This is a genomic window from Microseira wollei NIES-4236, assembly GCF_020521235.1.
In the GTDB taxonomy this organism is placed as follows: domain Bacteria; phylum Cyanobacteriota; class Cyanobacteriia; order Cyanobacteriales; family Aerosakkonemataceae; genus Microseira; species Microseira wollei.
In genome coordinates, this window is record NZ_BLAY01000040.1 from 1 (window position 1) to 57,671 (window position 57,671).

Consider the following 57,671-nt stretch of genomic DNA (forward strand, 5'->3'; position numbering starts at 1 on the left):
GCAGTTGTGTCGTTGTTTATTAGACTTTTGGGGACTAAAGTCCCTACTACAAACATTAGTTAGTGCAGTTGTGTCGTTGTTTATTAGACTTTTGGGGACTAAAGTCCCTACTACAAACATTAGTTAGTGCAGTTGTGTCGTTGTTTATTAGACTTTTGGGGACTAAAGTCCCTACTACAAACATTAGTTAGCGAAGTTCTGCTTGGCGGAGCGATCGGACGACGGCGTCACCGGCGCGATCGCCCATAAATTTCTCTTGGTCGTACCCCAACACAATTTGCCATGCGTCGTTAGGATACATATCTACCAACGGTAATGCAACATCGTCGATCATCCAGCGTCCGTGGCGTGAGTCTTCCCTAATGTGCAGTTCCCAATATCCCATCGCTGCTTCTGATAATCCCAAACGTTGCGCTGCGGCGAGATAATTTTTATAGATGGCGGGTCCTACTACTTCAAAATACGCCAGTCCGCCGTTGTAACGCAGGAAATAACGCTTGCATTCTGTTAATAGAAAGTTATGATTAATGCTTGCTAATACTTCCCAGGGTACGATGTCAAAATATGCTTCTGGTTCGGTATTGAGTCCTAATTAGGCAAGCATTTTGGCAAAAAAAGTAGAGTGTTTGCGAGTTAATTTGCCGCTGCCGTACTCTTCTAATAATACCCGCACTAAAGTACATTGTACTTCGTTGGCAGCGCCTCCCAAAATGCGGGAAAGACGACTTGCTTCAACTAACCCGTCGAAGGATGCGATCGCCAGCAAATGTCGATACCCCGCTTCGCTCATTTCTGCGCGGATATATCTGCTATTTTCATTCAACGGCGGAGCGACATCATATGCGGCGCGTTCGATCAATGCTTGCTTGACATCGAGTTGCTTTAGTGCTTCTACGTCTATTTGTGCCAGTTCCCACTTTTGCCAGAAATACTCGATGCGATCGCGCACTATCCGCAAGTAACCAGACCTTTCGTTAGTATAGTTTCGCAGATCGTCGTACCAAAACAGTTTTAGTCGGTTAATGCGATAAAGTACCCGCTGCAAAAAACGATGTGCTGCTTCGCTTTCTCCGGGTGCTTCTTGATAAGCAACTTGGATAGCACCATCGAGTATTCTGGCAAAATTTTCTGCTATTTCTGGCTGAATTTCCAGCGTATCTAAATCTTCCAATTCCAGCAGCGTTACAAATTGCTGCTCAGCTTCATGATAATCAACCGCTTGCAGTTGTTCCTTCCAGCTAGTCAGCGGCATCTGAACTACGTTGCTTTGCATTTAATCTTCCTTTTTCGCCCAACTAATGTTGGTTCCCTGTCTCCACACTTATTTACAATAAACTTTCATTGGCGGTTACCGTATCTTTCTTTAGTAGCCATTTTGTAATTATTTTTACTAAATCTTTTGTTTAAATATATGACTTAAGGATGAGGCAGATATTAAAAAACCCGGTTTATTTAACAATACCTTCGCCTTGCATCCGACACCCTTAAGGGTGTCGCTAGACAAACAAAGCCCGCCAGAGCGGGCTTTTAGAATTTCAGCCCGCTCTGGCGGGCTTTGTTTGTGTAGCCCCAGGCTTTAGCCTGGGGGATCTTGGCGTTTCAAAACATTGGCGAAGGTATTATTAGAGAAACCGGGTTTCTGTATTACTCATCGCGCCCGTGAACTTGGGCGGGGGGAGAAGTTGCTTCAACGGCGGTAAATGGTTCGAGAATTTTGTAAGTATGGGATGCACCTTTAGGCACAACCCAAGATGAACCGGGTTCAAGCAAAACCATTTGATTTTCGATATGTAATTCAGCGCGACCTTGAATTACATAACCGACGGTTTCATACTCGCGCTGAGTCGGTGGTTTGTCTTCACCAGGTTGCTCATCTTCCCAAAGGCGCATCGACAAGCTTTTTCCCGATGCGAGATATTTTTGCCCCATTTCTCCTTTTGGAGAATAGGCAGAATCAACTTTTTTAACGCTGGTATCGGTCATAAATTTATCCTGGGAAAATGCTAATTGCTAATTGCTAATTGCTAATTGCTAATAGTTAAGAGTCAACGATTATTTTTGACTGTTAACTATTAGCAATTACCTAAGCTGCATTGTTGTAATTGACATCTACCCAGCAGCGGGGGAGTTCTTCACCGGAAGGAAAAATCAAATTATGCTTGGAATAGCCCTCTGGATCTTGTTCTTCTTGCCCTTCTTGAGTTTGTCCGGGGACTTTCTCTTTAGATGGGTTAATCAGTGTTTGAACATCAAGGACTTCTACTAAAGTGCCAGATTCTTTGTGTTTGAGTAACATAAAACCTCCTGGGTAATGGGTAATGGGTCAATTAGCTATTAGCAATTAGCTATTAGCTATTATGGTTTCAACACAACTTTGATGCAGTTATCTTTTTTGTGTTTGAAAATTTCGTAGCCGTGGGGCGCTTCGTCTAATTTCAGGCGATGGGTAATCACAAATGATGGGTCAATTTCACCGTTTTGAATCCGTTCTAACAAAGGTTTCAAATATCTGTGGACGTGGGTTTGTCCCATTTTGAAAGTTAACCCTTTGTTGAACGCTGCACCCATGGGAATTTTGTCTAAAAAGCCGCCGTAAACGCCTGGGATCGAGACATTTCCGCCTTTACGACAGGTGAGTATTACTTGACGCAAAGCGGTGGGTCGGTCGGTTTCTAAACGTACCGCTTGCTTGACTCGGTCGTAGAGGTAATCGCTATTTGTACCGTGGGCTTCCATGCCAACGGCGTCGATACAAGCGTCGGGACCTCTGCCGCCGGTCATTTCTTTTACGGCTTCACCCGGATCGATTTCTTCGTAATTAATAACTTCGGCTTTGCATTGTTCTTTTGCCATTTGTAGGCGTTCGGGAATGCGGTCGATGGCAATGACTCTTTCGGCCCCTAACATATAGGCACTTTTAATAGCAAATTGTCCTACCGGGCCGCATCCCCAAACGGCTACGGTATCCCCTGGTTTAATGTTGCAATTTTCTGCTGCCATGTAGCCGGTGGGAAAGATATCGGTGAGGAATAATACTTGCTCGTCGGTTAAACCATCGGGTATTTTGAGGCAGCCAACATCGGCAAAGGGGACTCTGGCATATTCGGCTTGTCCGCCTGCATAACCGCCGAATAAATGTGAGTAACCAAATAATCCGGCTGGGGAATGACCCATTTGTTTTTCTGCCATCCAAGCGTTGGGGTTGCTGTTATCGCAGATCGACCACAAATCGCGATTGCAGAAAAAGCAATTGCCGCAGGAAATCGTGAAGGGAACGACGACGCGATCGCCGATTTTTAAATTCTTCACTTGCGACCCAACTTCGACCACCTCTCCCATAAATTCGTGACCCAAAATATCCCCTTTCTGCATCGTTGGGATAAACCCATCGTAGATATGCAAATCCGAGCCGCAAATCGCAGTTGAGGTAATTTTGATCATCGCATCGCGGGGATTTAATATTTTCGGGTCGGGAACCGTCTCGACGCGCACGTCGTTCGCACCATGCCAGCAAACAGCTTTCATTTTGTTTCTTTTCCTTTATTTGAATCAGGCTGCGAGTTGACTTTGGTTAGCTAACTCAAGTATTTGTTGCACTTGTTGGTCTGCGATCGCCGGGAATTTATAGTACCAAGCCCTTAATGCATATAAACGTTCTGGTGTCAAGAGGCAAAAAATTTCGTCCACTTCGGGTCGCAATTGAGCGTAAGTTTTAGCGGGGGCGACGGGGACGGCGATGACGATCTTCTTAGCTTCCTGCTGTCGGAGTGCCAAAATCGCTGCGCGCATGGTAGCTCCGGTGGCGATGCCGTCATCGACGAGAATGATTGTACTGTCGTAAACGTCGAGCGATCGCCGATTACCCCGGTACACCAACTCGCGGCGTTGCAATTCCCAGCGTTCTCTGTACGCCACGCGCTCAACGATCCCACATCGGATGCGATGAGCCGCGACGACTTCCGAGTTGATGACGCGGAAGCCACCGCTGGCGATCGCACCCATCGCCAAATCCTCGCAGCCGGGAACCCCCAACTTTTGCACCAGAAACACATCCAAAGGCGCATTCAGCGCAACTGCCACTTCATAGGCGACTGGAACTCCACCGCGAGGTAATGCCAGCACCAAAACATCCCGACGATTGGCGTAAGCAGATAACTGGTTTGCCAACATTTGCCCCGCTGCGGTTCGATCTTTAAATTGCATTATTAATTACAGATGAAAAAAACAGTTCAATTTTAAATTTAAGCTGGCACAGAGATTAAATTCTTCAATTTTTTGTCCGCGAGCTTAAGTTTTCACCTGCAATCTTTAAGCAATTGTTCACGCAGCCGTTACAGCCGCGCCAGTAGAGGGTTTAGCTGGCTTGGTGATTGCCCCGGCGAACCGCTGACGGTAAAGTTCGGCAAAACGCCGCTCGTACTCAGACAAATCTGCTTCAATTTGAGTGAATAATCTCACCGTCACCGGGTCGGTTAACTTGAGCATCAGGTTATAAACATCAACCACACCCGTTTGAATATCGCCCAGTGCGCGACGCATCATAGCCATGTCGTCGCTACCTTGAAGCGAGGTTTGCAACTTCGCCAAAGTATCGGCAGCTTGAGCCGGTAAAGAGGGTTTTTCGCCCAATTCATTGAGCCGATCTTCCAGCATTTGAATGTGATGCTGTTTATTTTGAACTATCTCTTGAAGCAGGCGACGCACTTCGAAATCCGAGGTTTTTTCAGCATAATGTTGAAATGCTTCGTGGGAATAACGCTCCCCAGCCAAGGCAGTATTAATTGCGCTGACAATTTCGCCTTTAGTCGATCCGCCCCAAGCATCCGCGAGTTTCCACCATTCGGCATTTGTATCGCTTTCATCAGGCAGTGCAGCTTCTTTGCCGCCGTAACCCAAACGACTTAAAATCGCCGTGGTAAAAATCGCTAAATCGCTCGGTTGTCTGGAAGTAATTAAATTTCCATCTACTACCAAAGGCTCGTTGATATAATGCGCCCCGGCATTTTGCATATCCTTGCGAATCGCCCGAAATCCGGTGGCATTTTTACCTTTAAGTAAATCGCCTTCAATCAAAACTTGCGGTCCGTGACAAACAGCAGCAATCAATTTTCCTTGCTGCATAGCTGACCGCACAAATTGCACCGTATTTGGATTAACTCGCATCCGATCCGGTGCCATTCCGCCAGGAATAATAACCGCATCGAATTCTTCAGCGCTTGCTTCCGTTGTCGTTGCATCAGCTTTCAGCGAAACTTTGCCCTGCTTGCCCTTATAATCCTCATTCCTGCGCGAACCGAGGACAACTACATCGATTCCCGCCATTTTTAGGGCTTTATAAGGAATTTGAAACTCAGCATCTTCAACCCCGTGTTCTAACAGGATGGCAACGCGCTTTTGAGAGCCTTGATGGTTTGATATCATATTCATTCCTCGCTAATTGCTAATTGCTAATTGCTAATTGCTAATTGCTAATTGCCAACAATAAAATTAGCAATTAACCATTAGCAATTAGCAATTACGATATGTTCGTTACAGCAAACAACTCTTCGTAATCGGGTGAAAAATTGGCGCGGACATCGGCAAATTCACCGGGAGTAACCCCTTGCTGCAAAACTGTAAATACTGCCCTGACATGCATCGCAGCAACATTTGGTTCTACCCCTTCTTTATCCGCTACGCGCTGATAGAATTCTTTGAGCGAGAAAGCTTGACCGTTTTCACCTTCTCTACCGCGCAAATACTGTCCTAACTCTTGCGGCAGTTGGGAGGCTAAATCTTTGGCTTCATCGCCTACAATGCGTTCGGCAAGTACTTCAAAAGTGGCGCGGGTAGCACGCTCAGCTTCTTCACGCGAATCAAGCTGAGCGACGCTTTGAACCTGTTTGAGAAACTCGTCGCGTTTCATGATCTTTAACTTGTCCCCGATACGCTTCTAAGCGTAGGCATTACTCGGAAAATCTTCTTCGCTCTAAAGTGATAGATTTGGTTTCGGTCTAAAGAGATAGGTAGGCAAGGCCGGTAAAAACTAAGCTAAAAAAGGGGAAAGGAGCAAGTTTTATGGCAAAGAAAGCAAAATCTTCTACAACTGGTGGTTTGTCCGACGAACTGGAATCTAATATCGGTTTAAATATAATGCCTCCAGATACAGAGGACGCGGAAGAGGAACCGCAAATTAGCGATCTGCCGCAGGAAATTACCGAATCTTATGGAACCGGGGTTAAAGACGAGCCTGGTTACAATATTGGCAGGCGCAGATTGCGGGATGAAATGCAACAATATACCTCAACTAACCCTGAATTAACTGGCGGCGATATCGATGCTGCTTGGGAACAAGCAGAAGCAGTAGGTGACGAGGCGGTAGGTGGAACAGTTGCGACTCCGGATCAAGATATTGTTGACGATCTGGGCAAAGCTGTTGGTACAGAAATGCACGATAAAGAAGACTATTACGGTTTTGATAAGTACGAAACTCGCGACGATCGCAGGTGGGAATTAGATCCGGCGTCTTCTGATGATTATGAGGAACGGAGGGAATAGGTAATTGCTAATGGCTAATGGCTAATTGCTAATGGCTAATTGCTAATTGCTAATGGCTAATGGCTAATTGCTAATGGCTAATTGCTAATGGCTAATTGCTAATTGCTAATGGCTAATTGCTAATTGCTAATGGCTAATTGCTAATTGCTAATTTAGGACTTACGCACGACGGGGTCATCACCTTTGTTTCGACCTAGCTGTCATAGAAACCCGCAATATGCCCCTAAATCCTGTAATTGTTTCTTCCATTAGCCATTAGCCATTAGCCATTAGCCATTAGCCAGCCAATTTCTGACAAATTTCCCGAAAATTGTCGCCTCGATGTTCAAAGCTTTGATATTGATCGAAACTTGCACAAGCGGGAGATAGCAACACCACTTTGGCTTGATATTGTTTGGCTAATTCTGCTCCTCTGGGTACGGCGCGTTCCATTGTTTCGACTATTTCGTAATTGGAATAGCCAACTTCTTCCAATCTTTTGGCAAATGCTGCTGCTGCATCGCCGATGAGTAAAACGGCGGCGGCTTTGGCTTTAATTTTTTCTAGCCACTTGGTATCATCACCGGCTTTTGCTTCTCCGCCTGCGATTAAAATTGCGGGTGCAGAAACAGAATTTAACCCGACTTCGGCGGCGTCGTAGTTGGTGGCTTTGCTGTCGTTAATAAAGTCAATTCCTTCCCAAGTGCAGATGTGTTCGAGGCGGTGGGAAACTCCGGGGAAGTTGGCAATGGCAGATGCGATCGCATCCTTCCCTATCCCCGCCAAGCAAGCTGCTGCAACTGCCATTAACAGGTTTTGTTGATTGTGTTCTCCCACCATCCGCAAGGAGGTTGCGGGAAGAATTTCTTCTCCTTCAAATACTACCCAACCATTCTCAATATAAGCGCCTTTTGAGTTAATTAAATCCGCTTTCCCTTTGACACTCGTCCAGTAAGCATTGGTAAAACGCGCCGGTGCATTTTTTTGCAAATACGGGTCATCGCCGTTGAAAATTTGTACCTCGGCTTGCGTTAATAAATGCGCTTTGATGTTGTAATAATTCTCTAAAGTTTTGTGGCGACTCAAGTGATCCGGCGTGAAGGTTGTCCAAACAGCAATACGCGGCGCCACTGCTGCTGAAGATTCGATTTGATAGCTGCTAATTTCCGCAATTACCCAATCGGGTTTTTTATCTGCTAAGGCTAGTTCGCAAGCAGCGTAGCCGATGTTACCGCAAGCGGGAGCGTAAAATCCAGCGGCTGCAAAAATAGCGGCAATTAAAGCGGTGGTAGTTGTTTTTCCGTTCGTTCCGGTAATGCCAACCCAAGGAATATTATTTAAATATCGCCACGCTAATTCCATTTCGCCGATAGTTTCTATTCCCAATTCTCTGGCGCGAATTAAAGCTGGAATATCCCAAGGAACGCCGGGACTAACTACGATGAGGTTATCAGAAGTATCGGGTTCAAAAGAATAGCCTAACTTGACCGTAATTCCACCATCGACAAGTTGCTGTTGCTGTTGTTGAAACGCGGGGGAGTTTTTGAGATCGCTCAATGTCACTGAGTATCCTTCCCGTTTTAGCAGTTTTGCCGCAGCAATTCCCGATCTCCCCAAACCAATGATATGAGCGTTAGGCATAGACTGTGTTTTAGTTTCCCCTGATCGACGCAACCTTTATCCTACCGTCCGTTGTCAGTTTTGTAGGGACACGGCGTAGAATAATTTTGACTTTTACCATCCATTGTCAGTTTTGTAGGGACACGGCGGAGAGTAATTTTGACTTTTCCCATCCATGTTGTATAGTGCCGTGTCCCTACAGCCAGAAATTTAAGGCTTTTATTTCTGGGCGGCGGGGCCTATTTATACCAGTTTTCGGGTAATTTGTCAAATATATTTCATTTTTCAGGATGCGATCGCCTAGCGTGGGCGGTCTGGCAGATCGCCTAGCGTGGGCGGTCTGGCAGATCGCTCCTTCGACAAGAGAATCTTGAAAAAACCTATGGTACGATAGGATAATATTTTTATTTTACTAAAATTTAGTTGTTCTTACCTTACCAACACTTTTGTTAACCGATCATACAAAACAATCGCTTCTAAATTTCACTGTAACGCCCAATTCGGGATCAAGCAGCAGCCGAATAACAAGGCAATTGGGGCATCCGCTCGTAAATTACCGTGACGTTCAATTATCAATTATCTCAATGATTATCCAACCCATCAGCAACATTATTGCTAAAGTTTCTCGCAAAGCAACCTTGCGAATTGTCCTGATAGTCCCATTTGTACTGCAAATTACTGGTACGGTGGCTTTAGTGGGGTATCTCTCGTTTAAAAACGGACAGGAAGCAGTCAACGATGTTGCTTCACAATTGCGGAGAGAAATTAGCGATCGCACGAGCGATCGCATCATAAATTACCTAAAAACACCGCAGCAGATTAATTTAAACAATGTCAATGCTGTAGATCTCGGTCAGGTGGATATAAAAAATCCCAAAAACTTAGAACTCCACTTTTTAAAACAAATTCAAGCGTTCGATTCACTGACTAGAATTGCTTTCAGCAACCCGCAGGGCGGGCTTATTTCAAGTGGAAACGATGAAAGAGGTTTGACAGTTACATTAACAGAAAATTACCAAAAGGGTGTCCTGCGAGTGTATGGGGTAGATAGCCAAGGCAATCGCCAAAAAATGTTGGTCAATCTGCCAAATTATGATGTGACAAAGCGACCTTTTTACCAGATTGCCGTGCAAGCAGGCAAACCTACATGGAGTCCCATTTATCTCTACATTCCTTATTCTAGAAACTTAGGTATTTCTGCTAGCTACCCCCTCTACGATCCGGCGGGTAAGCTGCAAGGTGTTTTAAGTAGCGATCTATCCCTTGTAGCTATCAGTGACTTCCTGCAAAGTTTAAAAATCGGGACTCGCGGACAGGCTTTTATTATCGAGAGATCGGGGTTAATAGTAGCTTCTTCAACCACGGAACCACCCTTCTTAAAAACTGCCGATAATCAAGAGATAAAACGACTGAAAGCTACTGAAAGTAGGGAGCAGATAATTCGCTTGACAGCGCAGCATTTGACCTCTTACTTTGGGGAATTGACCAAGATTAACACCGCAAAACAACTTGATTTTGAAATCAAAGGCGAACGGCAATTCATACAGGTTACACCCTTTAAGGATGAGTTTGGTCTAGACTGGTTAATTGTCGTGGTGGTTCCAGAAAGCGATTTTATGGAGCAAATCAACGCCAGCAACCGCACCACTATTTTGCTTTGTCTCGCCGCTTTAATTGCGTCTACAGTCATTGGCATTATCACCGCTGGTTGGGTAATAAAACCCATTTTAATATTGCATAATGCCGCCAATAATATCGCTCAAGGAAACTGGGATACTCCAGTAAAACTTGACCGCGCCGATCAATTAGGAGAACTGGCAAATTCTTTTAATATTATGGCGTTACAATTGCGGCGTTCATTTGAAGATATGCAATATTTGAATGATGTTTTGTCGGAGAAAGAAAAAGCGTTATCAGACTATAATGAAATTTTAGAAACGCAAATTTTAGAACGAACAAAGGCATTCAGAGAAAGCGAACAGCGGTTTATAAATTTCTTTGAAACGGCGGCGATTGGTATGTGCATTGTTTCCTTAGAAGGAAAATTTTTAAATTTTAATTCTGTAATTTGTGAAATTTTTGGTTATTCAGAATCTGAGTTGCTGTCTCTAACTTGGCAAGAACTTACTTATCCAGAAGACGTGGAAGTTAGCCAAGAATATCGCCGGAAAATTTTGGCTGAAGAAATTTCCTATTACCATCTCGAAAAGCGTTATCTGCATAAAAATGGGCAAGTGATTTGGACTTTGGTGAGTGTGTCAGTTGTGCGAGATGAAAAGCAACAGCCGCTTCATTTTATTTGTCAAATTCAAGATATAAGCGATCGCCAACAAACAGAAGCAGCTTTGCGTGCCAGTGAAGCCCGCTTCAGAGCAATTTTTGCAGCATTTCCCGATCTGTTTTTCCTCGTAGCCGCCGAAGGCACAATTCTGGAATATCAAACTAGGCAAATTACAGACTTATACGTAACTCCAGAAGCTTTTATGGGTAAACGGGTACAGGAAGTTCTACCCGATCCAGTTAATCAACAATTCTATGGAGCAATTGAACGCGCACTTCAAACCGACTCCATCATTAGTATGGAATATTGCTTGCCCTTGCCAAAAGGAGAGCAGACATTTGAAGCGCGTCTCGTTCGCTTCCAGGAAGATCGAGTCATCTGTTTGATTCGCAATATAAGCGATCGTAAAGCCGCAGAAATTGCCCTACAAGCTGCCAAAGAAGCCGCCGAAGTCGCCAACACCGCAAAAAGCGCCTTCCTCGCTAACATGAGCCACGAACTTCGTACCCCCCTCAACGGCATTTTAGGATACGCTCAAATTCTCCAAAAATCAAAAGACTGCAACCCCAATCAAAAGCGCGGTTTAGAAATAATTCACCAGTGCGGTACTCACCTACTCACCTTAATTAACGATATTTTAGATTTGTCTAAAATCGAAGCCCAAAAACTAGACCTCCATCCCGAAGAATTTATTTTCCCCACCTTCCTAAATGGGTTAACAGAAATATTCCAAATCCGCGCCAGAGAAAAAGAAATTAACTTTACCTACCAACCCCTAAACGAACTCCCCCAATTCATTATCGCCGACGAAAAACGCCTGCGCCAAGTCTTAATTAACTTGCTCAGCAACGCGGTTAAATTCACCGACACCGGCGGCGTCACCTTCAAAGTAGGCGTAATTGGTAATGGGTCATTCCATTCCCAGGCAGAGCCATTGCATTCCCAGGCAGAGCCATTGCATTCCCAGGCAGAGCCATTGCATTCCCACGAGGAGAATGCGCCAGGGAATGAGGGGAAAGCTGCGCCAGGGAACGAGGGGAAAGCTGCGCTATGGAACGAGGGAAAAAAAGACCAATTACCAATTAGCAATTACCAATTACCAATTCCTTTTACGAAAATCCGCTGCCAAATTGAAGATACCGGCATCGGCATCAATCCAGAACAATTGGAAAAAATATTCTTGCCCTTCGAGCAAGTAGGAGATATTTCCCGTCGCGCCGAAGGAACTGGATTAGGACTCGCTATTAGTCAGAAAATTGTTGCATTAATGGGAAGCAATATTTTTGTCAAAAGTACCCCCGGCGTTGGCAGCACATTTTGGTTCGACCTCGACTTGCCAGAAGGCTCCATATCGATAGATTCAATCCCTGTTTTAACGCATAATATCATCGGCTACCAAGGCGAAAAACGCAAAATTATGGTAATTGACGACCGTTGGGAAAATTGCGCCGTCCTCGTCAATATGTTAGACCCAATCGGATTTGAAATTTGCGAAGCTGCTGATGGAAAATCAGGTTTAGAAAAAGCGGTTAATTTTAAACCAGATTTAATTATCACTGACCTAGTAATGCCCGTAATGGATGGCTTAGAAATGACTCGAAAACTTCGCCAAATTCCCGAATTTCAAAATACAGTTATCATCGCTGCTTCTGCTAATGTATTTGAAGTTGACCGACAACAAAGTCTAGAAGCTGGCTGCAACGATTTTCTCCCCAAACCCATCCAAGCCGAAGATTTGTTGCACAAAATCGAGGATTATTTAAATTTATCGTGGATTGTTGAAAACCAGGAAGAAACTCAAAACCCTGAAACATTGCCTACAGAAATAGAAATGGTAATGCCCCCATTTGAGCAACTGATAACCCTGTATAAATCAGCCTACGTTGGTTATACCGATTTAGTTGAGCAGGAAGCGATTCGCATCCAACAATCCTATCCTGAAGCGACTATCTTTGCCAACCGAATAATCGAACTTAGCGAAGATTTTGAAACTGAGAAAATTGTTAATTTAATCGAACAATATTTCCCAGAAGCATCAAACTTTCAATGTCAGTAGTATCGCCTCGTTACCAGGCAAGAGCCTGGTAACGCTACCCCAGAGGCTGCGGCCTCTGGTGAGGTCGGGAGGCCAGAGCCTCCCAAACTGCATTTCCAGGCTATGCCTGGAAACGAGCCAACGAAACGAGCCAAACGAGCCAATTAGCAATTAGCAATTAGCAATTACCAATTTAACTCTTGACTATCGCCCCAAAATCTGCTAAAACCCGCGCATGATTTCGCAACAATCCTAACAGATTTAAACGGTTGCGCCGGATGTCTAAATTCTCATCCATTACTAACACGCTTTCTGCGCCATCAAAAAAGGTGCTGACTTTGCTCGTAATTTGACCAATCGCTTCCACCAATTGTTGATAATTTCGCTGTTCTCTTGATGCTTTTGTTTGCGGTACTAACTGCACCAAAGCATCATAAAAAGCTTGTTCGGATGATTTTTGAAACAATTCCGGACGCACTATTGATGTGGGTTCCAATTGTTGTTTATCCAAATCTCCTTGGGCGGCGAGACGGGTAGAACGGTTGACGGTTTCGTAAATTTCCGCCAGCTTGCCGTTATGCCGAATTTCTTGCAGGAAAATCGCCCGATTTCTCACATCCAATAAATCTTTTAACGCCCTTTCTGTATATTCTGGGTCGTTTTCTCCCAAAACTGCATTGACTAAATCGTAGTCAATTTGCCGATCTTCTTGCAGTAGGGTGCGGATGCGTTGGATAAAGAATTCCTGCAATTGTTGCAACAGTTCGTCGCGGTTGGCTTTATTGGGATAAGCGGCAATAAAATCTGCTACTGTTTGCTCTAATAACTGTTGCAAGTTGAGCGGTAACTCGGCTGTCCAGGTAATATTAATAACCCCATTGGCAGCGCGACGCAAGGCAAAAGGATCCGCAGAACCTGTGGGTAGCATTCCCAACCCGAAGATGCTTACTAAGGTATCCAATCTATCTGCTAATCCAACAACTTGACCTGTTAAAGTTTGGGGTAATTTATCTCCCGCACCGCGCGGTAAATAATGTTCAAAAATTGCCGTTGCGACTGCTTCCGTTTCGCCGCTGGCTGAAGCGTATTTTTGTCCCATTACTCCTTGCAATTCGGGGAATTCTCCCACCATTTGGGTGACGAGATCGGCTTTACACAACAAGGCTGCGCGTTGGATATTGTTGCTGTCTGACTCGTTTAATTGCAGTTGTGAGGTAATTTTTGCGGCAATATTCTTAATTCGGACAACTTTATTACCCACTGAACCCAATTCTTCTTGAAAGGTGACTTTTTCCAATTGGGGCAAGTAACTTTCTAACGGCTTAGCCAAATCGGCGCGATAAAAATATTGTCCATCGGATAACCTGGCTCGGATCACCCGTTCGTTTCCGGCAGCAATGTTATCAGATTTAGCTGGATCGCCGTTGGAAATTGTGATGAAAAAGGGTAATAATTCTTTGGCGTCTTCTGCGGTAAATATGGGGAAATATCGCTGCTGAGTTACCATGACTGTGGTAATAACTTCCACAGGCAAATTCAAGAATTCTGGTTCAAATTTACCGACAACAGCGGTAGGCCATTCGACTAAATAGGTAACTTCTTCTAATAAATCTGGGTAGATTTCTGCGTAGCCATTTTGCCGTTGAGCGACGGTTTGAATTTGACGTTTGATGTTGTCGTGACGCTGGGTTTGGTCAACGGCGATGTAGGCAGATTGCAGACAATTGGCATAATCTGTTGCCGAGGGAATTGAAACGGGTTCGGGGTGCAAAACGCGATGACCTCGACTGATGCGATCGCTCAAAACCACGTCGCTACCATTCTCCAACTTAATCGGCAGCACAGTATCATCCAACAACGCCACCAACCAAACAATTGGACGTGCAAACCGCAAGTCGCCATCCCCCCAGCGCATAAACCGCTTACCTTCTAATTTGCCAATCCACTGGGGAATTAATTCGGTCAAAATATCGGTCGTTGCGCGTCCGGGAATCGTTTTACGCACAAAGACAAAATCGCCCTTATCCGTAGGACGAACTTCCAGATTGGCTAATTCTACCCCTTGTTTTTTAGCAAAACCCGCCGCCGCCTGGGTAGGTTGACCATCTTTAAACGCCGCCGCTGCGGGAGGACCTTTAATTTCTTCGACTCGAAGAGGTTGCTGTGCGGGTAGACCTTGGATTAGGACGGCGAGGCGGCGGGGAGTACCGTAGACTTCTATTTTCTCCGTCGTCAAGAACTGTTCCGCAAGAGTTTGGGGGATGATAGATTGCCACTGTGCGATCGCGCTAGGGACAAAATTCGCGGGGAGTTCTTCTGTACCAACTTCCAATAAAAAATTAGCCATACACCAAAGCTTAAATTAGTCAGCTAAAACAGTTTACCGCTATTTCCCCCTCTCCTTGCAGCAGAAGCGGTTTCCTGACGCAGGTCAAACCACCCAGTAAACGTAAACAAGTATAAAGATTACAGGCTACTGCTCATGGCAAACAAGGAACATCTAGTTCTGCTCAAGCAAGGAGTGGACACTTGGAACGAGTGGCGGGAAACCCACCCGGAAATCAAGCCGGATCTCAGGATAGCAGACCTGCGCGGGTTATATCTCAGGGGAGTCAACCTCAGCAAAGTCAACCTCAGCCAAACCAACCTCAGCCAAGCGTACCTTAGAGGCGCAAACCTCAGAAAAGCCTACCTCAGAAGCGCCAACCTCAGAAGTGCCAACCTCAGCCAAACTAACCTCAACGACGCACACCTAAGTATGGCAGATTTGAGGGGAGCAGATCTGAACCAGGCTAACCTGACAATGGCAGACTTAAGCGAAGCCAACCTCTATCTAGCAGACTTAAGCGAAGCCAACCTGCAACTAGCAGACCTCAGAGGCGCATATCTGACCAGATCCGACTTATTTGCCGCCGATTTAAGCAAAGCAGACTTATTTGCCGCCGATTTAAGCCGAACCCAAGCACTTAACACGAACTTTAACCAGGCAATATTAACTGGAGTTTGTATAGAAGATTGGAAAATCAACAGCGACACCCAATTTGAACGATCGCTTTGTGACTATATTTATCTACACAATAACTGCAAACAACGTCGTCCCATTCATAGAAGTTTTGCTCCTGGAGAATTTACCAAAATTTGTCAGGGTTGCTTGAAACCCGGTTTTTCTAAAAAACCCGGTTTCTCGTCAATTACAGGGTTTCAAGCAACCCGGTTTTTCTAAAAAACCCGGTTCCTAGTCAAGGTTTTATATCAAATCCGGTGGCATCGGAATGATCGGCCTTTCTTGTTAATTGCTAATTGCTAATTGCTAATTGACCCTACGTGCAGTAATTCCGATGCAACGGGAAACGATATTATACCAATTTCCCTTGATACGTGCTACACCTCAAAAGGTAGGTAGGGGCGGGTTTTACCAATCACGTCAGGGAAAAACAAACAATTTCTCTAAACCCGCCCCCAAGTGTGGCGCATTCATGGGAAAACGGTATTTCAAGTTGCTAGTTGTCTCATGCATAGCAGCTAATGGCTAATGGCTAATGGCTAATGGCTAATGTGAGTAAAAATCCCAGATTAGCAATTAGCAATTAGCCATTAGCAATTAGCATGTTTATAACTAGCAACTTGCAGTATTAGAAATTAAAAGTTGTGCGAATTACGCCGATTGTTGTCGTGTCATTTCGTTTATCCCCTTCAGGATTAAACAACACAAAAGCTCCCGGCGTAACGCTGATATTATCGCTGATTTGAATCCGATAGTAAGCTTCTAAATGATAGGGAGTTGTCCTGTCAACATCGGGATTTGCTTTCAGACTCGCATCCCCATCTGCTGCGACGCGAAATAGCGGCTGTCCAAAAATTAAACCCGCACTATTACCGCTGACAAAAACATCTTTGAAATGCCAACCCGCCATCCAACTGGTAAGCGTAGAAGTGCAACGCTTGAAAAGCCTAGTGTGTGGGGTCTACGTCAGTTAGCTGCGATACTGAGGTGACTTGTCCGATTGGGTCAGAGTCCTCAGTCAGCGAAGTATCAAAAGCGATCGCAGGCATTATCCCCAAAGATGCACAACCGAGGATCGAAATCGACAAACCTACTCTACCAAGAAACGGCAGACGATATTTGTTCACAAGCACTCCTCTACTGAAATTTAAGATTTAAGATAGCAGAAGCACGGGTTGGCGGGAAATGCCATTCAAGAATTTCTTTTAATTCTAGATGTTTGGGGAGCCAAAATGCGATATCGTTGCCGTGACCAATCCCGATCTACCTGTGGGCGATACAAATGCCAAAAAAGTAGGAATTGCCACTCTTAGGGGAAAAAAATCGTTCTGACACTACACAGACAGCTAAACAACCGCCCACTCCCGACTAAGGCTGAAGGTGCAATAAATTCAAAAGCTTGAGCCATTGACACAATTTTTACATTTTATTAACAAAATATGGCAATTGAGTTCCACCTGGTGGATATTTTTTATAGATGAAATTTACTGCAACCAAAGAGGTTATGAAGCAAGTTAAAAGAAAGCCGAGTACCTTCAATGAGTACGAGCAATATCGGCAGCAAATAAAAAGCGGCGATGTGATTGCCTTTTCGGGTAAAGAAGGATTTTCTTCTTTAATTAAATGGGCGACGCGCTCTATATACTCTCACGTCGGCATAGTGCTTGAAGTTGAAATGGGCGGAGGATTTGGAAAAAGTCTTCTAGTTGTCGAGTCTACCACTTCTATTGGCTATACGGATGCTGATGGAAAAGAAGTTATCAAAGGGATTCAGATTAATTGGCTATCTAAGCGCCTAGATATGTATGATGGTGAGGTTTGGTTAGTGCCGCTCAAGGAAAAGCTAGCAAAAGACAGTTTGGAAAGAATGCAAACTTGGTTAAGACAAACTAATAACAAAAAGGTACGCTACGACAGTTATCAACCCCTTGGTTCTGGCTTAGATTTATGGGATAATGTGCTGGGATTAACTAATAAAGCAGACCTGTCGCGGCTGTTTTGTTCTGAACTTGTCACGGCGGCTTTGCAGATAGCTGGTGTACTTAATAACCCAGAAATTAATGCATCTGAGCAAACTCCACGGGATGTTGTTAATTTTCCCTGTTTTGTTAATCCTCCTATTCTCATCTGCAAAATCCAATCGGGCAAAAACCGATACTACTCAGTTAGAAGTAGGGGTGACTAAAGTAAAAATTGAGTCAGAGCGGGGAAAAACTGAGTTAACAAAGGTTGATGCTACATTGACTACTGAAAGTTAAGATTTAAGATTTCAGATTGCAGATTTTCAATCTCAATTAAATCTGCGAGCTAAAATCTCGAGGTCATCACCTTTGTTTCGACCTTGATCTCTGGTTACTAAATCGACGATTTTTCTGAGAAACAAAGGTGATTTGCGTCAGGACTGCTCAATTAAATCTGCGAGCTAAAATCTTAAATATGCAATTATTTGGTCACCTCAACGTAAATATGTTCTAACCGCACGGGGTGACGGGAAATTGAGTCGAGGGGAATGCCATCAAAGCAGGCAATAATTTCTTTTAATTCTAGATGTTTGGGGAGCCAAAATGCGATGTCGTTGCCGTAGCGTCGGTAGGTGAAACCATATTTTGAGGCGCGAGCGATCGCATCGTCTTCTTCCGGGGTTTGCAGAATTACAATCTCTTGTGCCGGAATGCGTTTCCGCAGTTGTTCTAAACTGCCTTCTGCAATAATTTTACCATTTTTAAGAATACCAATTCGCTGACAAAGCCGCTCTGCTTCTTCTAATAAGTGCGTTGTCAGCAAAATTGTCATGCCTTGATTTTTCAGTCGCCGAATCAATTCCCAAATTTCGTAACGCGCTTCAATATCTAAACCCGTTGTCGGTTCATCTAATATCAATAACTTGGGATAATGCACCAAAGCGGCTGCAATGTTTAGCCGCCGCTGCATTCCGCCGCTGAGGGTTTCCACGGGACATTTTGCCCGATCTGCTAATTTTACAGCTTTGAGAGCTGCCCGCACTTGTTCCCGCCTTTCTTTCCCCGATAATCCGTAAATTTTGGCAAAGAAATACAGGTTTTCTTCGCAGCTGAGCGTTTTATACAGTAAATTTTCTTGAGGAGCAACGCCGATCAGCCTTTTTGTTGCTTTAGAAACAGGTTCGTTATTGATGGTTATTTCTCCGCTATCCGCCCTCAGCAAATCGCATAAAATATTAATCGTAGTAGTTTTTCCCGCACCGTTTGGCCCTAGTAAACCGTAAATTTCTCCAAAGGGGATATGCAGCGTTAAATCTCGTAAAACTAATCGATCTCCGTAAGATTTTTGCAGGTTTTTGATTTTGAGCATAAGTTCTCTTTTGAATTGGGGAAAACGAATAGGACAGTACTTACGCAAAGAAACCAGGTTTCTCTGAAAAATAAGATCTCTACGAAGAAACCCGGTTTCTAAGTCCTTTCTGGCCGTTTGTCAATATCTACTAAGAAACCGGGTTTCTGTCCTCAGTAAACATCTTGGCGTTATAGCCTGCGTTCCGACTCTAACATTCGCCAATAGGACAACCATCCACCGCAAACGACAAAAACGGCAAAGCCGCACAAAAACCAAAAGTGGGACTCTACCTTTGTCAAGTTATCTCCATTAGCAGAAACTCCCACTAACGCTTCATTCATATGATAGATGGGATTATATTGAGCAATTTTTAGCAGTGTATCCGGAAAAAAAGAAGTGGGAAAAAATGCCCCGCCTAAAATTAATAAAGGCACGCCAAACGCAGCTACTAAAGAGTTTACGTCCTCGGTGCGACGAGCGAGTTGAGTACTGAGAATAAACCCCAATCCAACGTAAGAAATGATACTCAGCAAGATAATCGCTCCGCCCAATAAAAGCGACCCCTCGAACTTGGCGCCCCAAAAAGCTGCGACGGTGTAAACTATTAAGGTTTGACCAATCCCGATCCAGCTGTGGGCGATAAAAATTCCTAAAAAGTAGGAAGTACCGCTCAGCGGGGAGAGAAATAAACGTTTGAGGGTTTGTTGTTCTCGCTCTGCTACGACTGTTGCTACAGTACCCCCTAGACAGCTAAAAAACAGCGCCGCTCCCACCAAAGCTGAAGGTGCGATAATGCCAAAAGCGTCAGCGTTGGAAAGTTTTTGCTGGTCTGCCATCACCAAGCCGTTGATCGTGAGGATAGAAACGGGAAAAATTAGCCAAAGAATTAAACTGCGCCGCCGCCGCAACAGTTCAATCAAGATTCGCTGAGCTACAGCCAGGGTTTCGCGCCAGTATTTCATCGGGTAAAGAATTCAGCTCGTAAGTAATATACCTTTAAACCCAGGTTGCGCGATCGCTCTCCTTACCCAAAAACCCGGTTTCTCTGAGAAACCGGGTTTTGCGATCGCTTTAACAAATTGGTCTATTTCCAGGATTGACTGCATGAACGTACTCGCTTCCAGAATTAGGCCATCCCCGTTTGTAAGATGCGTCCTCTGGCTTTCCCCATCCCAGTTGCAATACAATTTCCAGGAAATTTTTGGCATTTTCCCACTTGCAGAGATTTACCCATTCAGTGCGAAAAGAAATTCTGCCCACATCGGCGGGTATAATCTGCCGGAAATCTCTGCCATTATTCATGCTCAGGTATAAATCCATACCCGCCGTCACTTCGTGCCAGAATGCCAGCATGGAAGTTTTGGCAGCTTTGAGGGTTTCAATATCGCTAGGGATGGCAATTAGCTGGTCATCCACGGCGGGATAGTGCAGCGAAACGCCCTTCACCGTCATCTGTCGCCAGACAATGCCAGAAACCTGGTGTTCCCGCTGGTAGTGGTGAACGGCGGCTTTAAAGTCTTGATATGCCGTGAACTTTTGCAACCCCTCGGCTTTGAGAAACATATCGATAACGGGATTGCCGGAAACCTTTGTCGTCAGTTTCAGGCGTTTCCCCGTCAGACAAGCTTGGCGCTCGGAGGCCAAGATTTGGAGCAGTTCATCTGTGCTGTAGACTTTAGACATCAGCACACCTACAAGAGAGCGATCGCGTTTAAAGGCAGTACGCCTTGTGAGAGATGATAGCGACAGAAGTCTGTTTTGGGCACTATCTGCCAGAAAAATTTTGGAATTTGGTCATCGGTAATCGGTCATCGGCATCTTAGCAATGACCAATTACCCATTACCAATTACCCATCACCTACTTCGTCAATTCGGTATTAAACTCGTTGACTGGTCGCTGCTTCAACTCTACCGATGCGGAGCGGGGTAGCAAGTTAAACACTTTGCGGAAAGCATCGTCTACCCGCTCAAACGGCACTTGTCCCTTTTCGTTGAGGACAATTTTACCAGACTGGTCGAACAAAACCACTTGCGGCACAAAGCCAGAGTAGTAATAACCTGGTTCATCCGGCGTATAGGTAGATTTAGGAGCAATTGCATCCACGCTGATGGGGATGAAATCTGTCACCCGACCATAGAACGCTTGCAGGCTAGATACCACAGTCGCGTATTGCTTGCAATCGCTGCTGTCGTCTGTATAAAACACCAACAGGGTCGGCTTATCTCGCTTCAAAGACTGTGCCAGCGTCACTTTCGGCGGTACTAGGGAACCGTTCCCCGCATAAAGAACAAAGATATTGCCATCAAAGGTATCGTTGTCGAACTTTGCTAAAGCGGGTTGAGTATCCGCTACCAGCAGACAACCCAGTCCAATTGTCAGTATCAACAGGCATTTGGCAACCAGACGCCGCCAAGATTTCACAAAAGTAGCAATAGTCATCAGAAAAATTGGGTAGAAACCCCGTGCTTCTAGCACGGCTTTACATTTTGTGGACTTCAGGTACAATTAAGGTTGCCACAAAGACCTTAAAGGTGGGTGAGACTCCCCGTGGTGGGACATCTAGTTAAAAGACGATAGCCCGAAATGGTCTGTTTGGTGCATTGCACTCATGCCCCAGCCCCCACAAGCAAAGACTTTGAGCGAGTGAAGCAATCAGCATACTCAAAAGTAGCCTCCATGGTGGCAACACCGGAGAGAGTAGTCGCAATTGGCACCGCGTATCGCACAACACGCTCGATTCGAGTAACTACGGTCTTGGGAGTTGTGGTTCGAGCAATGTCCAACGGTGGATATCTCCTTTTTAAAGAATCCTCTCGCCTTCAGGCAGAGGAGTGTCAACGTTACCCAAAAACCCTCTAATGCATTATCCCTGTTAGCGGCTGCTGCCGCTAAAGAAAATTCTCCTTCCTCTTCCTCGTTCCCAGCTTCAACCTGGGAACGAATTAAGGGAGGTGGAACCTCCCTCTCTCCCAGAACCTCTCATCCCCTATCCCCCCATCTAGTTAGGCAGCTAAAGCTTTTTTATTGCTGTAGCCAACTGTATTTTTCGTAGAAAACGGGTTGATTTGTGCGAGCGCTGATTTTTTTATTCGCCAAGAATGCAAAAAATAATTATGAATCCCAATAAACTTAAACCAAAATAATGAATGCACCCAAGGGCATATGAGAATTTTTGCTCCGGGATAGCAGGGAAAAAACTATAATTAATCATTGTAAAAGGCAGATGGCAAGAAGTATAATCAAAAATCAACGACTGGCACGGCTAAAGAATATCGCCGCCATGACAATTAAACCTAATAGTACCAGGGGAACCCAGAGGTCGGTCAAGTTAATCATTTTAGTGTTTGAAAATAAATAACCCAAGTTGCTAGTTATAACTTGTGACAGCGGTAATTGCTAATTGCTAATTGCTAATTGCTAATTGGGTTAACAGGCTTTTGCCTTCTTGACAACTACCCATTAGCCATTAGCGATTAGCCATTACCAGTATCGCTTGATGTAACTAGCAACTTGCGTTAAATAGTAGAATACAGAATATATTTTATCGGAAAGCCAGCTATGACATCAAAAGATATAGTGATATGGCTGCAAGAGCGAACGGCATTCAGCATTCTAAGGGCGGAAGTATTAGAAGACTTGGCGCAAAACATCCAAGAGCAAGTTATCCTGCCCAACCAGCGCCTGGTGCTAGAAGATACACCAACCCAGGGTGCGTACATTTTAAAACAGGGGAGGTTAGAAGGCGATCGCCAGAACCAAACTGGCTCGATTTGGGCGGTTAGTTTCCTCCCCGGAACCATTATTCACTTACAAGAATTGCTATTTGGACAACTCGCTCAAAGAACGATCGTAGCGCTGAGCGAATGTCAGTTATGGTTTATTCCGGCTGATAAATTTCGCGAGTTAGTAGAGAAATATCCTGAAATTACAAGAGCGTTCTCGCAACAACTGGCGATGGAACTGGCGCAGCTTTCTTCCCAGTTGAGTTACGAACAAGAACGCCAAACTGTTTTGCGACCATATTTAGTCACCAAAGCCAAACGGGGAGTGATAGGAAAAAGCCGCTATGCGGTGCGCCTGCGACAGCAAATTAAAGAAGCATCTAGCGGACGCGAACCAGTTTTAATTTTCGGCGAACCGGGGTTAGAAAAAGATAACCTTGCTGCTTTAATTCACTTCAATTCTGCACAGCGACGCGAACCTATTATTAAAGTAGATTGCAGTACGTTACAAGTGAGCGGTTCAGAACTATTTGGACGCGCCAACGGTAAAGCGGGACTGCTGGAATGGATCGGGACGGGAACGATAATTCTTAACAACATTCACGAACTTCCCAAGGAATTGACCCCCAAGGTGGCTCAATTGTTAGAAACTGGCACTTATACGCCTGTGAGTCGCAACGAAGAAGAGCAAGCACAGCCTATTTCTTGTGTGGCGCGGGTGATTGCAATCGCAGAAAAATACCTACCCACCATTGAACGCCAAGTCGGTCATTTAATCAAAGTCCCCCCGCTGCGAGTACGCAAAGCAGATATTAGCGCCCACGTTGAATATTACATTACCCTTTTGTGTCGCGCCAAAGGCATCGCCAAACCCCATTTAACACCCGAAGCATTGCGGCGGTTACAAGCGTATGATTTTCCCAATAATCTCAGGGAATTAGAAAGTTTAGTAGAACGCGCACTCGTCCAAAGCGTCAACGCCAAAGAACTAACCGAAGAAATTTTTTGGTCGGCACAAACCAAGAAAAAACTATTTCGGGTTAATCTTTTAAACGCCAATCCTTGGTTGCGGCGGTTTTTGCGAAGTCCTTGGTGGCCCGACCGGATTAATTATGGCTTTACCTTGTGGTTTTTCGCCATTGTTGTGATAATTTTATTTATTGGCCCCCAGAACCGCAATGAAAATTTTGCTTTGAACGCTTTTTGGGCTTGGTGGTGGCCTTTAGTATTGTTAGGATTTCCTTTTGTAGGACGCCTTTGGTGTGCCGTTTGTCCCTTCATGATTTACGGCGAAATCACTCAAAAACTTTCCCTCTGGTTATGGCCTAGACAATTAAAAAGATGGCCTAGAGAAAGCGCAGAAAAATGGGGCGGATGGTTTTTATTTGGCTTATTTACCCTAATATTCCTGTGGGAAGAACTCTGGAATTTAGAAAACACCGCCTACCTTTCTGACTGTTTGCTCCTATTAATTACAGCAGGAGCGATGATTTTTTCAGCTATTTTTGAACGGCGCTTTTGGTGCAGATATTTATGTCCAATTGGAGGAATGAACGGACTATTTGCCAAATTATCGATGACCGAACTAAGGGCGCAACAGGGGACTTGCTCCGCCGAATGCACCACCTATCAATGTTATAAAGGTGGCCCGCAAAAAGGGGAAGGAATGGAAACAGATGGATGTCCGTTATATTCTCATCCAGCACAGTTGGAAGATAACCGAGACTGCGTTTTATGCATGACTTGTCTCAAAGCTTGTCCTCACCGTTCCGTCGAGTTAAATTTACGTCCGCCAGGGATAGAATTGTGGACAACTCACGTACCTCGTACTTATGAAGTAGCGCTGTTAATGTTGCTTTTGGGAGGAATTTTTCTGCATAGATTACCGGAAATCCAATCAATTTTAGGGTTGAACCTGAATTTAACTCAATTTTGGCCTCATTTTGGCGTTTCCCTGGCAGCTTTAATTATTCCAGTGACTATCCCATTTTTAGCTTATGGGGTAATAAAGCTGTTTCAAGGTTCCCTAAAACCCCGCTCATTTGTAGATTTAGCTTATGGCTATTTACCTTTAGTATGGGGGGGAACTTTGGCGCACTATTTGCGTTTGGGGTTAGGGGAAGCTGGACGAATTATTCCAGTTACTTTTGCAACCTTTGGTTTGAATGGTGAAGGATTGCCGATATTAGTTGCCCATCCCGCCGTGATTGCATTTTTGCAAGGAACGACGCTGATTGCATCGGTATTGTTATCGTTGATATTGACGCAAAAAATTGCCCGTCAATCTTTCCGATTACTGCTACCGCAACATTTGGGTATAGTAATTTTGGCAATTAGTTTGTGGGCAATTATTATCCCTGTTGCATAAATGCCCAGAAATAAATTTCTGGCTGAAAGCTAAAACCCGTTAAAACGGGTTGGGTTTTTCGGTTGGGTTGAGAGATGAAACCTACAATACAGCCAGTAGGGTGCGTTAGCGCTAGCGTAACGCACCGTTCCACCATATTTATTATCGCTGCGTAAGTCCTCTATTAAAGAAGTTAAAGGACTAAAGTACTTACTACAAACTTGTAAGAAAAACTTACGCTTTGAACGTTAAAATCGGTTTCAAACGCGCCACCACACTCACTATCTTTGCTGCCACTTGAGCATCAATAACTGGTTGAATCGGTTTATAAGCCGCAGGTGCTTCTTCGATTCTGCGTTCTTCGCGCAAAGTAATACAATCTACCCCAGCTAAACCCAAAACTTCCTCATTTTTATTTGCACCCTCGCGACTAAGTTCAAACCGAGATTTCAGCCTTCCCGCACCATGAGAAGCAGAAGCAAGAAAATCTGGATTTCCTTTACCAACTAACAGAAAAGATGCAGCACCCATCGAACCAGGGATAATCACAGGTTGTCCTGCATGGGCGGGAGTTGCACCTTTGCGAATTACCCATCCGGCACCTTCTGGTAGCGTGATATTGTGGGGCAAATCGTAAACTAAAGGTGCTTCGATATCTCCATAAACTTCTCGCAGACGCAGGCGCAACAATTCTGCTAATAAAAGTCGGTTGACAAAGGCATAATTTGCCGCAGTTGCTTCTGCTTGTAAGTATTGAGTCACCAAATCTGGGTTGGCTTTAACAGAGAGGGGAAATAGGCGAGATTCAGGAAATGGGAGATTTTTAGGCCATGCAGACTGGGCAAAATCGCGCCACATACCGCCAATATATTTACCCACATTGCGGGAACCAGAATGAATCATAAAGGCAAGTTGTCCTTCGCGCACACCCCAAGCGAAAGCTGTTGCTTTATCATCTACTTTTTCCACCATTTGTACTTCGACAAAATGGTTACCCGAACCGATGGTAGCAAGTCCGCCATCGCGCACCAATCCATCTTCTGGGACTAATTCTTCTGGTGCCCATTTCGCATTTCCTGACATTGAACCGCTTAAATAAACGCGGTCAATTTCGGTTGCTAATTGGTCGAGGTTAGATTTGGTGATGCTACCAGTAGGTTTATCCAGCATTGCATCTAGAAAACCTGGGATTCCATGCTGAAATAAGGTGCGACAAGTGTGAGCTGTCATGGTAACGTCGCGAGTACCAAAAAAGTAGTCGCCTTTCATTAATTGTACAAAGCGATCGCGCCGTTTAAAAAATTCTTCAATTCCCAAATCTGCGACGTGTAAACGCATCCCGCAATTAATATCCGAACCGACAGCAACTGGTATAATTTGATCGGCTGTTTCTACTACCGAACCAATAGCAACTCCCCCATCTCCTGGATGAAAATCTGGAGTCGCACAAGCACGACAAACGCATCCTCCCGCCGGATGTCGCACGTTAGCTAAATTTGCCAATTGTTTGAGTGCTTTTGCTTCCACGGGGAAACTTTCTGGAAGCAAAACTTCGGCAATTGGTGCGTCGGGTGAATTAGAAAGGCGAACCGAATATGTACGATTTTCGTAACTGACATCAAGACCTTGGCGAGACAATGCTCGCAGCAATCGATTGAGATTTTTTGGCTGCATGAAAACTCCGTTGCAGGTTTATAAGTAGCCTGCGTTATGTGTAGACTCACATCTTGCACCAGTCGCCGTTACCTAGTCACCGTCACCCTTAAGGGTGCGGCTATACAAACGAAGTCCGCCTTCGCGGACTGAAGAAAAATCAAGAGTTTGTTAGCCTGCGTAGACAGGCTTTGTTTGTCTAGTCCTACCCTTCGAGGGTAGGTGCAAGATGTTTGTAGAGAGAATAGGAGACTTTGGTTCAGCAGCCGCAGTCTTAGTTCTTCTATAATAATGCTTTGAGGATTTCGGTGTCAATATAATCGATTATATTGGCGATCGCATCAACTCTATGTCAAGCTAAAAAACATGAATAACAGTAAAGAATTATTCACCATCGGGCATTCCAATCATAGCATTGAAGCGTTTATTGCGTTGCTTCAACAGCATGGAGTTACGGCGCTGGCGGATGTGCGATCGCATCCCTACAGTCGCTATTTACCCCACTTCACTCAATCCCCTTTAAAAGCCGCACTTTTAAATGCCGGAATTCGCTATGTTTTTCTGGGAAAAGAGTTAGGCGCAAGACCAAATAATCCCGATTGTTATGTTGATGGTAAAGCACTTTATGAAAGAATTGCTGCCACTGAATTATTCTCAGAAGGAATTCAACGCTTACTCAAAGGCGTAGAAACTTATAAAATTGCCCTCATGTGCGCGGAAAAAGACCCTATTACCTGTCATCGCGCCATTTTAGTTTGTCAAAATCTCCGGCAATTTGAATTAGAAATCAATCATATTCTCAACGATGGTAATTTAGAATCCCACAATCACCTCGAAGAAAGGATGTTAAATTTGCATGGGTTAAGCGACGCCCAACAAAATAAACCCAAGCAGCTATCGCTTTTTGATGCGGTACAATCAACAGATACCTCTATTCGCCCTAAAGAAGAAAGGCTCAAAGAAGCTTATCATTTACAAGGCGATAGGATTGCCTACCAGGAAAAAACAAATGAAACAGACTCTTGATTTATACACGATTGGCTTTACTAAAAAAAGCGCCCAACAATTCTTCGATACCCTCGTAAAAGCGGGAGTTAAACGAGTCGTAGATACCCGACTGAATAATGTATCCCAGTTGGCAGGGTTTGCCAAACGAGAAGACCTTAAGTATTTTCTGGGAAAGATTGGGAATATTGAATACATTCACCTGCTGGAGTTAGCACCCACAAAAGATATTTTGGACGCATATAAAAAAGATGGCGGAGATTGGGAAACCTATGAGAAGAAGTTCTTGCAACTGATGCGCGATCGCCAAATCGAGGAACGCATTTCACCAGACATTCTACAGGGTGGATGTCTCCTCTGTAGCGAAGCCAAACCCCATAATTGCCATCGCCGTTTAGTTGCAGAATACCTAAACGAAAAGTGGGGGAATGTCAAGATATGCCATCTGTAACTAGATTAATTTGTCTCGCCAATTCGTGGAAACATGGCGACAGGTGTATCGCTGGAATTAGCACAATTAAAGGACAGTGGATTCGCGTAGTTTCCGATTTACCCGATGGTCGAATTACCAAAGAAATGCGACAGATTGGCGGGACAGAACCCGCCTTATTAGATATTTTAGCCATTCCTTTAGCCAAAACCGGGCCAGATTACGGCTTTGAAACCGAAAACCTCTCAGTTTTGCCGGGAAAATGGGAGCGAGTCGGAGAAGTTACACCCGCACACCTGCTCAAATTTTGTAGCAAAGAAGAGTACATTTTGCACAACGATTTGAGACATGTGGAAGTTCCCTATTTGCAATCCTTGCCAGTATCTCAGCGACGGACTTTGGAATTAATCAAAGCAGTAAAAGTGTCCGTTAGACCCCTGGGAACGAAATACGAAGGCAGTCAAAAATGGGAAGGGACAATTGTGACCGAAAGCGGTAAAAAATTGACAACAAGTATCACAGATCCGGTATTTGTGAGAAAATTGGACTTAGGATATCGGCCTGAAAATCATTGTTTGGTTACGGTTAGTTTAAGTATGCCTTGGCGTCCGGATGATTGGAGAGGAGAAGGCGATCCTTGTTGGAAATTGATCGCAGGTGTGGTGGAATTACCGGAGGAACATAAGCCAAAAATAGAGAGCAAAGATGATTTGGATGACTTGCCGTTTTGAAATGCGATCGCATTAAGATCCTGAGTCAAAAACCCTTGGCGATCGCATATATTAAAGATAGGTAGCAATGGGCAATTTTATGATGCGGTACAAAGAACGCTATTTGGTAGATGAAAACGGAAATCGCATTGGGGTATTTCTGGATATCGCAGATTACCAAAAACTTCTGGAAGAGCTAGAAGAGTTGGAAGCAATTTGTGCCTATGACGCTGCCAAGGAATCTGATGACGAAGCAATTCCCTTTGAAGTTGCGATCGCTGAAATTGAGCAGGATCCGGAATGAACTATACTATCTTTATCCTGCGACGCGCTCAAAAAGATCGCGATGTTTACCGCTGAATTTTGGCTGAGAATGAGGTGCGATCGCCCCTCCAGATTTAGTCACACATATCCCTTCATGGCATACCTTGGAGATACTTAGCGATAGACAGTTTCAAGATATTCGTAATCATATTGCAAAACCCTCCTAGTTAATGTACTGAATTTGGTAAACAGGAGCGACATTTTCATCCATTAGATAGCGAATCATTTTGGTGCTTTTCCACTACTTCTTTTATATTCCCAGGTGCAGCTAATTCCCGTTGGCGGCGAAGTGCTTTGTGTACTTCTGGATCGCGTCCGTATTTCGCTATCCGTTCCCGCAGTCGGATGATTGCAGGATGGGGATTCATTTCTTGATTCTTCCATTGCTGGTGACTCCACTCTAACCAATCTGCAAAGTATTTCCCGATAGTTTCTTTGTTATGCAAGTAATACAAAATCGTCGCGTAAACTTGCTCTAAAGTCACAGTCCGAAATTTCGGCACAATTTCCTCTGGACTTAGCTTGCGATGAATATATTCATAGAGAATACTTTCAATGCCAACCCGCGTCCCTTTAATCCGAATGTCCTTCGGTGCTAGAAAGTCGAAATAGTCTTCTAATTGCATGGTTTATCCCTCCCTTGACTCACCATTTTAGTTTAATTGACAGATGAATAACAAAGTTATAATCTGGAGCTGAAAGATTATAACTGAAATATGGAGGTGATTTTTGGGAGTGATGCACCTTGAATTTTTCCTCCCATATTCACGAATCAATTCTATCTAAAATTAAGTGTTCTGGTATCCAAAACTTATCCATCGGCATCAAAATCGCTTCGGGGATAAAGATATCCATTTGTTGCCCCCTTAAAATTGCGGGTGGCAATAAACCAAAGAGTTCGCCATATTCTTTCACTTCTTCCAGGATCAGATCGAATTCTTCTTGTACCTCATCGGGGTCAAGACAGTGAATTCCTCCTTCATCTTCGTAATATTCCTCCTCCTCGGGGTTGAAGGGGGAAGGGATCAGCTGATCCAATAAGTAATCTAACTTCTCGAATTCCCGACGCGGGATCAGGGCGGCGACTTCTTCCCCCGCTTGGTGTAAGATGATGCGATCGCCATCCAACACGACGCGGGCAATCGCCTCCTCCAACTTCTCCCTAACTTCATCAGTACTTAAACGGATAAATCCCGCATCTTCACCAACCGACTCTTTGTTTGTGCGCGATCGCATAACATCCCTCCCAAGGTCAAGGCACAATAGATTAAGTCGATCGTGCCAAACTAACTCAAGTCCTTATTTAAACCTTTTTTTCCCTATGACTCATCCTTTCCTCCAACGCCTCCACAGTCCCCAACGTCCCGTTATCGTCTTTGACGGCGCGATGGGAACCAACTTGCAAGTGCAAAACCTCACCGCCGACGACTTTGGCGGTGCGGAATACGAAGGTTGCAATGAATATCTGGTACACACCAAACCAGAAGCAGTAGCAAAGGTGCATCGCGACTTCCTGGCGGCGGGTGCGGATGTGATCGAAACCGATACTTTTGGCGGCACTTCCGTTGTGTTGGCAGAGTATGACTTAGCAGATCGGGCGTATTATCTCAACAAAACCGCCGCAGAACTTGCCAAGCGCGTCGCCAGTGAATTTTCCACACCAGAAAAACCGCGATTTGTAGCAGGTTCGATGGGACCAGGTACTAAGTTGCCGACGTTGGGACATATTGGTTTTGACACGTTAAAAGCTGCTTTTATCGAACAAGCAGAAGGACTTTATGACGGCGGCGTCGATCTATTTATCATCGAAACTTGTCAGGATGTGCTGCAAATTAAAGCGGCGTTGAATGCAGTTGAAGCAGTGTTTCAGAACAAAGGACAGCGGATTCCCATAATGGTTTCCGTGACGATGGAAGTTCAGGGGACAATGCTTGTAGGTTCCGATATTAGTGCCGTCCTATCGATTCTGGAACCTTACCCAATTGATATTCTCGGTCTAAACTGCGCCACCGGACCAGACCGCATGGCAGAACACATCAAATATCTCTGCGAACATTCGCCGTTTGTAGTTTCTTGCATTCCCAATGCCGGGTTACCCGAAAATATTGGCGGTCACGCCCATTACAAATTAACGCCGATGGAACTGCGGATGGCGTTGATGAAATTTGTCGAAGATTGGGGCGTGCAAGTAATTGGTGGTTGTTGCGGGACTCGCCCCGAACACATTCAAGCATTAGCCGAAATTGGTAATACTTTGACGCCAAAACAACGGCATCCTGAATTTGAACCTTCGGCAGCTTCTATTTATAGCGCCCAACCTTACATTCAAGATAATTCTTTCCTGATTGTGGGGGAAAGATTAAACGCCAGCGGTTCTAAGAAATGCCGCGATTTACTCAATGCAGAAGATTGGGATGGACTCGTTTCTTTGGCAAAATCCCAAGTAAAAGAAGGCGCGCACATCCTCGATGTCAACGTCGATTATGTGGGGCGCAACGGCGAACGGGATATGCACGAATTGGCTTCGCGCTTAGTCACAAATGCTACCTTGCCCCTGATGCTCGACTCGACGGAATGGCAGAAAATGGAGGCGGGTTTAAAGGTCGTCGGAGGTAAGTGTATCCTCAATTCCACCAACTATGAAGATGGGGAAGAACGCTTCTTCAAGGTGTTGGAATTGGCGAAAAAATACGGTGCTGGTGTCGTGATTGGCACTATCGACGAAGAAGGGATGGCGCGGACGGCGGATCAGAAGTTTGCCATCGCACAACGCGCCTACAACCAAGCCGTCGCATTCGGCATCCCGCCCCACGAGATATTTTTTGATACACTCGCTCTACCAATTTCCACGGGGATAGAAGAAGACCGCGCCAACGGAAAAGCCACCATCGAATCGATTCGCCGCATCCGGCAAGAATTGCCAGGATGTCACGTTCTTTTAGGTGTATCCAATGTATCTTTCGGGTTAAATCCAGCGGCGCGGGTTGTCCTCAATTCCATGTTCTTGCACGAAGCCATGCAAGTGGGAATGGATGCGGCGATTGTCAGTGCGAGTAAAATTTTGCCCTTGGCGAAAATTGAACCAGAACATCAAGAAGTTTGCCGCAAGTTAATTTACGACGAACGGCAGTTTGACGGGGATATTTGCACGTATGACCCCTTAGGGGAGCTTACCAAACTATTTGAAGGGAAGACAACCAAGCGCGATCGCAGCGGCGATGAAAACCTCCCCGTAGAAGAACGCCTCAAGCGTCACATTATAGACGGCGAACGCATTGGTTTAGAAGCCGCATTGGCAAAAGCACTAGAACAATATCCACCATTAGAAATTATCAACACCTTCTTGTTAGATGGCATGAAAGTGGTGGGAGAATTGTTCGGTTCGGGACAAATGCAACTACCTTTCGTATTGCAATCAGCCGAAACCATGAAAGCAGCGGTGGCATATTTGCAACCGTTCATGGAAAAAGAAGAAACTGGCGATAATTCCAAGGGAACATTTATCATTGCCACCGTTAAAGGCGATGTCCACGATATTGGTAAAAACCTCGTGGATATCATTCTTTCTAATAACGGCTACAGGGTGATTAACCTGGGGATTAAACAGCCAGTGGACAACATCATCGAAGCTTACGAACAGCACAAAGCAGACTGCATCGCCATGAGTGGTTTGCTGGTGAAATCCACCGCCTTCATGAAAGAGAACTTGGAGGTATTTAACGAACGGGGAATTACAGTTCCGGTGATTTTGGGCGGTGCGGCTTTGACGCCGAAGTTTGTCCATGAAGATTGTCAGAATACTTACAAAGGCAAGGTTGTTTATGGCAAGGACGCTTTCTCGGATCTGCACTTCATGGATAAATTAATGCCAGCAAAGGCAGCAGGAAAGTGGGATGATTTAAACGGATTTTTGGGTGAATTCGCCGAAGAGAATGGCAAAACATCTGCTACAAATGGCAAGGCTGCTAGCGAATCTGAAGCATCATCCGCGAAGAAAGCTGCTGAAAAACCGGAAGTAGAAGATACCAATCGTTCCGAAGCAGTCGCAATCGATATTGAACGTCCCACGCCGCCTTTCTGGGGAAGTCAATTATTGCAGCCAGAAGATATCCCATTAGAAGAGGTTTTCTGGTATTTGGATTTGCAAGCTTTGATTGCTGGACAATGGCAATTCCGCAAGCCAAAAGAACAATCGCGGGAAGAGTATGATGGGTTTTTGGCAGAGAAGGTTTATCCGATTTTAGAGGAGTGGAAGCAGCGAGTTATTGAGGAAAAGCTACTGCATCCGCAGGCGATTTATGGGTATTTCCCTTGTTTGGCTGAGGGGAATTCGCTGTATATCTACGATGCGGAAATGATCAAGGGCGGGCAGGATGCCCACCCCACAAGTCGAGTGGCAACGTTTAATTTTCCGCGTCAAAAGTCTATGCGCCGTTTGTGCATCGCGGATTTCTTTGCACCCGTTGAGTCGGGGAAGTTTGATGTGTTTCCCATGCAGGCGGTGACGGTGGGAAATATTGCGACGGAGTACGCGCAAAAGTTGTTTGCAGAGAACAAATACACCGATTATTTGTATTTCCACGGGTTAGCGGTGCAAACGGCGGAAGCGGTGGCGGAATGGGTACATGCGCGCATTCGTCGCGAGTTGGGATTTGGGGATAAGGAACCAGATAATATTCGCGATATTTTGGCGCAACGGTATCAAGGTTCGCGGTATAGTTTTGGATATCCGGCTTGTCCGAATATTCAGGATCAGTATAAGCAGTTGGAGTTGTTGGGAGCAAATCGCATCAACCTTTATATGGATGAAAGCGAACAACTTTATCCGGAACAATCAACAACGGCGATTATTACCTATCACCCAGTCGCGAAATACTTCAGTGCTTAATTAAGAATTTAAGAAACCCGGTTTTTTAGAAAAACCGGGTTTCTCTACTCATATCTTGCACCAGTCGATTCACCCGCCGTGGAATCAATTCCACGGCTCATAGCGAAAGTCCATTGAAATGGACTGAAATATTATATACCAAGCATTTAGTCCTCTTGAGAGGACTTTCGCTGTTAGCCAGGGAATTGATTCCCTGGCGGGTGAGTAGGCAGGTGCAAGATGTGAGTGTACTTATCAGTCACACGATCGATTTAAAAGGAAGCTCTGACGATGCCTGAACCCGATTGGCTAACAGATGAAGTCTTCGTGGTCGAGGATTTGTTCTCGCCGCAGGAGTGTGAAGAATACATCGAGTTGAGTGAGTCCTTGGGCTACGAGGAGGCGCTGGTGACCTCTCCCTATGGGCAGATCCTACGAACCGACATCCGGAACAACCAGCGCGTTATCTATGACGATTTGGAGCTAGCAGACGAATTCTGGCAGCGAATCGAAGACCTCGTACCGACCAAGAAGGACAATTACTGGGCTGTCGGTGTAAACGAGCGCTTTCGCTTTTATCGCTATGACCCCGGTCAGCAGTTTGACTGGCATCAGGATGCTCCGTTCGAGCGGGACAATAGCGAGCGTAGCTTTTGGACTTTTATGATCTATCTCAACGACGGGTTCGAGGGCGGAGAAACCTCTTTCAATGACTCGTACTCGGATCGGCCTTTTGGGGACTTCCAGGTCTTTCCCCGTACAGGTATGGCTCTGTTCTTCATCCATTCGGTTTATCACAAGGGTGAGCCAGTAATTCAGGGGTGCAAATATGTCCTGCGTACCGATGTCATGTATGCCTCGTATTGGTAGGTCTGCCTATTTAAGAGCAGGGGGAAATAAACCAGTTGCGAAAAAAAAGAGAAAATAGAAGGTATTGAATTTGTTGATTGAAACCTATTTTCAGCAGTTTCGTGAGTTGATTGAAAACTGTAGTGTTGTACAGTCATTCAATCTTTTACCAGAAAAATTTAGGAGAAATTTGAAATTTGGATTATAATAATATATATCCATCTTCCTTGGAAAACCCTACCCAAATAACCTTACTTAACCTGTAGTGATGAGCTATGATCGATTCTCTCAATGTGGCTCGCTACTTCATTGTAAGAGCTTACGAGGACGGTATAGAAGCTGAAATGACCAACATGAAAGTTCAAAAGCTTCTATATTATGCACAAAGCCTACATTTAGCCTTGTACGATGAGCCGTTGTTTGCTGAACAAATCCAAGCATGGCGATACGGCCCTGTGTGTCCTCCTGCTTACAGGTTTTACAGCGAGTTTGAAGCTAAGCAATTACCTATTCCCGATAAAGAATTATTGTTAGAAATTCCTCAAGAAAAGAAAGAGCTTCTGGAAGAAGTTTGGGAATATTTTGGGGGTTACCATGCCTATCGACTTAGCGATATGACTCACTTGGAGTTTCCTTGGAAAAAAGCTCGCAAGGGATTGCCACCTCAAGCAAGTTCAACTGAGCCGATTCTGCTTGAGGATATGAAAGCATTAGGTCATCAGAAGCTAGATTTGATAGAGCGCGATCATCCCGCTTATGAGTCGGTCATGTCTGAAGTCTTGAAGGATACTTCTGATTCACAATCCTCAAATCGCATTAGCAAAGGAGAAGTACGTGACTGGCTCAACTCCCTTCTCGATTGAAGAATCGGAAAATTTCAAGCGTTCTTTCAAAAAGCTTGCTAAAACTCACGGCTCTGATTTTGTTGAGGTTGTTGCGCAAGTTTTAGAAGCTTTGATTGAAGACCAGTACCCGCTCAATTCTCGTAATGAACCTTTACCTGGGAAGATTGATTTACCTGAAGGATGGACTTTTCACAAGTTGCAGTTTAAATTTTCTAAAGGTGCTTCAGGGCAAATCAGATTGATGTATTTAGTCAATCCGACTGATTGTGCAATCAGACTGGTGTGGATTTACAGTCACGAGCAGTTTGCCAAACGTCCTGCTGACAAAGATTTAAAGAGTGTTATTAAAGAAATATTAGATTTTTAGCTAACTGAGTCATTGCTTCATCAGCACGTTGCTTTTCCTGTTCGGCGCGTTGACGTTCCTGTTCTTTCAGTTGAGCTAATTCAACATAGGTGAGGAACCGTTCTCCTGAAGGCGAAAAAATTTCCAGATCGTTTCCTGTTACTTGGAACCTAATTTGTAATCGGGGACTCACCCAGTTATTCATTTCTTCTATTAGTTCTAGTTTCTCTCCAGAACGCAACCAACCGATTGCATCAACTTCATCTAAGTCATAAACATAATATTCTTCAACACCGAAGCGCTCATAAAACTTAAGCTTCTGAAGCATTTCTTGGAATCTTTTCAGACGACTACCGGGAGATAAGACTTCCAATACTACTTGTGGCGGGATATTCTCTTCTTCCCATTGTTTGTAAGAACCTCTGTCGCCTTTTGGTCTGCCAAAAACAACCATAGTATCGGGTGCTTGGCTAGTCTTGTTATCGCCTTCAACGGGATACCAAAGTAAATCCCCTGCAACAAACACATCGAGATTATTGGCAAATAACAGTTCTAAATTTTCTTTAATTGTCACAATCGGGCGAAATTGTTTGGTGTTGTCTGCCATTGGTTGACCATCGCTTTCCGGGTAAATGATGGCGGGCGCGGTATTGGTTGGTAGTTGTTTGACCATGTTGCTGCCTCGCGAACCTGGGAGGACTGCTTTCATTGTAGCGATCGCCGTCTGCGTATCATCACCGCGATCGCGTTCGCACTGCTTGCCTCGAATACACCTAGTTGGGTCAAATTCTCCCAAGTTTGTAAAATTTGAAAAAAAAATAGCCGCAAGCTCTTAAAATAAAAAATATGCGTGAATTTACGGCAAATCCGGGCTTCTCCTATTTCTAGACGTTTAGAGGGATATCTAACTTGACGAAATTTGAGGGAATGCTCAAAGTCCTAGCTCACGATCGATTAGTTTCATGTTTTATTCCATTGGTCGAAGAACTTTTATTTGGCAAATCGCTAATCTAGTCGGATTGTTCCTAGCGAGTTGCCATTCTGCTAGCAACCTAAAGGAGGTCAACAATATGAAACTTGACAGTAGTGCCTTTTCCGCAAACGCCCTAATTCCCCCTAAATATACCTGCGACGGTCAAGATATTTCTCCTCCCCTCCAATGGGATGAACCCCCACCAGGAACGCAAAGCTTTGTTTTAATTGTTGACGACCCAGATGCACCGGGTCGGACATTTGTCCATTGGGTTGTTTACGACATACCTGCTGTTGTCCGCGAACTACCACAGCAAGTTCCCACCCAGAAAACTTTAGCTGATGGTAGCATCCAGGGCAGAAATGATTTTGGCAAATTTGGTTATGGTGGTCCGTGTCCTCCCAGCGGCACCCACCGATACTTTTTTAAACTTTATGCCCTCGATCAAACCTTGGGACTGGCAGAGGGTGCTACCAAAGATAAAGTAGTCGCAGCAATGGAGGGTCATATTTTGGCGTCGGCAGAACTGATCGGACGCTATTCGCGACAGCGTTAATTTTTTCGGGTATTGCAAAAAAAAAGCACCTTTTTTAAGGTGCTAAATACAAGCATGAGGATTTGAACTTTTCCAGGACTTACGCAAGAAGAGAAAAGAAACTTGGTTTCGACCGTCGATCTGTGATTGCCAAACCAACGATTTTTCGGAGCGCCCTTTGTTTCTTTGCGTAAGTCCTATTTTCCATTGAGTTTCTAATAACTCAAATTGCTAGTTATCTCTCTTGGAGCGGCTAATGGCTAATGGCTAATGGCGAGATTGGTAAAAATCCTAGATTAGCAATTAGCCATTAGCCATTAGCAACGCCAAAGTTTATAACTAGCAACTTGCGTTAATAGTGCGTTCAACGCTCGGTTCTGTAAGTATTGCGATCGCGCGTTCCCACAGCCGCACCCGCCAAGGACGCGACTAAACCTAGCAAAGAACCAAATACAAACGACCAACCTACTCTAGCCGCATTGCCAGCCAATTCGCGCGCTTGTTGAGCCGATACGTTGGGGGCTTGGTTCGGTATGTTCACCGCGCCCCGCTGAGCTTGGTTGATCGCTTCCCCAGCGTTAGATGCGATCGCTCCAAACGTACCCGCTACCCCACTCGCTAACAGCCAAGAACCCAATGCTAAGGTTGTTGCCCACAAAATTGCACCGTTGAGCATGGCCGTATTGCGGTTCATCGGACCGCTAGCACGAGCTGCAACCCAACTACCGACAAATAAACTAATAAACAAACTGATAATTGACCAAATGCCTATACCAGTGCCAACATCCCCAGCATTTGTTCTGGGCGCCCCTGAAGTTGAAAGGCCGCTCAGACCGATGGCAGCACCCAAAGCGCTTAAAATTAATTGCGTTGCTAAAGCAACCAAAACACCTGCAATAATTGGCCCCCACCTGACGCGGTCGTGATAATCAACAACGCGAGTCCCTACGACTGGCTCAGCAACAATATTTTCTCCTGGTCTATTTACGTATGTCACGGTTTTTTCCCTCCGTTATGCCTCGATCCGAATCTAGTTTTTATCTTTGGCGATCTTTACGCTTGAGCTTTAATGTAGGGCGAAATAGATCCGGTGAATATCTACCAGTAGAAAGAACTGCTATCTATCAAAAGAAATAAATAGAATAATTACGTAGCTTTGACGATGTTAATTGGTAATTGGTAATTGGATTAAAAGGCTGCGAATTCTTGACAACTATCCATTAAACTCGAACTCTTTAGAGCGTATTTGATAAGTATTTGATCTCCCTATGCCCCCTTGTTAATGAGGGTTAAGGGGGAGCCAAGTCTCCCTTTTTAAGGGGGATCAAAGTCCCACTTGTTAAGGGGGATTTAAGGGGATCTCCAACTAATAAAGGTAACGCGAACGACTGTTGAAAATCATATAACAGTAAATAGTCTTTTTGTCAAGCCCAGACTGCCCAGATCGTGTGTAGGCGATCGCGTGTGACAGTTGCGTAAGTCCTGAGTAATATAAAAGTCTAGCAGCAGATTCAGGAGTTTGGAAGGAATCAGTAGTAATGGCATCTTCCCTATTTACACAATCTCCCCCAACCTACACGATCAAACAAAGACCGACAAGCGGATACCGATGCTGGCAGCTACTTTGGAGCATTTTGCTAGTGCTGGCAATTTGGAATGTGCCCCAATGCGCTCTGGCAGATGCCAACCAACAGGATATCAATGGGATTATTCGCACGCGGGAGATGGCTCTGCAAGCTCTCAACACTCGTGATTTTTCCAAAATTGAGCCTTACTTACATCCAACCTTCACGATCACAACGGTCGATAACCGTGTTTTTCATAAGGTGCAAGACTTTGAAAATTACTGGAATCAGCAATTCTCCAGTTCGATCAAAGACATCAAAATGACTTTGAAGGTGGATACTCCCAAAAGGTTTCTGTCGCCAGAGACTGCGGTTTCCTACGGAGATGCGATCGCAACGTTCTATTTCCGGGATGGTAATTCGGCTAATATGGCGATGCGGTGGACAGCCGTGATGCAAAAGTTTCAAGGCAGATGGACAATTCAATCGCTGCATTTCTCTTCTAACCTACTGAATAACCCGGTACTGAATGGTACCCAGCAAGTGGGTCGTGCTACGACAGTTGCCGCAGGGGTGGGCGGCTTTTTGCTGGGGGCAGTCGGGATGCTGCTATGGCATCGCAGGCGTAAACAACCAAGGGAAAGAGTGTAGCCAATATGGTGGAAACAAGTACCGATCGGTTAAGTAATGATATCAGCGGCGATCGCGATCGCCGTGTCAAGGCAACGCTGGTAGTTCTACTAATCTGGGGAATCGTCAGTTTACTCCACTGGCAACCCCAGACCCAATGGTTCATGGTGGGATTAACAGCAGTCCTAAGTATTCAAACAGCAAGAATGCTGATGGCAAAACCGACTTCTCCAACGATTGAGGGCGATGTTGATTTGCCGCAAGTCTCAATTCTAGTTCCCGCTAAAAATGAAAGTGCGGTCTTAATCGATCTAGTTGATAATCTATTTCACCTGAACTATCCAACTACTCATTTAGAGATTTGGGTAATTGATGATGGGAGTACCGATCGAACTCCTCAAATTTTGAGCAAATTACAAACTCAATTTCCCAAGTTACAAGTTCATCGGAGAGAATCAAAAGGCGGTAAATCAGGGGCGCTGAACTCAGTTTTTCCCTTTACGCAGGGAGACATTATCTTAGTCTGCGATGCCGATGCTCAACTTCCTGCGGATTTCCTACAGCAAATAGTTCCTCTATTCCAGCAGAGTGCGATCGGTGCGGTGCAGGTGCGAAAAAGCATTTCTAATGCCGAGCTTAATTTCCTAACTCGTTGCCAACAGATGGAAATGAATTGCGATGCTTTTCTACAAACCCATCGCATTGCTGTTGCTGGAATTACTGAACTCCGAGGAAATGGAATGTTAGTACGGCGAGAATTACTAGAACAGTGCAACGGTTGGAGCGAAGATACTGTCACTGACGATTTGGATCTAACTTTCAAGCTGTATTTAATCGGTACAAAAATTGAGTTTTTTACCCTGCCAGCCATTCGGGAAGAAGGGGTCACAACCTGGAGGAATCTTTGGCATCAACACTGTCGTTGGGCTGAAGGAGGCTATCAGCGTCACCTCGATTATTTTCCTCAAAATTTTACTTTAGGTTGGGCCAAAGAAATGGATTTATTGTTGTTTTTAATATTGCAATTTATTCTTCCTATTGGAGTCATTCCTGACCTGATATGGACAATCTTTTATAGTCACCATGCCGTTCTTTTCCCTCTGCAAACTTTACTCGGTTTTCTTTTAACCGTTGGTTTTATGGCGGGAATTAACCAATTTCAAGATTTACGAGGATGGCGATTAGTTTGGGCAACGATTCAAGGTTCTCTCTACATGGTGCATTGGATACCCGTGATGATTGTGGTAACATTAAGGATCTGCGTGAAAAAGGGGCGATCGCAGTGGGTTAAAACTGACCATTATGGGCGCTCGGCTTAATAAAAAATTGGGTATTGAGATAAATAAACAGATTCAATAGCGCCAAAGAAACAAAGATTCATGTTAAATTTGTTGATTCAAAACGGGTTAATTTTAGATGGGTTAGGCTCTGCGCCGATGCGGGGGGATATTGGCATTCAAAATGGTAAGATTGTGGCGATCGCATCCTCTCTTCCCCCCAATGCAGATCAAATTGTAGATGCTTCCGGGTTGTGGGTAACACCAGGATTTATCGACATTCACACTCACTACGATTTAGAGTTAGAAATTGCACCGGGATTGAGCGAATCAGTTCGTCATGGCGTTACCAGCGTTGTAATTGGTAATTGCAGCTTGTCTGTTGCAGTTGGTAAACCGCAAATGCTGGCAGATATTTTTCAGAGAGTCGAAACTCTTTCCCATCGGCTGATTGAGAAATGGTTAAAACAGTCGGTTTCTTGGCAGACACCCGCAGAATATTTAGCACATTTACAACAATTACCCCTTGGTGCCAATGTTGCACCACTATTTGGGCATAGTGCCTTACGCGCTCATGTGATGGGATTGGAACGAAGCCTAACAGTTCAACCCTCAGAAACCGAACTCAAAACCATGCAGCAAATCGCCGCAGATGTGTTAGAAGCGGGATTTATTGGTATCTCAATAGATATGTTTCCTTGGCATCGCATGAGTGGAGAATGGCGCGGTTGCACAATTCCATCACAACAGGCTAAATTTCCAGAATATGCTATGCTTGCCGATCTTTGTCGCGAACGAGATTTAGTTTTTCAAGTGACTCCGAATTTACAACGGCTGGCCTCTTTTCTAGATATTCTGCGCCTGGGTTCAGGAATTGGGCAAAAATCCTTAAGATTGACAGTTTTATCAGCGCTGGATGCCGTACACGATCGCAAATTATGGCGCATCTTTTCTCCCCTCCTTTATTTTTGGAACCGCCTGCTTAAGGGAAATGTTCGCTTTCAAACCTTGACTGAACCCTTCACGATTTATTCTGATGGTTCTGTCACTCCTTTATTTGAAGAATTCCCCACAGGCGCACAACTAAATAGCTGCGGTTCGCGACAGGAACGGCAACAATTATGGGAGTTAGAAACTTTTCGCCGCCAATTTCGCCAGGAATGGCTGAATAATTGGCGCAAATCATTCCATCGTCAGTTAGATTTAATGGAAATTGTGCGCTGTCCTGAAACGAGTTGGCAGGGATTAAGTTTTGCTGAAGTTGCCGCTCAAAAGCAACAGGAACCTGTAGATTTGTTTATTGAGGCGTTGCGGAAGTACGACACAGATTTGCGTTGGGTGGCGACGGGAGCGAACGATCGCTTAAAACCCCGTTTAGCACTCATGCAGCACCCCTATATTTTGCCCGGTTTTACGGATGCTGGCGCTCACGTGCGTAACCTGGGTTACTATGATGGGGCTTTATCTTTGCTCAAGCAAGCAGTTGCAACGAAGTTTCTGGCACCAGAAATTGCGATCGCTCGCGTTACAGGAGAACCCGCTGGTTGGTTTAGGCTGGATACAGGCGTTCTCAAAGTTGGTGCCGGGGCCGATCTGGTTTTACTTAATCCCCAAGCGCTCAACCAGCCTATCAGTCCCCAAGTGGAAATATCAGATCCAGTTCTAGATGGTGAACCTCGCATGGTTAAACGCGGATCGGAAGAAATTGTGGAAGCGGTTTATATTAATGGAATTAGAGTTGTTTGTCGGGGTCAAGTTAGCGATCGCTTAGGTCGAGAACGTCTGGGAACCGTTTTATTTCCATCTTTTTGCTCTCATAGTTTATGACTCCAATTTATCCAAAGTTGAAAAATAAAATTAGCGATCGCCTTCTCGATCATCCCTTTACAAACTACTGGGATATTTTTGTTCTCAAACACCAGCACCCCATCAATATCGCCCTTCATATTATCGGCATACTCTTCTTTTACGGCTTACTTTTCGCCATTTGGAAATCGCAAAATTACTGGTTACTATTAGGCTTGCCCCTCACGCAGTTAATCGGATTAGCCGGACATTTTTTATTTGAACGAAGCCATATTGATTTACAAGATGCTGTCTTCTCTTGGCGAGCTTCTTTCTGTTTAGCTAAAATGCTATTTAGGGTTCTATCCGGTCAATATGGAGAGGATATCCGCCAACGTCAGGAAATTTTACGGCAATATCAGTTAAAAGTAGATGTAACCCACTTGTAAATAAAGGTTTTTTATGCAGATTTTTAACAACTGGAATATCATTACAAAAGGTTGGTATATTGCTTGTCCCAGTCAAGCCTTATCTCCAGGAAAAGCAAAATCAGTAGAGATGTGCGGTCAAAAAATAGTCATTTTTCGAGGTGAAGATGGAAAAGTTCGGGCTTTAGATGCTTATTGCCCTCATCTCGGAACAGATTTAGGAATTGGGCAAGTTGATGGAAATTGGATTCGCTGTGCATTTCATCATTGGGCGTTTGATGAAACAGGATATTGTCAAAACATTCCTTGTCAATCGGAAATTCCTGCTGAAGCTAAATTACCAGCTTACGCAACTGAGGAAAAATACGGCTTTATTTGGATTTATCCTGATGCTAAAGCACCGGAAGGAGTGGTTGAATTTGACGAACTGAAGGGAAAAGAGATTGTCAGCCAAGCTGATACCGCTTTTGAAAGAAGTTGCCATCATCACATCTGTATGATGAATGGAATTGATGCTCAACATTTGAAGACTATTCATCATTTAGATATCAAAATGGAACTATCTTTACACACAAATGAATTAGGGACGCAAATTGACTTTACAATGCGGGGAGAATTTCCTAAAACAACGCTGCGCGAACGATTGGGTCAGCGATTTTTAGGGTCTAGCTATGAGTATTCTATGCGCTATGCACATGGTTGTATTGGTTTGCTGACGATGATGAAAAATGTGCGGCTATTTCCTCCGCTTCATACGATCTATGCTTACACTGCGATCGCACCAGGAAGAACGCGAATTCAACCGATTTACATTACTGAGAAACGTCAAGGTATTGTTGGATATTTGCTCAGTCAGTTCTTATTGTTGTGTACCCGCTTGGCTTACTATATGCTCAGAGATGAGGATGGCAAGATTTACGACAATATTCGCTTTAATCCCCAGGTACTCCTCAGCATTGATACGCCACTGACTCAGTATATGCAGTATGTAAACCAACTTGAACCGTCTCGATGGTCGCCGAGTGTCAAGGATGAATACTGAATTAAACCAACCACTCTGAGATCTGTCACATTGCTCAGAACCTCCAGCAGATTTGCTCAGTAGACTGTTAGTAGTATTCCCCAAAACCGAGTCTCAGTACTTCCCGAACGATGAATAGTTGGCTGGTTCCCGTTAAAGAGTTGCGCCCAAGCGATCGCACCGCAATGTACACCCTAATGAACAGCCATTTTAAAGGCATAACCTGGGATGGGTTCCAGACCGATCTCGATCGCAAAAACTGGGTGTTATTGTTAAGAAATGAAACAACTAATACTCTTAAAGGTTTTTCAACCCTAATGTTCTGTCAAACGAAGTTTTTAGGAGAGAAAATCAGCGTTATTTATTCAGGAGATACCATCGTCGATCCCAGTGCTTGGTCAAGTACGACCCTACCCCGGAGTTGGATCGCCGCCATCAACTTTCTGCGTCAAAAATATGATGAAAATAAACTATACTGGCTCCTAATTTGCTCTGGTTTTCGTACCTATCGCTTTCTTCCCACCTTTTGGAAAGAGTTCTATCCCCGCTACAATACAAATACACCTGTCTCTATTCAAAATTTAATGGCAATTTTGGCAGAAGAATATTATGGCGAGTTCTATAACAAAGCAACTGGAATTGTCCGCTTTAAATCTCCCCAAATTCTTCGGGATGGATTAATTGAAATTCCCAAAGAACGACAGAACAACCCCCATATTCAATTTTTTACAACCAAAAACCCTGGCTATCGGTTTGGGGATGAATTGGTTTGTTTGACAGAAATTTGTGATGAAAATCTCACCCATGCTGGACAACGGATGTGGGAGGCAGAATCGTCGCTAGAAGTTGTGCAAGACTCTGTTTTAATTTAATTTTTATGTCTCTTAACAAACCACATTCAACATTTAATAATCCAACGCAATTTATTCAGGGATGGTACTGGGCGCTACCCTCTAGAGAATTAAAAGTTGGTAGGGTGAGGGCTGTAACGCTTTTGGGTAGAAATTTAGCAATTTATCGAGGTGTTAGCGGTCAGGTAGTGGCGGTAGATGCCTATTGCCCCCACATGGGCGCTCATTTGGCAGAAGGAAAGGTAGATGGGGATGGAATTCGCTGTTTTTTCCATAATTGGAAGTATGATGCTAATGGAATTTGCGTAGATATTCCTTCGTTGGAAAAACCCCTACCTGTCTCTATCAAAACTTGGCATACGGCGGAACAGTATGGTCTGATTTGGGTTTGGGTGGGAGAAGAAAAGCCCTATTTGCTTCCTTTTGTACCGGAACTAGAACAGGCAGATTGCGATTATATTTTAGGGACTCGGTTTATTAAAAATTGTCATCCTAATGTGTTGTTGATTAATGGGATCGATGCTCATCACTTTAATACAGTCCACAATCTGCCTCTAGAAATTGTATTTGATTCAAAAGAATTGAATCCTAATGCGATCGCTTTTAGCAACACAACAAAGGGAGGTGATGATTCTTGGTTAATTCGTTTGATTCGTCCTCTCTACCAAAATGAAGTTACTTATAGTATGTGTTATTGGTATGGCAGCACGGGAACAGTAACGCTAGGCCCAGATTTTTTGCACTTCTATATTGTATTTGCACTGCGAACGATCGAGGGGGGTAAAACTGAGGGACAAACGGTTTTAATTACACCGAAGAGAGATGGATGTTTGGGATGGGGAATTAACCGGGGGTTACTATGGTTAACGCAGCAGGTTGGTAATTACTTTGCCAAGGGGGATACACAAGTTTTTCAGACGATTCAATTTGACCTTAAAACTCCCACAAAAGCCGATCGCTCAATTCTAGAATTTATTCAGCACTTTAACCGCCAGAAAGCGCTTACCTGGAAAACTTGGGAATCTGTTGAGAATGTAGAAAATAGCGATCGCAACTATCCACCGACCTCTTTAGTACTCTAGCATGACTCACACTTTATCAGAATATCAAATTGCTGGATTAAACTTGCCTCATGCGACTCCTAACGATCGATTAAGGCGGGTTTTGACGGCAGCATTGCCGAATCAAGGAAGTCCTACAGTCAGCTCAAATTTCCATTATTGGGAAGCTGAATTTTTTAACCTGGATCGAGTCAAAGTTTTTCAAGCAGCGAATGATGCCGAACAGTCTGCTATTCTTCAACTTGCCAATCGCAGCTTATTAGAAGAAGCCTATTACATTGAGAATGCAGGCGTTGGTTATATGGCAAAGATGGTGCTTTTAGCAGAAACAATTGAAGAACGAATGCTGTACGGATTGTTTGTGGCGGATGAAGCAACCCACTTAAGCCAAATTAGTTGTTTCTTGCCAGAAATTGAATTAACAGGTAGTAACGATCCGTTTCTGGATTTATTAGCAGAAGTTGTTGAAGGTACGGATAAAACCCTGTTGTTATTTGTGCTGCAAGTGGTGTTAGAAGGGTGGGGTTTAAGTCATTACCGCCGACTCGCAAAGGAATGTCACCATCAAGTGCTGGCAGAGGTTTTTTATAGTTTTTTGGACGTAGAAGCACGCCATCATGCAACGGGAAGTTTATTGTTTGAGGAAATTCCGATTTCAAAATCTAGTCAAACATTAATTATTGAACTGTTAGCAAGATTTCTGATGATGGTACAGGTTGGCCCGCAAAACGTACTAGCTGCGATCGCACAGGTGAAAGGACATCTTTCGCGATCGCAAAAAATCCAAATCCTAGAAGAGTTGGATACGGAAACTCATAGCGGGAAAAGGTTACAATTGTTGCGATCGCTAATGCGGGGAAAATCAGCAGATGCGATCGTTCAAGCTTTAGAGGATCGAGGTGCTTTTGTCCCCTTACCTGCTCATCAGTGTGTCAACCCAATTTAAACCTTTGATATGGAAAATCAACTATTAGATCGTACAACAATTGATCGCAAGTTGCAAATTAATTATAAACGCAACAAACAGCAAGACCATACAGCTTTAATGGATGAAGCAGTGGAAAAGTTTTGCTATGAAGATTGTAAAAATGAGTATTGGAATCCAGAGGAGTTTTCTTTACTCTATGGTACGCCTTTATGGGAACAAGCCAGCCCCCATCAGCGCCTAATTTTGAATCAGCTTTATTGGGTAGCTTACTACTCGCAAATTGTCTCCGCTGAAATTGCCACGATCTTTTTCAATCAAACCAGCGCCACTGGACTTTACGCTCGTGAAGATTTCCGCTTAATCTGCGATACATTGGATTTAGAATCTTCTCAAGAACGCGCCCATATTAATGCATTCCGCACCATTGCCAAACAAGTTGAACAAGCTTTGTTTGGAGAACTGATTTTTACCTACCCGATGCGGAGTCCCTTTACTGAAACAATGGTTTATGCTGATACTAATGCGTTGAAAACTTGGTGGAAAAAGATTCAACTTCAATACTTTGGGTTAATTTCTGCGAATAATACTTTTTTGGCTTGTCAGTATTTTACAGTCAGAGGAGTGCGGACATTGAATGGTAAATTAATTCAGCACAAACTCAGCAACTATTATCAAAAACATCCTCAGCAAGACTTAGCACCCATTCCTGCTAAAATTTCTTACTATCACTTTCTAGATGAAAGCTTTCATTTTAATAGTTCGACAATTTTATCTCACGATGTTGTCACTTGCCTTGCACCACCAACAGCTTTTGAAAAGTTGGTGGCAAATTTAGGGTTATGGGGATGTCAAAGGGATCATTTTCACTTTTCGGCGGCAATTAATGGGATTTTTTGGTACGATCCGGCGCTGTATGGCAAAATTTATCGCGTGTTGCGATCGCCCGTTTTCAACTTAACCGAAAAAGAGGCTAAAGACATGATGAGGCGCTGTTTTACCGAAGAATCAGAGGGATTGCACCGCAGTTATTTAACGCATCAGGAAGCAATGGCATCTTATAAAGTGTATGTTGAAAAACTTGATTATCTGTGGAAACGCAATCGAGAAATGTCACTGATGGCATCTAATTCAATTTCCCAATATTTGGCTACTCAAAAAAGTTCTTTTCAACGCTTTGAACGGCAGGATTTTGATCGTGTCTGATTTATATACAATCTCCTTTCCCGGAACTGATTATCCGCCTATTACTTTACAACCACATCAAAATTTATCCGAACATCTAACTATTCAGAATTCACCTGTATTGTTTGGCTGTCGGACTGGAATTTGTGGAACTTGCTTAGTTGAAGTTATTGGTGATATTCCTGCTGCTAAGGTCGATGAACAGGAAGTGCTGGATACCTTAGCGCCCGATCGTCCCAATGCCCGGTTAGCTTGTCAACTTGACCTTACAGCCAATGTTGAAATTTGCCAACTAGATAGATGATGTCTTCTGTTCGAGTATTTAACGTTATGCAATTGGCAGATTTCTGGTACATTGTCGCATTGAGCGACCAATTAAAACCTAACACGGTGTTAGCCCGATCGCTCTTAGGAGAATGGCTAGCAATCTTTCGGGGAGAAGATGGACAAGCAGTGGCGTTGCGCGATCGCTGTTTGCATCGCAGTAGTCGCCTATCCGCAGGAAAGATTTGTAACGGCGCATTGCAATGTCCTTATCATGGCTGGATGTACGATCGAAATGGCAATGTTATTGCCGTTCCTTCTGAAGGAAATTCGTTCAAAATTTCCCAGCAGCGTAGAGCAAAGTGTTATCCAACAAAAGAGCAAGATGGTTATGTTTATGTGAGGTTAATTGACAATCCTAACGAACATTTCGATCCCTTTTCCATGCCTCATTATCAAGAGCCAGGATGGGAAACAGTACGAGTAATTAATCGTTTTAGCAATAATGTTACTAATTGTGTAGAAAACTTTATTGATATTCCCCATACTGCCTTCGTGCATCCAGGCGTTTTCCGCAACTATCGCCAACAAAAGTTAGAAATGATGGTAGAGCGGAAAAATGGTTCTGTTTTGGTGGAGTATAGTAATGAAACGAGCAATCTAGGATGGTATAGTCGTTTTCTCAATCGGCAGGGTGCTAAAATTAAACATAGCGATCGCTTTTATATGCCGAATATTACCTGCGTAGAATACAAGATGGGAAACAACCGCCATTTATTCATTACCAGTCAATCGATTCCCGAAACTGAAAATTCAACGCTAGTTTACACGGATGTTACTTATAACTATGGCATTTGGAATAAACTAGCACGTCCGTTTATCCGATGGACAGCACAATATATTATTCAGCAGGATGTGAAAATTTTGGGCATTCAAGGGGAAGCGATCGCCAAATACGGAACCCACTTTTCTCACAGGCCTGCTGATACGATTCATGTGTTTGTAGAGTCTATTCAAGATGCGATCGCGTCTGGACAAGATCCCCGACAACTAGCCGATAAATCGGTTAAAGTTACATTTTGGGTCTAAGATTTTGCTATGCAAAGCTTTGTACAAGTTATAGTTTTTGTTGCTTTTATCGGATTGGTTGGATGGACTATCTTCGATAAATCTGGTCGAACTAAACTCCAAGCAAAACGTCTGGAAGATTGGTTATTAGACAGCGCTGGACTGTTTGTGCAAGGAATGCTGATTCCACTCCTGCAAGTTACGTTTATTTATCAGATGGATCCTTATGGTTTACCGATGCCAAAAGAATGCCTTAATCTGCCTCTGGTTTTCAGCTTTCTTCTCAGCTTTGTTGCGGTTGATTATCTCTATTATTGGAATCATCGCCTGTTGCATACTTTTTTTTGGCACATCCATCAAGTGCATCATACAGTGACTCATTTAGATGTTTTGGGAACATCTCGTAACACCATTTGGGCAAGCTTTCTAATTGTTTATCTGTGGGTTCATACGCTATTTCTGTACTTGCTAGCCGATCCCGCAGGCTATCTTTTAGGAGTTAGCTTAACTTCTGCCCTAGATTTATGGCGACACAGCCAACTAACCATTCCCTCAAACAGTTGGCTTTACCGTTATTTATCTCCTTGGTTGATTCTGCCACAGGATCACGCATGGCATCATTCTAGCCAGTTTCCCGATCGCAATTACGGTGCAAATCTGAAACTTTGGGATAAGTTGCATGGAACTTATTATGAAGAAAGTGAATTGCCAACCGAAATCGGAACCGCAACCTCATTAACTTTCACTCAAAAGCTTTTATTTCCTTTTTTATGACACTGCTGAGTAAAATTATTTTATTTTTTCCTGCTATCGTTTTATTGGTAACAGGCGGATCGCTCATCTATTTTGCACATGCACCCAGCATCCTCAGCGTTTTGGCTGTATTGTTTTCTCTTTACGGATTACCTGTTTTAGTTTACCGATTGCATCAGTGGATATATCCGCTTCGAGAGGGCATTAGTTATTTACAAGGAAAGGAGTATAGTCCTTGGTGGGGTAGCCATCAAATTCAGGTTATTTATATTGCAATTCCAGCTTTAGAGGCTGTGTTGCGACTGATTCCAGGGGTATTTTCCGGTTGGTTGCGTTTGTGGGGTGCGAAGGTAGGGCGAAATGTGTACTGGACACCAGGGCTAGAAATTGCCGATCGCGGTTTGTTAGAAATAGGCGATCGCGTTGTAATTGGACATCGAGTTGGCATTTATTCTCACGTTATTAAACCTCGAAAACAAGACTTAATGTTATATGTCAAAAAAGTCAAAATTGGTAATGATGCCTTTGTGGGTGCAGGATCGCATCTTGCCGCCGGTGTAGTAATTGAAGATGGCGTTTATATACCTGTTATCACTAACCTTTATCCCAATCAAAGGGTGAAATAATGCGTCAGTTAATTCAACTCTTTGGGCAACTTCTTGCACCAACTTTCCAGCGATTTTATCAAGCATTGGATAACCCTCAATTAACCCAAGAATTTGTCCAGCGCGATATTTGCGATCGCCTGATTCAAAGCGAGTATGGCAAATCCTTGGGAATTCAGTCTGTAGCAGATTGGCAGCGCGTCCCAATCGTTGATTATGACAAGCTTCAACCTTGGATTTTAGGAGAACAAAATTCTAAACGTAAGCGAATTCCACTTACACCAGAACCCATTTTGTTTTATGAAAAAACCTCTGGGAGTAGCGGTGCAGTTAAATGGATTCCTTACACGCGATCGCTCCGAAAATCGTTCAATCAAATGTTTTGTGTATGGGCGCACGACTTAATTAAAAATGGCCCTAAATTCTCAACGGGAAAGCTCTATGCCTGCATTTCGCCACAGTTAAACTTACCAGACTCTGACCCAGAAAATTCTCTTTCTTTGCAAGATGACTTGGATTACTTAGATAATTGGTTGCGCTGGTTACTGCGACCTTGGTTGGTGATCCCAAAGAAACTCGATCGCCTGCAGGATACCGAGGGCTTTAAACATCAGCTTTCTCTAGCATTATTGCAGGCAGAACAACTCGAAATCATTTCTATTTGGAGTCCCAGCTTTCTCCAAATTCATTTAAACTACATTCAGGATAATCAGGAATTATTGCGAAAAGAATTACAGGGAAAAATCTCAGATGAACGCCTGCAACTGCTGACTGAACATCAGATTCCTTGGAGGCAACTTTGGTCTAATTTAAAGCTAATTTCCTGTTGGGATGCTGCCAATGCAGCAGATGGGGCTAAAGGGTTGCGATCGCAATTTCCCGATGTATTAGTTCAGGGTAAAGGTTTGCTAGCAACGGAAGCCCCAATGACGATTCCGTTGCTAGAAGCTAACGGGTATGTTCCAGTGCTGGATGAAGTCTTTTTCGAGTTTGAAGACGATCGGGGTTCCTTGCACGAGTTACACGAACTCAGTATCGGGCAGGACTATACTATAATTTTGTCGCAAAAGGGAGGGTTGTATCGGTATCGAATTGGCGATCGCGTCCGGGTGACAGGTATGTATCGCCACACTCCTTGTTTAGAGTTTTTAGGACGACATGAAGCCATCAGCGATCTAGTGGGTGAAAAGCTACAAGAAAGCTTTGTGCGACATATTTTAGAGCTATTAAACCTTGATGAAACCTGTTTTAAAACTTTAGTTCCAGTTGCTAATCCGCCTCACTATATTCTGTTACTCGATCGGGCTAAAGAAACCTCAGATATCCTTGCTAAACATCTAGATCTTGCTTTGTCAGAATCAATTCAGTACCAGCGGGCGCGATCGCTCGATCAACTTGCACCTCCAGAAGTGTTTATTTCCCCTAAAATTCCTGAATTATTAGCTTTGTACCGCGTGCGATCGGGTAGTATTTGGGGTGGTATTAAGCATCCCATTCTCGCAACATCGCCTATTAACAATTTACTTTTTGATCAACTTAAATTTCAGCTTCAGTAAAATAGTTGAATCGTAAATTTTTCAGAGAAACCCGGTTTCTAGGCGTAAATCCTGAAGAAACCAGGTTTTTGGACAAAACCTGGCTTCCGCTTGATTAGACGTTGTTTAGCGTACTCTGACAGCAGTACCAATTGCAGTGATTAGCAATAAGCAACCGTTTTGATCGACATTGATCGTGCCGGTATCAACTTCAACACCAACAACGGCATTAGCACCGAGACGTTGGGCGCGTCGTTCCAGTTCGGCGATCGCTTCCCGCTGACCTTTCTGGAAAACTTCCTCGTAGCTGCCGGTACGCCCGCCTATAACATCTCGGATACCTGCAAAGAAATCCCGAAACACGTTGGTGCCATAGACGACCTCAGCGGTCACCAGACCCAAGTAGGATTGAATTTCCGAGCCTTGAATCACATCAGTTGTTGTGACAATCATTACAATTCCTCTAACCTGTTTAAGCACCGATTAAACTTTGTTGGCAACAACCAGTTCCCAAATTGAGCAATCCCTGATTAAATATCCAAGGCATAGCAACAATCTAGGAATGGCTCCAAACACAAGGGATATAGACCATGCAAAAGCGGCTCTTGTTCGCAGTCAGTTGGCTGTTATTGGCAGGGGTGGCATTAAGTTGTCCGCAACTTGCCCTGGCAAATGAACCGTTTGTAAACAGCGATAGCATCGCGGAACCCGAAGAACCCGAAGAACCCGAAGAATTTTTGCAGCCACAGCGTCGGTTACTTAACCCGACTCCCCAACAACCTACCTCCGAACTCGATCGCCTATTGCAGCAAGGGCGTCAGCTGGCAGAAGCTGGTAACTTCGCCCCAGCTTTAGCGGTATATCAACAGGCTGCTAACTTAGAGCGTAACAATGCCCGCATCTTTTCCGCTATAGGATTTATACAAGCGCGTCAGGGCAAATTCCAGGAAGCTGTCAACGCATATCGACAAGCGATCGCCCTCGAACCCAACAACCATCTGTTTCACTACGCCTTGGGATACAGTCTTGCTAACTTAGGCGACAATGTCGCTGCGGCAAATGCCTATCGGCGTGCTTCAGAACTCAACAGGGGCAACACTCAAGCTTTTTTGGGACTGGGCGCGGTATTATTCCGCCAGAAAGATTATCAAGGCGCTTTGAGAGTCTACGAACGCGCCATTAGGCTTCAGCCTAGAAGTGTTGAAATCCGCCAGTCCATCGTTGCCGCATTGATGCAACTCAAGCGGTATGATGACGCCATCGAAGTGTTAGAACGAGCGGTCAGCATCGCTCCTGATAACAGCCGCTTACGGTTACAACTGGCTTATGCCTTAATCGCAAAAGGCAACCAACGTGGAGCATTATCCGCTTTAGAACGCGCTGCTAGACTCGAACCGCGCAACGCTGACATTCAGTTGCAAATGGGTAAGATTCTCCGCCAGCAGAATAATTTGCCCAGAGCCTTAGCCGCTTATCAGCGAGCGGTAGAATTAGATGATAAATTAATCGAAGCACAGGCAGGGGTGGGCGAAGTTTTGCTGCTTCAGCAAAATTTTTCCCAAGCCGTAAGTGCCTATCGTCGCCTGATTGAAATTGCTCCCCGCGAAGCAGCCGCGCACTATAATTTAGCAGTCGCTTTGGCGAAAGCCGGATTTACCGGCGAAGCGATCGCATCGTTTAAAAAAGCCCGCGATTTATTTCAAAGTCAAGGCCAAAACGAGGGAGTTAAACAAGCCGAAAACGCCCTGCGCCAACTGCAACAAGGAAGCTCAGTTGGGAGTTAAAAGCGATTCGCTTTTGGCAACAAGTTCGGGACTTACGCTTGGGCGACCTATCACCAAAGTTTCCAGCTGGGATCTCTAGTTCCTGGCGCCACGATTTTTCCGATAAATCCGGATGGGTGCGCGTAATATCATGTCCTGAGGTATCGGTAGTGTATGGATGGGTAATTGCTCGCTTGCTAATTGCGAGCTTTTCAATAGCCTCCACAGCAGCCATTAGCGATTAGCTATTAGCAGTTACACAACCGTTGCCTAAGGACATGATATAAATCCTGAAGTTTACTCAAACACCACCGTGCGATCGCCGTAAACCAAGACTCGATTTTGCAAATGCGATCGCACTGCTCTTGATAGCACCACTCGCTCTAAATCTTTGCCTTTGCGAATCAAATCTGCCACTTCATCTCGATGGCTGACCCGCACTACTTCTTGCTCAATAATCGGCCCTTGGTCTAAGTTGGCAGTGACATAGTGAGCCGTTGCCCCAATAATTTTAACTCCCCGTTTATACGCTTGTTGGTAAGGATTTGCCCCCACAAACGCAGGTAGAAATGAATGGTGAATGTTGATCGCGTGGGGAAATTGATCGATAAAACTAGGGCTGAGAATCTGCATATACTTAGCCAGAACAACCAGATCGATGTTATAATGTCGTAGCAGTTCTAACTGTTTGGCTTCCTGCTCAAGTTTGTTCTCTTTGGTAATCGGAATGTGGTGATAGTCGATGCCGAATTGTTCTGCGATAGCGCGTAAATCAGGATGATTGCTAATAATCAGATTAATTTCAGCCGGTAGATCGCCCGCTCGCTGTCTCCAGATCAAATCTAACAAACAATGTTCCTGACGACTTACCCAAATAGCAATTCGGCGCACGGTGTCAGAGAAGTGAAGTTGCCAGGTTGCTTGCAAGGGTTGGGCAATAGCATTGAAAGCAGGGCCGATCAATTCGCGGGACAGACCAAACCCGTCTAACTGCCATTCAAGGCGCGTCAGAAACAGTCCAGCAGCAAAGTCGGTATGCTGATCGGCATGAACGATGTTGCCCCCATAGGCATAGATGAAATTGGCAAATTTTGCTACCAATCCTCGTTGGTCGGGGCAAGAAATGAGTAGGGTTGCTGTAGCAGAAGTCATAAGCACTCCGGTACAAATAACGTCTCATTAAACCCGAAAATCGATCGCCAGAATGTTCCGCCCCTAAACTTTTGGGTAAACCCGATACTTGGTAAGGACAAGGCACGATCAATATTTCGGGTTTGACAACCAATGTTTTACATGCGTCCCTACTGGCGCTGGCGGAGGGTGACATCTTCCCACACTTCCCTTCGGGTAAGTGTGGGCTTCCAAAGAATCACTTCTTGGAATTCCTGGTTGCTCCCTTGCGGGGTTTTGACACTTGCCTAGACAGAAAAGCATCTGCCCCCGGTAGATCGTCTGCACAGGCAGTTTCCATTCCCGTCTGTCCAACGGTACTGACTAGGGAAATTCCCCGATTTCTAATGACTTGACCTGAAGCTACATCCCTATCCGTCGTGTATCCACAATCAGGACAGTTATTAACCCTAACACTCAAGTCTTTTTTAACTTCACCCCCACACTCAGGACATTCCTGAGAAGTCCCTCTAGCGTCAACCTCACCAAAAAACTTTCCACGCTTCCAACACACATACTTGACAATGGTTCGGAACTGTCCAAACCCAGCATCAAGCATATGTTTACCAAACATCCCTTTAGCCCCCGTTCTATAGTCCAAATCTTCCATGAAGACCATATCACCAGCATCACAAAGAGCATGAGCTTGTTTGAAATGAAAGTCCTTCCTAGTGTTATCAATTGTGTGGTGAAGTCTTGCGACTTTAAGTCTGGCTTTCTCGTAATTGTTCGACCGTTTTTGTTTCCTCTTGAGTCGGCGTTGCAGCACTTTCAGCCTACGAGAGCAGACTTTTAAAGAACTTTGGCGGTTGAACGCTTACACTATCGCTGCTTGCCAAAAACTTTTGGATTCCCACGTCAACCCCAATCGGATGACCATGAGGCATTGCATCAGGAACGCTGACATCACATTGAATGTTGATGGATGCGTACCATCTATCTGCTTTCCCGATCGCCCTTACCTGCTTCACCACAAACCCACTGGTAATTGGTCGATGCAGGTTAATTGTAATGGCTCCAATCTTGGGCAGTTTAATATGGAAATTAGTTACATGATTCTCCTTAAATTGGGGAAACAGCAACGACTTAAATTGCCCGTAATTCTTGAATCTGGGAAACCCAAAACCCCTTTCCTGAAAGTATTCCCATCCCCGATGCAATTGCTTAATTCCTTGCTGAAGAACCTGAGAAGGATCCTCACCTAGTTTTGGGAATTCCTTCTTGGCTTTGGGCAAGTTGTTAAGCTGATTGATTTCCTTGGGAAACTTGGCTTTTGCTGGAATGATGTACTCTTTCTCCAAAGAGCATCTATCTATCAAGCACTTGCGACTATCGCACCAATCTTTTATCTCCCGCAGTGCGTAGTTGTATGCACCACGACAGATTTCCAGCCACTCAATCAACTTCTGTTCTTGAGCGGCATTAGGGTAGATTCGATAGCGGTAGTTAAATGTCAGCATCCAAGTATTATAGAGTGTTTACTGGGTGATGCTCAACTGTTAACTGTTAATTTTAGGAACGTTGAGTTGCGTAAAATTAACTTGGGGGAGTCGATGTACCGAAGGGAAGTTTGGGATACATGGACTCCCCCAAACCCCCTCGCAAGATAAATTCTGCGATCGCTAAATCTTGCGGCGTCGTGATCTTTAAATTTGTCTCTTCCCCTGCCACAATTCGCACCGGCAGACCGCATTTTTCAAACAAAGCCGCATCGTCGGTGACTTCCCACCCCGCCTCCCGTCCTTGGGCGTGGCATTGTTTCAGTTGTTGCACGTCAAACGCTTGCGGCGTCTGCGCCGCCCACAGCAAGCGCCGATCCGGCGTATCCTCAATCAAACCAGAGCCATCGACGATTTTAATCGTATCCTTCACCGGCACGGCGGCAATTAAACCCGGACAGGAAAGAATCGCTTCGGCGCAGCGGTCGAGTAAATCGGGGGTCGCCAAACACCTAGCACCGTCGTGAATTAGTACTTGTTGAGCTGCAACGGGTAGCGCTTGTAACCCGTTATAGACCGACTCCTGACGGGTAGCGCCGCCCTGGATTAGCTGTACTGGCTTAGTTAGAGATAGTTCAGCCAGAATTTCCTTTAAATCTGCCCAGTCGTCTGGTTGGGAAACAATGCCAATCCAACCGATTCGGCGCGAAGCTTCCGCCGCTAGAAGCGTCCAGGCAATTAGGGGTTTACCCAACAAACTCAACAAAAGCTTGTTGCGATCGCTACCCATGCGACGCCCCATCCCGGCTGCTGGAATTAATAAATACACGGTCTTGTTTAACAATGGTTGAACTAGAGATATCTTCCCTTAAAATGAGGAGCGGAAAAGCCTGTCTGGAGAAGTATGCGAGTAGTAGCCCTAGTTCCTGGCGGGATTGGCGATCAAATCCTGTTCTTTCCGACCTTGGACG

At 44.5% G+C, this 57,671-nt stretch carries 53 protein-coding genes and 3 pseudogenes (1 of these 56 running past the window's edge); 32 read left to right on the plus strand and 24 right to left on the minus strand.

Going from position 1 to position 57,671, the window contains the following annotated elements; genetic code table 11:
- Nucleotides 1-187: 187 nt before the first annotated feature.
- The 7 genes and pseudogenes from MiSe_RS53805 to MiSe_RS14905 all read right to left on the minus strand — a co-directional run bounded on the left by MiSe_RS53805 (nucleotide 188) and on the right by MiSe_RS14905 (nucleotide 5,905).
- Nucleotides 188-1,273, minus strand: a pseudogene (locus MiSe_RS53805) (iron-containing redox enzyme family protein).
- A 371-nt stretch (nucleotides 1,274-1,644) separates the two neighbouring features.
- Nucleotides 1,645-1,983 carry a cupin domain-containing protein gene (locus MiSe_RS14880; RefSeq protein ID WP_226580792.1) on the minus strand — a complete coding sequence of 113 codons (339 nt, stop codon included), beginning with the start codon at nucleotides 1,981-1,983 and terminating at the stop codon, nucleotides 1,645-1,647.
- A gap of 100 nt (nucleotides 1,984-2,083) precedes the next feature.
- Nucleotides 2,084-2,296, minus strand: a complete 213-nt coding sequence (locus MiSe_RS14885; RefSeq protein WP_226580795.1) for an acetyltransferase — start codon at nucleotides 2,294-2,296, stop codon at nucleotides 2,084-2,086.
- Between the two features lie 59 nt (nucleotides 2,297-2,355).
- Nucleotides 2,356-3,525, minus strand: a complete 1,170-nt coding sequence (locus MiSe_RS14890) for a zinc-dependent alcohol dehydrogenase (RefSeq protein WP_226580797.1) — start codon at nucleotides 3,523-3,525, stop codon at nucleotides 2,356-2,358.
- 24 nt (nucleotides 3,526-3,549) lie between these two features.
- A complete protein-coding gene (locus tag MiSe_RS14895) occupies nucleotides 3,550-4,203 on the minus strand; it encodes a phosphoribosyltransferase (protein ID WP_226580800.1) in 654 nt (217 codons plus the stop codon).
- 117 nt (nucleotides 4,204-4,320) lie between these two features.
- The gene (locus MiSe_RS14900) at nucleotides 4,321-5,421 is read right to left on the minus strand and encodes a DJ-1/PfpI/YhbO family deglycase/protease (protein ID WP_226580804.1); all 1,101 of its coding nucleotides are present in this window, start codon (nucleotides 5,419-5,421) and stop codon (nucleotides 4,321-4,323) included.
- A gap of 94 nt (nucleotides 5,422-5,515) precedes the next feature.
- On the minus strand, nucleotides 5,516-5,905 hold the full coding sequence (locus MiSe_RS14905; protein WP_226580806.1) for a DUF2267 domain-containing protein: 390 nt from the start codon (nucleotides 5,903-5,905) through the stop codon (nucleotides 5,516-5,518).
- A 227-nt stretch (nucleotides 5,906-6,132) separates the two neighbouring features.
- Here MiSe_RS14905 and MiSe_RS14910 point away from each other — a divergent pair, with 227 nt between their 5' ends.
- On the plus strand, nucleotides 6,133-6,537 hold the full coding sequence (locus MiSe_RS14910) for a DUF6335 family protein (protein WP_444980501.1): 405 nt from the start codon (nucleotides 6,133-6,135) through the stop codon (nucleotides 6,535-6,537).
- Nucleotides 6,538-6,813: 276 nt separating this feature from the next.
- Here MiSe_RS14910 and murD read toward each other — a convergent pair whose 3' ends face one another.
- Nucleotides 6,814-8,157 carry a UDP-N-acetylmuramoyl-L-alanine--D-glutamate ligase gene (gene murD / locus MiSe_RS14915; protein ID WP_226580811.1) on the minus strand — a complete coding sequence of 448 codons (1,344 nt, stop codon included), beginning with the start codon at nucleotides 8,155-8,157 and terminating at the stop codon, nucleotides 6,814-6,816.
- 563 nt (nucleotides 8,158-8,720) lie between these two features.
- Here murD and MiSe_RS14920 point away from each other — a divergent pair.
- Entirely contained in the window at nucleotides 8,721-12,473 is a 3,753-nt protein-coding gene (locus MiSe_RS14920) for a PAS domain S-box protein (RefSeq protein ID WP_226580814.1), read from the plus strand.
- Nucleotides 12,474-12,645: 172 nt separating this feature from the next.
- Here MiSe_RS14920 and glyS read toward each other — a convergent pair whose 3' ends face one another.
- Nucleotides 12,646-14,799, minus strand: coding sequence for a glycine--tRNA ligase subunit beta (glyS, locus tag MiSe_RS14925; RefSeq protein WP_226580817.1), 2,154 nt, complete (start codon nucleotides 14,797-14,799; stop codon nucleotides 12,646-12,648).
- A 135-nt stretch (nucleotides 14,800-14,934) separates the two neighbouring features.
- Here glyS and MiSe_RS14930 point away from each other — a divergent pair, with 135 nt between their 5' ends.
- The gene (locus MiSe_RS14930) at nucleotides 14,935-15,675 is read left to right on the plus strand and encodes a pentapeptide repeat-containing protein (RefSeq protein WP_226580820.1); all 741 of its coding nucleotides are present in this window, start codon (nucleotides 14,935-14,937) and stop codon (nucleotides 15,673-15,675) included.
- A 409-nt stretch (nucleotides 15,676-16,084) separates the two neighbouring features.
- On the opposite strand, the pseudogene MiSe_RS14935 reads toward MiSe_RS14930, so the two are convergent.
- Both MiSe_RS14935 and MiSe_RS14940 read right to left on the minus strand, forming a co-directional pair.
- Nucleotides 16,085-16,387, minus strand: a pseudogene (locus MiSe_RS14935) (carbohydrate porin); the annotation flags it as partial.
- Between the two features lie 16 nt (nucleotides 16,388-16,403).
- Nucleotides 16,404-16,583 (minus strand): hypothetical protein, encoded by a 180-nt coding sequence (locus tag MiSe_RS14940; RefSeq protein ID WP_226580824.1) that lies wholly within the window; start codon nucleotides 16,581-16,583, stop codon nucleotides 16,404-16,406.
- 377 nt (nucleotides 16,584-16,960) lie between these two features.
- On the opposite strand from MiSe_RS14940, the gene MiSe_RS14945 reads away from it, so the two are divergent.
- Nucleotides 16,961-17,641 carry a C40 family peptidase gene (locus MiSe_RS14945; RefSeq protein WP_226580827.1) on the plus strand — a complete coding sequence of 227 codons (681 nt, stop codon included), beginning with the start codon at nucleotides 16,961-16,963 and terminating at the stop codon, nucleotides 17,639-17,641.
- Between the two features lie 257 nt (nucleotides 17,642-17,898).
- Here the strand turns inward: MiSe_RS14945 and MiSe_RS14950 are convergent, their stop codons facing one another.
- From MiSe_RS14950 to MiSe_RS14965, 4 genes are all read right to left on the minus strand, one after another.
- Complete coding sequence (locus MiSe_RS14950) at nucleotides 17,899-18,786, minus strand: ABC transporter ATP-binding protein (protein ID WP_226580830.1); 888 nt, start codon at nucleotides 18,784-18,786, stop codon at nucleotides 17,899-17,901.
- 170 nt (nucleotides 18,787-18,956) lie between these two features.
- Nucleotides 18,957-19,730, minus strand: coding sequence for an ABC transporter permease (locus MiSe_RS14955; RefSeq protein ID WP_226580833.1), 774 nt, complete (start codon nucleotides 19,728-19,730; stop codon nucleotides 18,957-18,959).
- 109 nt (nucleotides 19,731-19,839) lie between these two features.
- On the minus strand, nucleotides 19,840-20,451 hold the full coding sequence (locus tag MiSe_RS14960) for a hypothetical protein (protein ID WP_226580835.1): 612 nt from the start codon (nucleotides 20,449-20,451) through the stop codon (nucleotides 19,840-19,842).
- A 175-nt stretch (nucleotides 20,452-20,626) separates the two neighbouring features.
- Complete coding sequence (locus MiSe_RS14965) at nucleotides 20,627-21,208, minus strand: thylakoid membrane photosystem I accumulation factor (protein WP_226580838.1); 582 nt, start codon at nucleotides 21,206-21,208, stop codon at nucleotides 20,627-20,629.
- Nucleotides 21,209-21,992: 784 nt separating this feature from the next.
- On the opposite strand from MiSe_RS14965, the gene MiSe_RS50940 reads away from it, so the two are divergent.
- Nucleotides 21,993-22,127 carry a hypothetical protein gene (locus MiSe_RS50940; RefSeq protein WP_264196502.1) on the plus strand — a complete coding sequence of 45 codons (135 nt, stop codon included), beginning with the start codon at nucleotides 21,993-21,995 and terminating at the stop codon, nucleotides 22,125-22,127.
- 200 nt (nucleotides 22,128-22,327) lie between these two features.
- Entirely contained in the window at nucleotides 22,328-24,859 is a 2,532-nt protein-coding gene (locus MiSe_RS14970) for a sigma 54-interacting transcriptional regulator (RefSeq protein ID WP_226580841.1), read from the plus strand.
- A gap of 213 nt (nucleotides 24,860-25,072) precedes the next feature.
- On the opposite strand, the gene MiSe_RS14975 is transcribed toward MiSe_RS14970, so the two are convergent.
- Entirely contained in the window at nucleotides 25,073-26,512 is a 1,440-nt protein-coding gene (locus MiSe_RS14975; RefSeq protein ID WP_226580845.1) for an RtcB family protein, read from the minus strand.
- Nucleotides 26,513-26,857: 345 nt separating this feature from the next.
- On the opposite strand from MiSe_RS14975, the gene MiSe_RS14980 reads away from it, so the two are divergent.
- From MiSe_RS14980 to MiSe_RS14995, 4 genes are all read left to right on the plus strand, one after another.
- Complete coding sequence (locus MiSe_RS14980) at nucleotides 26,858-27,517, plus strand: DUF488 domain-containing protein (protein ID WP_226580847.1); 660 nt, start codon at nucleotides 26,858-26,860, stop codon at nucleotides 27,515-27,517.
- Nucleotides 27,501-27,947 (plus strand): DUF488 domain-containing protein, encoded by a 447-nt coding sequence (locus MiSe_RS14985; RefSeq protein WP_226580850.1) that lies wholly within the window; start codon nucleotides 27,501-27,503, stop codon nucleotides 27,945-27,947. The genes MiSe_RS14980 and MiSe_RS14985 overlap by 17 nt, the downstream gene beginning before the upstream one ends.
- Nucleotides 27,935-28,657 carry a dual OB domain-containing protein gene (locus MiSe_RS14990; RefSeq protein ID WP_226580853.1) on the plus strand — a complete coding sequence of 241 codons (723 nt, stop codon included), beginning with the start codon at nucleotides 27,935-27,937 and terminating at the stop codon, nucleotides 28,655-28,657. Before MiSe_RS14985 ends, MiSe_RS14990 begins: the two co-directional genes overlap by 13 nt.
- A 79-nt stretch (nucleotides 28,658-28,736) precedes the next feature.
- Entirely contained in the window at nucleotides 28,737-28,940 is a 204-nt protein-coding gene (locus MiSe_RS14995; protein ID WP_226580856.1) for a RelB antitoxin-like protein, read from the plus strand.
- Between the two features lie 223 nt (nucleotides 28,941-29,163).
- On the opposite strand, the gene MiSe_RS15000 is transcribed toward MiSe_RS14995, so the two are convergent.
- Nucleotides 29,164-29,586: a DUF433 domain-containing protein gene (locus MiSe_RS15000; RefSeq protein ID WP_226580858.1), complete on the minus strand. Its 423-nt coding sequence runs from the start codon at nucleotides 29,584-29,586 to the stop codon at nucleotides 29,164-29,166.
- A gap of 139 nt (nucleotides 29,587-29,725) precedes the next feature.
- Nucleotides 29,726-30,196: a type II toxin-antitoxin system prevent-host-death family antitoxin gene (locus MiSe_RS15005; RefSeq protein ID WP_226580861.1), complete on the minus strand. Its 471-nt coding sequence runs from the start codon at nucleotides 30,194-30,196 to the stop codon at nucleotides 29,726-29,728.
- A gap of 85 nt (nucleotides 30,197-30,281) precedes the next feature.
- On the opposite strand from MiSe_RS15005, the gene metH reads away from it, so the two are divergent.
- The 5 genes from metH (at nucleotide 30,282) to MiSe_RS15030 (ending at nucleotide 35,888) form a co-directional block, all read left to right on the plus strand.
- A complete protein-coding gene (metH, locus tag MiSe_RS15010) occupies nucleotides 30,282-33,848 on the plus strand; it encodes a methionine synthase (protein WP_226580864.1) in 3,567 nt (1,188 codons plus the stop codon).
- Between the two features lie 113 nt (nucleotides 33,849-33,961).
- Nucleotides 33,962-34,126, plus strand: coding sequence for a hypothetical protein (locus tag MiSe_RS15015; protein ID WP_226580866.1), 165 nt, complete (start codon nucleotides 33,962-33,964; stop codon nucleotides 34,124-34,126).
- Nucleotides 34,119-34,697: a prolyl hydroxylase family protein gene (locus tag MiSe_RS15020; protein ID WP_226580868.1), complete on the plus strand. Its 579-nt coding sequence runs from the start codon at nucleotides 34,119-34,121 to the stop codon at nucleotides 34,695-34,697. Before MiSe_RS15015 ends, MiSe_RS15020 begins: the two co-directional genes overlap by 8 nt.
- Nucleotides 34,698-34,951: 254 nt before the next feature.
- Entirely contained in the window at nucleotides 34,952-35,539 is a 588-nt protein-coding gene (locus tag MiSe_RS15025; protein ID WP_226580871.1) for a Panacea domain-containing protein, read from the plus strand.
- Complete coding sequence (locus tag MiSe_RS15030) at nucleotides 35,511-35,888, plus strand: hypothetical protein (RefSeq protein ID WP_226580872.1); 378 nt, start codon at nucleotides 35,511-35,513, stop codon at nucleotides 35,886-35,888. The genes MiSe_RS15025 and MiSe_RS15030 overlap by 29 nt, the downstream gene beginning before the upstream one ends.
- On the opposite strand, the gene MiSe_RS15035 is transcribed toward MiSe_RS15030, so the two are convergent.
- Complete coding sequence (locus tag MiSe_RS15035) at nucleotides 35,866-36,540, minus strand: Uma2 family endonuclease (RefSeq protein ID WP_226580950.1); 675 nt, start codon at nucleotides 36,538-36,540, stop codon at nucleotides 35,866-35,868. The two genes, MiSe_RS15030 and MiSe_RS15035, sit on opposite strands and share 23 nt — an antisense overlap.
- A 397-nt stretch (nucleotides 36,541-36,937) precedes the next feature.
- Here MiSe_RS15035 and MiSe_RS15040 point away from each other — a divergent pair, with 397 nt between their 5' ends.
- Nucleotides 36,938-37,396 carry a YbhB/YbcL family Raf kinase inhibitor-like protein gene (locus MiSe_RS15040; RefSeq protein WP_226580875.1) on the plus strand — a complete coding sequence of 153 codons (459 nt, stop codon included), beginning with the start codon at nucleotides 36,938-36,940 and terminating at the stop codon, nucleotides 37,394-37,396.
- 343 nt (nucleotides 37,397-37,739) lie between these two features.
- Here the strand turns inward: MiSe_RS15040 and MiSe_RS15045 are convergent, their stop codons facing one another.
- Complete coding sequence (locus MiSe_RS15045; protein ID WP_226580877.1) at nucleotides 37,740-38,372, minus strand: hypothetical protein; 633 nt, start codon at nucleotides 38,370-38,372, stop codon at nucleotides 37,740-37,742.
- Between the two features lie 541 nt (nucleotides 38,373-38,913).
- Here MiSe_RS15045 and MiSe_RS15050 point away from each other — a divergent pair.
- From MiSe_RS15050 to MiSe_RS15115, 14 genes are all read left to right on the plus strand, one after another.
- Entirely contained in the window at nucleotides 38,914-39,591 is a 678-nt protein-coding gene (locus MiSe_RS15050) for a YybH family protein (RefSeq protein ID WP_226580880.1), read from the plus strand.
- Nucleotides 39,592-39,596: 5 nt separating this feature from the next.
- The gene (locus MiSe_RS15055) at nucleotides 39,597-40,889 is read left to right on the plus strand and encodes a glycosyltransferase family 2 protein (RefSeq protein ID WP_226580890.1); all 1,293 of its coding nucleotides are present in this window, start codon (nucleotides 39,597-39,599) and stop codon (nucleotides 40,887-40,889) included.
- A 60-nt stretch (nucleotides 40,890-40,949) separates the two neighbouring features.
- Complete coding sequence (locus MiSe_RS15060; protein WP_226580892.1) at nucleotides 40,950-42,674, plus strand: N-acyl-D-amino-acid deacylase family protein; 1,725 nt, start codon at nucleotides 40,950-40,952, stop codon at nucleotides 42,672-42,674.
- Nucleotides 42,671-43,081: an Mpo1-like protein gene (locus MiSe_RS15065; protein WP_226580894.1), complete on the plus strand. Its 411-nt coding sequence runs from the start codon at nucleotides 42,671-42,673 to the stop codon at nucleotides 43,079-43,081. Before MiSe_RS15060 ends, MiSe_RS15065 begins: the two co-directional genes overlap by 4 nt.
- A 13-nt stretch (nucleotides 43,082-43,094) precedes the next feature.
- Complete coding sequence (locus MiSe_RS15070; RefSeq protein ID WP_226580897.1) at nucleotides 43,095-44,102, plus strand: Rieske 2Fe-2S domain-containing protein; 1,008 nt, start codon at nucleotides 43,095-43,097, stop codon at nucleotides 44,100-44,102.
- A 110-nt stretch (nucleotides 44,103-44,212) separates the two neighbouring features.
- On the plus strand, nucleotides 44,213-44,953 hold the full coding sequence (locus MiSe_RS15075) for a hypothetical protein (protein WP_226580900.1): 741 nt from the start codon (nucleotides 44,213-44,215) through the stop codon (nucleotides 44,951-44,953).
- A gap of 5 nt (nucleotides 44,954-44,958) precedes the next feature.
- Complete coding sequence (locus MiSe_RS15080) at nucleotides 44,959-46,014, plus strand: aromatic ring-hydroxylating dioxygenase subunit alpha (RefSeq protein WP_226580902.1); 1,056 nt, start codon at nucleotides 44,959-44,961, stop codon at nucleotides 46,012-46,014.
- 1 nt (nucleotide 46,015) lies between these two features.
- The gene (locus MiSe_RS15085) at nucleotides 46,016-46,939 is read left to right on the plus strand and encodes a ferritin-like domain-containing protein (RefSeq protein ID WP_226580904.1); all 924 of its coding nucleotides are present in this window, start codon (nucleotides 46,016-46,018) and stop codon (nucleotides 46,937-46,939) included.
- A gap of 9 nt (nucleotides 46,940-46,948) precedes the next feature.
- On the plus strand, nucleotides 46,949-48,124 hold the full coding sequence (locus tag MiSe_RS15090; RefSeq protein ID WP_226580905.1) for a P-aminobenzoate N-oxygenase AurF: 1,176 nt from the start codon (nucleotides 46,949-46,951) through the stop codon (nucleotides 48,122-48,124).
- Complete coding sequence (locus MiSe_RS15095) at nucleotides 48,117-48,407, plus strand: 2Fe-2S iron-sulfur cluster-binding protein (protein ID WP_226580907.1); 291 nt, start codon at nucleotides 48,117-48,119, stop codon at nucleotides 48,405-48,407. Before MiSe_RS15090 ends, MiSe_RS15095 begins: the two co-directional genes overlap by 8 nt.
- A 26-nt stretch (nucleotides 48,408-48,433) precedes the next feature.
- Nucleotides 48,434-49,456, plus strand: a complete 1,023-nt coding sequence (locus tag MiSe_RS15100) for an aromatic ring-hydroxylating dioxygenase subunit alpha (RefSeq protein WP_444980502.1) — start codon at nucleotides 48,434-48,436, stop codon at nucleotides 49,454-49,456.
- Between the two features lie 9 nt (nucleotides 49,457-49,465).
- Nucleotides 49,466-50,209 (plus strand): sterol desaturase family protein, encoded by a 744-nt coding sequence (locus MiSe_RS15105; protein ID WP_226580917.1) that lies wholly within the window; start codon nucleotides 49,466-49,468, stop codon nucleotides 50,207-50,209.
- Nucleotides 50,206-50,814 carry a DapH/DapD/GlmU-related protein gene (locus MiSe_RS15110; RefSeq protein ID WP_226580922.1) on the plus strand — a complete coding sequence of 203 codons (609 nt, stop codon included), beginning with the start codon at nucleotides 50,206-50,208 and terminating at the stop codon, nucleotides 50,812-50,814. The genes MiSe_RS15105 and MiSe_RS15110 overlap by 4 nt, the downstream gene beginning before the upstream one ends.
- Nucleotides 50,814-52,349, plus strand: coding sequence for a GH3 family acyl-acid amido synthetase (locus MiSe_RS15115; RefSeq protein ID WP_226580925.1), 1,536 nt, complete (start codon nucleotides 50,814-50,816; stop codon nucleotides 52,347-52,349). The genes MiSe_RS15110 and MiSe_RS15115 overlap by 1 nt, the downstream gene beginning before the upstream one ends.
- Before the next feature lie 105 nt (nucleotides 52,350-52,454).
- Here the strand turns inward: MiSe_RS15115 and MiSe_RS15120 are convergent, their stop codons facing one another.
- On the minus strand, nucleotides 52,455-52,781 hold the full coding sequence (locus tag MiSe_RS15120) for a YbjQ family protein (RefSeq protein ID WP_226580927.1): 327 nt from the start codon (nucleotides 52,779-52,781) through the stop codon (nucleotides 52,455-52,457).
- Nucleotides 52,782-52,918: 137 nt separating this feature from the next.
- Here MiSe_RS15120 and MiSe_RS15125 point away from each other — a divergent pair, with 137 nt between their 5' ends.
- Entirely contained in the window at nucleotides 52,919-54,112 is a 1,194-nt protein-coding gene (locus MiSe_RS15125; protein ID WP_226580930.1) for a tetratricopeptide repeat protein, read from the plus strand.
- A 276-nt stretch (nucleotides 54,113-54,388) separates the two neighbouring features.
- Here the strand turns inward: MiSe_RS15125 and purU are convergent, their stop codons facing one another.
- The 3 genes and pseudogenes from purU to ispD all read right to left on the minus strand — a co-directional run bounded on the left by purU (nucleotide 54,389) and on the right by ispD (nucleotide 57,529).
- The gene (gene purU, locus MiSe_RS15130; protein WP_226580933.1) at nucleotides 54,389-55,243 is read right to left on the minus strand and encodes a formyltetrahydrofolate deformylase; all 855 of its coding nucleotides are present in this window, start codon (nucleotides 55,241-55,243) and stop codon (nucleotides 54,389-54,391) included.
- A gap of 217 nt (nucleotides 55,244-55,460) precedes the next feature.
- A pseudogene (locus MiSe_RS15135) lies at nucleotides 55,461-56,721 on the minus strand (RNA-guided endonuclease InsQ/TnpB family protein).
- A gap of 76 nt (nucleotides 56,722-56,797) precedes the next feature.
- Entirely contained in the window at nucleotides 56,798-57,529 is a 732-nt protein-coding gene (gene ispD, locus MiSe_RS15140) for a 2-C-methyl-D-erythritol 4-phosphate cytidylyltransferase (RefSeq protein WP_226580953.1), read from the minus strand.
- Between the two features lie 75 nt (nucleotides 57,530-57,604).
- Between ispD and MiSe_RS15145 the strand changes: the two genes are divergently transcribed.
- On the plus strand, nucleotides 57,605-57,671 hold the beginning of the coding sequence (locus MiSe_RS15145) for a glycosyltransferase family 9 protein (protein WP_226580935.1). Its footprint extends 896 nt past the window's final position; only the first 67 of its 963 coding nucleotides appear in the window; it begins with the start codon at nucleotides 57,605-57,607; its stop codon lies off the right edge, out of view.

Excerpts from the sequence above, each read along its gene's own strand:
- MiSe_RS15070 (WP_226580897.1), top strand. The coding sequence starts at position 43,095 with ATGCAGATTTTTAACAACTGGAATATCATTACAAAAGGTTGGTATATT.
- MiSe_RS15100 (WP_444980502.1), top strand. The coding sequence starts at position 48,434 with ATGCAATTGGCAGATTTCTGGTACATTGTCGCATTGAGCGACCAATTA.
- MiSe_RS14985 (WP_226580850.1), top strand. The coding sequence starts at position 27,501 with ATGAAACAGACTCTTGATTTATACACGATTGGCTTTACTAAAAAAAGC.
- MiSe_RS14965 (WP_226580838.1), bottom strand. The coding sequence starts at position 21,208 with ATGACTATTGCTACTTTTGTGAAATCTTGGCGGCGTCTGGTTGCCAAA.
- MiSe_RS14950 (WP_226580830.1), bottom strand. The coding sequence starts at position 18,786 with ATGCTCAAAATCAAAAACCTGCAAAAATCTTACGGAGATCGATTAGTT.
- MiSe_RS14980 (WP_226580847.1), top strand. The coding sequence starts at position 26,858 with ATGAATAACAGTAAAGAATTATTCACCATCGGGCATTCCAATCATAGC.
- MiSe_RS15105 (WP_226580917.1), top strand. The coding sequence starts at position 49,466 with ATGCAAAGCTTTGTACAAGTTATAGTTTTTGTTGCTTTTATCGGATTG.
- MiSe_RS15050 (WP_226580880.1), top strand. The coding sequence starts at position 38,914 with ATGGCATCTTCCCTATTTACACAATCTCCCCCAACCTACACGATCAAA.
- MiSe_RS15125 (WP_226580930.1), top strand. The coding sequence starts at position 52,919 with ATGCAAAAGCGGCTCTTGTTCGCAGTCAGTTGGCTGTTATTGGCAGGG.
- MiSe_RS14910 (WP_444980501.1), top strand. The coding sequence starts at position 6,133 with ATGCCTCCAGATACAGAGGACGCGGAAGAGGAACCGCAAATTAGCGAT.
- MiSe_RS15005 (WP_226580861.1), bottom strand. The coding sequence starts at position 30,196 with ATGCGATCGCGCACAAACAAAGAGTCGGTTGGTGAAGATGCGGGATTT.
- MiSe_RS15080 (WP_226580902.1), top strand. The coding sequence starts at position 44,959 with ATGTCTCTTAACAAACCACATTCAACATTTAATAATCCAACGCAATTT.
- MiSe_RS14995 (WP_226580856.1), top strand. The coding sequence starts at position 28,737 with ATGATGCGGTACAAAGAACGCTATTTGGTAGATGAAAACGGAAATCGC.
- MiSe_RS15075 (WP_226580900.1), top strand. The coding sequence starts at position 44,213 with ATGAATAGTTGGCTGGTTCCCGTTAAAGAGTTGCGCCCAAGCGATCGC.
- MiSe_RS15120 (WP_226580927.1), bottom strand. The coding sequence starts at position 52,781 with ATGATTGTCACAACAACTGATGTGATTCAAGGCTCGGAAATTCAATCC.
- MiSe_RS15040 (WP_226580875.1), top strand. The coding sequence starts at position 36,938 with ATGAAACTTGACAGTAGTGCCTTTTCCGCAAACGCCCTAATTCCCCCT.
- MiSe_RS15000 (WP_226580858.1), bottom strand. The coding sequence starts at position 29,586 with ATGCAATTAGAAGACTATTTCGACTTTCTAGCACCGAAGGACATTCGG.
- MiSe_RS15065 (WP_226580894.1), top strand. The coding sequence starts at position 42,671 with ATGACTCCAATTTATCCAAAGTTGAAAAATAAAATTAGCGATCGCCTT.
- MiSe_RS14945 (WP_226580827.1), top strand. The coding sequence starts at position 16,961 with ATGAAGCAAGTTAAAAGAAAGCCGAGTACCTTCAATGAGTACGAGCAA.
- MiSe_RS14920 (WP_226580814.1), top strand. The coding sequence starts at position 8,721 with ATGATTATCCAACCCATCAGCAACATTATTGCTAAAGTTTCTCGCAAA.
- murD (WP_226580811.1), bottom strand. The coding sequence starts at position 8,157 with ATGCCTAACGCTCATATCATTGGTTTGGGGAGATCGGGAATTGCTGCG.
- MiSe_RS15060 (WP_226580892.1), top strand. The coding sequence starts at position 40,950 with ATGTTAAATTTGTTGATTCAAAACGGGTTAATTTTAGATGGGTTAGGC.
- metH (WP_226580864.1), top strand. The coding sequence starts at position 30,282 with ATGACTCATCCTTTCCTCCAACGCCTCCACAGTCCCCAACGTCCCGTT.
- purU (WP_226580933.1), bottom strand. The coding sequence starts at position 55,243 with ATGACTTCTGCTACAGCAACCCTACTCATTTCTTGCCCCGACCAACGA.
- MiSe_RS14970 (WP_226580841.1), top strand. The coding sequence starts at position 22,328 with ATGACATCAAAAGATATAGTGATATGGCTGCAAGAGCGAACGGCATTC.
- MiSe_RS15090 (WP_226580905.1), top strand. The coding sequence starts at position 46,949 with ATGGAAAATCAACTATTAGATCGTACAACAATTGATCGCAAGTTGCAA.
- MiSe_RS15055 (WP_226580890.1), top strand. The coding sequence starts at position 39,597 with ATGGTGGAAACAAGTACCGATCGGTTAAGTAATGATATCAGCGGCGAT.
- glyS (WP_226580817.1), bottom strand. The coding sequence starts at position 14,799 with ATGGCTAATTTTTTATTGGAAGTTGGTACAGAAGAACTCCCCGCGAAT.
- MiSe_RS14930 (WP_226580820.1), top strand. The coding sequence starts at position 14,935 with ATGGCAAACAAGGAACATCTAGTTCTGCTCAAGCAAGGAGTGGACACT.
- MiSe_RS15085 (WP_226580904.1), top strand. The coding sequence starts at position 46,016 with ATGACTCACACTTTATCAGAATATCAAATTGCTGGATTAAACTTGCCT.
- MiSe_RS14885 (WP_226580795.1), bottom strand. The coding sequence starts at position 2,296 with ATGTTACTCAAACACAAAGAATCTGGCACTTTAGTAGAAGTCCTTGAT.
- MiSe_RS15115 (WP_226580925.1), top strand. The coding sequence starts at position 50,814 with ATGCGTCAGTTAATTCAACTCTTTGGGCAACTTCTTGCACCAACTTTC.
- MiSe_RS14960 (WP_226580835.1), bottom strand. The coding sequence starts at position 20,451 with ATGTCTAAAGTCTACAGCACAGATGAACTGCTCCAAATCTTGGCCTCC.
- MiSe_RS14890 (WP_226580797.1), bottom strand. The coding sequence starts at position 3,525 with ATGAAAGCTGTTTGCTGGCATGGTGCGAACGACGTGCGCGTCGAGACG.
- MiSe_RS15025 (WP_226580871.1), top strand. The coding sequence starts at position 34,952 with ATGATCGATTCTCTCAATGTGGCTCGCTACTTCATTGTAAGAGCTTAC.
- MiSe_RS15110 (WP_226580922.1), top strand. The coding sequence starts at position 50,206 with ATGACACTGCTGAGTAAAATTATTTTATTTTTTCCTGCTATCGTTTTA.
- MiSe_RS15020 (WP_226580868.1), top strand. The coding sequence starts at position 34,119 with ATGCCTGAACCCGATTGGCTAACAGATGAAGTCTTCGTGGTCGAGGAT.
- MiSe_RS14895 (WP_226580800.1), bottom strand. The coding sequence starts at position 4,203 with ATGCAATTTAAAGATCGAACCGCAGCGGGGCAAATGTTGGCAAACCAG.
- MiSe_RS15035 (WP_226580950.1), bottom strand. The coding sequence starts at position 36,540 with ATGGTCAAACAACTACCAACCAATACCGCGCCCGCCATCATTTACCCG.
- MiSe_RS14975 (WP_226580845.1), bottom strand. The coding sequence starts at position 26,512 with ATGCAGCCAAAAAATCTCAATCGATTGCTGCGAGCATTGTCTCGCCAA.
- MiSe_RS50940 (WP_264196502.1), top strand. The coding sequence starts at position 21,993 with ATGGCAAGAAGTATAATCAAAAATCAACGACTGGCACGGCTAAAGAAT.
- MiSe_RS14880 (WP_226580792.1), bottom strand. The coding sequence starts at position 1,983 with ATGACCGATACCAGCGTTAAAAAAGTTGATTCTGCCTATTCTCCAAAA.
- MiSe_RS14955 (WP_226580833.1), bottom strand. The coding sequence starts at position 19,730 with ATGAAATACTGGCGCGAAACCCTGGCTGTAGCTCAGCGAATCTTGATT.
- MiSe_RS14990 (WP_226580853.1), top strand. The coding sequence starts at position 27,935 with ATGCCATCTGTAACTAGATTAATTTGTCTCGCCAATTCGTGGAAACAT.
- MiSe_RS14900 (WP_226580804.1), bottom strand. The coding sequence starts at position 5,421 with ATGATATCAAACCATCAAGGCTCTCAAAAGCGCGTTGCCATCCTGTTA.
- MiSe_RS14905 (WP_226580806.1), bottom strand. The coding sequence starts at position 5,905 with ATGAAACGCGACGAGTTTCTCAAACAGGTTCAAAGCGTCGCTCAGCTT.